Raw genomic sequence first — 43229 nt, forward strand, 5'->3', positions numbered from 1 at the left:
CCAGTCATAAGCACAATGAGTATCAGCAGCTAGACTTGGAGCAGTAAAACAAATCTGCTGTACTATTTTTTGCTGATGCTTTGAGGATCTATCCAAATAACTGGTCATTTCCCAGACATTCATTGGCTTGTCTTCATCAAGATAATACAAATTTGGCTTATATTGGCAAGGTGATAAATGACATTTATACTTTACAGTTAATTTAACAGATTCAACTGTGGTATCATCTTCTACCAATACATCCAAAAAGCCATGAGTATTTAAATCATTAATGATATTAACTCCACCATTAGGAAGAGCTCCTAAATCTAAATTAAAAGTATAACCATTTGAATAAGTTGCAGTCTGCCACTGATTTGAGGGTAAAGAGAGTAAACCGGGAGTAGAATTACCTGGACCAAAGTGCTGACCCCATCCAGGAGCTAAACTACTGCCACTAGCACCAAAAAATATCAACAGAAGGGTATCATTACTCGATAGTGAAGAATTACCAGGTTTAGCTTTAACTTCTAATGTTGCTCCAACAATCGTCTTGCCCAGTATCTTTAAACCTGTAAAGGTATGACCAACAAACTTATTTATACTGGTATTGCCAAACCCCTTAAAAGTATTATTAGGATATTTATCTTGCATGTTATCACTAGGAATAGCCGTTGTAGGTTCATAAACTTTTGTTTCATTTTGGCAAGGTTCTTCTGCATAAGCGGCTGGAGTTATTAAACTCAACGCCACTATACTTATATTGGCTAGTTTTAATAGCCTCTGTTTTTTTAGATATGATTTCATCATTATTACTCCAAGTTAAATATTAAGTTTTTAATTTACGATATTATAAGACGGACACTTTGATGATTTTTGCCAAAAAAACTTAATTTAAATTCTAAGTATCTGAATTTTATCTTAGTATTTGTTTTAACCTTAAAGTTAATGATGAGTAAAATTTACAAAAGGTGTGATTAATTAGTTTTTCAACCTCAGCGCAGGATCACCAAAAAGTGTAAACATCCTTAAAACTTCTGCTGAGGCTCCAAGTTCATATGCCTTTATCTTGGCTTCGGTGGTAATTAAACCTAATTTTCTATTGCCTTGTTTGAACACGCTGTCAAATATTTATTTGGCTAAGATCGCATTTTCCCATAAATAGGTAAAATTGCTTGAACTATTGTTGTTGCAAACCATAATAAATATACTATAATTATTTTACACTGCTACTATGTTAGTGTTTAAAACCACTAATCTCTAATAGCCAAACCACTAGGCACTTGATTCACAGCAGTCTTACGAAGATCGATACAATTAACATCAGTCAAAGCATGTAAAAATGCCACTAAATCAGAAACTTCTTTATCAGTTAATTTTATAGGCTTAATTTCAATTGCATCAATTATTGCTTGACGACGCTTTTTATCTTGATGCACGATAAGATCAATTTTATCAAGATCAGCTCTCGAAGCTAATACGGCTTGACTAATATCATAATTATTTAAAACCTCAACTGGATTTAGATGATGGCGTACCATTTGTTCTAAATCATTATACGCACCATCATGACCCCAAGGTCCAGTCATAGCGACTTGACGTAGAGATGGTGTGCGAAATTTAAAACGATCATTTTCATTGTTAGTTACTCGCTCACGACCAAAATCATCATGTCCATCATTATAACCGGGTAAATTATCACCTTTCCCCGGACCAATTTGAGGAATTCCAATAGCATGAAATTTATGATCTGTTTGAAATGCTCCACTATGACAACTGCTACAACGCGCTTTTCCATAAAATAATTTAGCACCTCGAATTTGCTGTTGACTAGCTACGTCGTGATTACCACGCAAATATTGATCAAAAGGAGAATTAGTGCAGCGGAAAGCAGCAGCTTCAAAGCTAGAAATGGCATTAGCGGCATGTACATAAGTAATATCTTGCGCAGCATTAACATCTGCAAAAGCAGCAATAAATAAATTAACATACTCATCTATTTTCTGCAATCTTTCAGCTAATTGTTGCCACGCACTAATTAAATTACCATTAGCTACTGCATCTGCAATAGGATTTTCTCCTTTTTCACCCGCCATTTCTGCATCAGATGTTACTGGAAACATAGCCTGTACAGCCAATGGATTATCTAAGCCTAAAGGTAAATCATCACCAGCAGGGCTTATAAGTTTTGTTACTCTGCCATCATGAAATAATGTAGTAAATTCCAAAGCTCCTAAATTAAATATATGTGGAGAATTACGAGCCACTCTAGCTTTAATATTATTAGGATTTCGCATCACACCTAAGCCAATTCCGCCAGTACCAATAGCTAAAGAGATACCATCACCAGTAGCGGCAAAAGGATGATGACAAGTAGCGCATGAGATATTTTTATTGCCACTTAAAATTTTATCAAAAAATAAAAACTTACCCAAATTTTCCATTTTAGCATTAGTTTTCGGAAAATCCTGATCAGTAACTAAAAACTCATTAGCGAATACTAATTCTACAGCAAATAAACTAATAAAAACCATTTTTTTTATGTAAATCATATTTGATTACTCCTTAATATTAATTAGAATATCTTAATATATTAAGACTAAAATATGTGACTTTTAAAATTCAGACATACAGACATGAAAAAGGTAACGGACAAGTTTTGACACCTATTTCAAGCTTAGCGCAGGATCACCAAAAAGGGTAAACATCCTTAAAACTTCTGCTGAGGCTCCAAGTTCATATGCCTTTATCTTGGCTTGGGTGGTGTAGAGGTGAGTTGGCACTTTGCTATCTTCTAAATTGATTTTAGCATCTCCAACTAGAAATACATACATTTTTGCCATGCAATTCTATCCAATCAAGTTGTTATTTAAATAAATTAATTGTAACTGCAACTTCTTTATTTTGATTAAATAGTTGTAAATTTTCTGGAATTATCCTAAGGGATTTTGAGGCGGATTTTTTGAGTCTTATAACTGGCAGGTTTTAAAAACCTGACAGGTCTGCAAATTAATCCAATGTAGCAGATATGATCTTATCAGCATGGAAAGTACGTGTTCCATCATATTCAATATCTTCTAAACCATAACAATATGTTACACCAGCTTCAACATTTTGATCTTGTTCAGAATAACTTGCACCCAAGACTCCATCTTGAGATTTAGAATAAACCAAAGGTTGAACTTGTCTTACATCTTGATAATTAGAAGGTTCAAGAGAACATTGCCCATCTATTGGTGTAGCTCTCCAAAGAGTAAAACCAGCGTTGTTGGTTTCAGTTCCAGTGGTCCAATTTATGGTTACTTTGCCATCAGTGACGTTGGCTGTGAATGAATCTAGGTTTACAGATAGTTGTTCTTCTGGTGGACGTAATTCATAACTCACACCACCAATCAACTCTTTTCCTTCAAATTGTTTAACATGGAAATAGACTTTTCCAGATAAGTCTTTTTGTGTTAAAGCAGTTGGAGCAAATGTCAAATTCAATTTGAGTTCTTCGCCTTTTTTTACTTCTATAACAATTGATCCCTTATCTCCAGTAAGTTTAGCTTCTTTTCCATCTATTATTTCTAGACCTTTTGGATCTTTAATAGGTAAATTTTCTAGTCCGCCAAGCGTTACATTTGTTAATTCCTTTGCTAATTTTATAACTTTTCCCTTTTCGTTTGTTGCCTCAAAGACCAGTGTTAGTATTCCTGTCTCTTTCATTGTAAGCACATTTAAACCTACAACAATAGGTTTCTTATCTTGCAAATGAATGGTTTCGAGGTTTCTCTGAGCTATGTTATTATTATATTTAACAGAATTATTAGCTGTACTAGGATCTATTGGTGTTTTCAAACGTACTTGCACACAATAATGTTTACCTATGTTTCCAGCAGTAAAACTAGGTACATTCCAAGGAATGCTGGCCAGATATGTGCCATTTAATGCTAAACTAGAAATAATATGATTGCCTGCAAAAGACCATCCTCCTGACGTACCACTATAATGGGTATAAAATTCCACATTTACATTATGAGCGTTTATTGGACTTTTATTACGTATAAGAGCATTAATATAATTTGTAGTTCCAAGCACTAGTGGTTGATGAGTTGGTAAAGATAGGTTTGGACCTGTAACGACACTATTGTTAGTCATAACAATATCTCTTGAACACCACCAAGAATTACAAACGTTGCTGGGAGGACTAGGTTCTATTCCTGTATCATTATTATTATCTCTGACCCAAACATCAAATTTACACTTATAATGTACAGTTAATTTAATAGATTCAACCGTAGTATCATCTTGGACTAATACATCCAAAAAGCCATGAGTATTTAACTCATTAATAATACTAACTCCAGCATTCGGAGGTGTTCCTAGTTTTGTTAAATTTCCTAAATTTAAATTGAAAGTCTGACCATTTTGATAAAATATAATGATCCACTGTTGTGGGAGTAAACCGAGATTAGGATTACCTGAACCAAAGTAAGTACCCCAGCCAGAAGTTAAACTACTGCCACTAGGACCATAAAATTTCAAATGAAGGCTGTCATTATTAGATAATGAAGAGCGACCGGGTTTAGCTTTAACTTCTAGTGTTGCTCCAACAATCGTCTTGCCCGGTATGTTTAAACTGGTAAAGGTATGACCAAAAAACTGATTCCCCCCTGTATCACCAAACCCCTTAAATTTTTGATCAGGATATGCGGCTAACATGTTATCACTAGGCTTAGCTACATCAGTCTGATAAACCTTTGTTTCATCATCTTTGCAAGGTTTAAAATCGCAGTTTTCTAAAGAAACCGCGTCAAGAAACATACCATGCTTATTTGATGGACCTGTATCTTGAAATTCCAAACGTGTGGTGCTACCAACACTGCCAGTTACTGTATAAGCATAAACACTCCATGATGTGGTATTTGCTCCTGCGCCTGCTGAAAGATCATCTAAAATATTTCCGTTCCATAATACTCTAATTTTATTATCAGAAGCTGGTCTATTTGGACGAGGTGAAATGGCAAATTTTAAGGTATAGCATTGTCGAGGTTTAGTAGGCACATCTTGGTAAATACCACTACTTGCGCTACTATCTAACTCTATAAAGTTATTGCCTTCATATGGAATTCCTAATCCCGGTAAATTGTTTACTATATCAACTTCAGGTCCAAAAGATAAGGTCCATCCTAGAATAGAATTAAAATTATTCCATGTTCCATTAGGTATAGTAGGTTTCTCAAAACCACCGTTTAGGATTATATTGGCGAACGTCGATGGAGCTGTCAACACCCCAAATGACATAGTAAAAGCGATACTGGCTAGTTTTAATAGCCTCTGTTTTTTTAGATATGATTTCATCATCATTACTCCAAGTTAAATATTAAGTTTTTAATTTACGATATTATAAGACGGACATTTTGATGAATTTTGCCAAAAAAAAATAAATTAAATTGTAAGTATATGAATTTTATGCTAGTAATTTAGCTTGACATTAAGATGAATGATGACTATTATGTAAGAGAATGCTTCAGATACCTAAAAAACCTAACTTTATTCAAAGGTTATTAAAATGACAACCATAGAGGTTCTACAAATTCCACAAGAAAAACAACAACTTTATTTGGAAAATTTTATCCAAAGTTATTTTTATGCAAGCAAATAACTTCATTATAAATGGTGAAAAAAGTCAGCGATACGCAGTCACGGAGCGGAGTAAGCTAAACTCAGTAATGAAGTAATGAATTATTTGGCTTGCTATTTTATGCTTTATTCGTTTATCCACGTAATTAGTTGTACTTATAGTGCGTCACATCAGTTTCTATATGATATAAATAAATTAATTAGTTTTTCAAGCTCAGCGCAGGATCACCAAAAAGGGTAAACATCCTTAAAACTTCTGCTGATGCCCCTTGTTCATATGCCTTTATCTTGGCTTGGGTGGTAATTAAACCTAATTTTCTATTACCTTGTTTGAACACGCTGTCAAATATATATTTGGCTAAGATCGCATTTTCCCATAAATAGGTAAAATTGCTGGCGGCAAATACTCCAATCGCCCCAGTTTTAGATATTACCATCTCTTCGGCAAGGGAATATGCGTAGGAGCTTATAAAGTATCCATTGATACATGTCAGCATTAATGCAAAAATTAGTTGTTCATTGTTTAGTTTTTCTACATCGCTTGATTTAAATAATCCTTTGTCAATACTCCATTTGTCTATTGTGCCATGTCCAATATAATTGCTCATCATTACACCATTGTTTATGCTAGCAATAATGTCTTGATTGGCTTGAGTTGCTTCTACGTAGGGTTCTAAATAAATTTTATCAGCCTCATATTGCGCTGGCAATATCTTAAATAAACGCTCATTAAAATCATGAAATTGAGTTTCATTATCAGCAACTAATAATACTTTATCAGGTGCTTCATTAGTTGAATTCTCAAAACATATGATTTTATGAATTATTTGCCTTACCATTTCTGGATTGTTTCCCGGAATTCTACCAATCAACATATCTGGTAAATTATCATTTCCTGCCACACTTACATACCAGTTGTCATCAGGAGTTATTATATTTTCAGCACTGACGTAGAGATGAGTTGGTACCTTGCTATCTTCTAAATTTATTTTGGCATCTCCAACTAGAAATACATAATTTGGTGCTGGCTTAGCCCAGTTTTTATAGGTATAAGCTAAGAATTCCTTAATAGCGGCTGAATCAGCTAAGCCATGATTGAATTCATTATAAATGTCTTCGACGCTAACAGTTTTAACGCGCAAACCTTGTTGGTGGCGTAATTCGGCTAATGGTTCTACTGCTGGCAAAAATTCTTTGGCGGTAATTAGTATATAATCTGCGCCGTTATTTGGATTTTTTAGTTCAGGTGATTGCCAAACACTTATATTTTTTGGACTATGTATTTTATTTATAATAGAATTATTGCCATGCAATTCTATCCAATCAAGAAAAATACTATCAACAATTGCTCCAGTATCTCCGGGCAATTTGATAGTTAAAATATTAGAATCCTGATTAAATATTGATGCTGGCACTAACATTTCCTGAATATATTCAGTTCTACCATCCCAACTAGCGTCTCCAATTAAGTTGTCATTTAAGTAAATTAATGTATGATGATTAGGATGAGGAGCCGCTGTAGTGTAACCATAAAAAGCTATCTTAATTGTTGTTGCTGAATTTTGTGAGGGGATGTTATAATTTTTAACATCTAAAGCATTTAGTCGTTGCCAAAACCCTTTCGACTCATGTCTTCCCCAAATATTATCTTGTTCAATGTGAATAGCTTTACTGTCAATTGAATTGATTCTTTTACCTAAACTGTTTGTGTTCCAATATAACCAATAAACTTTGGATTCTGCATAAAATTCAAGATATTGTTCTGGTAAATTAATTGTAACAGCAACTTGTTTGCCTTGATTAAATAATTGTAAATTTTCTGGAATTATTGCCGCTGGCATTCCAGCTTTTACTGCTTGTTGATAATATATTCTATAAATACCATTTTTTGTGGTTTCAATTCTTAAAGCTTGATGTGGTTTAGTTTTAAAAATTTTAATACGTGATTTTCGTAAGGAATTTTCAAAATGAATTTTTAGGCGGATTTTTTGAACTTTATAATTGCCTTGACATGGCAAAACTCGTAAGCGACTAACTGGAATATCGCGTAAAATTTGTCTAACACCAAGTTCTACTAATTCTTTAACTGGTTTATTAATATCCAACAGCTCAGCCCAAAAATTACCAGTTGATGGTACTTGTATTAATAAGCCGCTGCTAACACAAGAATTGAATTCTACAATTAGCTGCTTTGCATCAGAATTGATGATTTTAATATCATTTGCTTGAACTATCGTTGTTGCAAATAATAAGATATTATATATAATAAATTTACACATTATAATGATAAGACCTGTCAGGTTTTAAAAACCTGACAGGTCTGTCGGTTAATTGAAAGTAGCAGATATAATATTATCTACATGGAAAGTACGTGTTCCATCATAATCAACATCTTCTAAACCATAACAATATGTTACACCAGCTTCAACATTTTGATCTGGTTCAGAATAACTTGCACCCAAGACTCCATCTTGAGATTTAGAATAAACCAAAGGTTGAACTTGTTTTACATCCTTATAATTAGAAGGATCAAGAGAACATTGACCATCTTTTGGTGTAGCTCTCCAAAGGGTAAAACCAGCATTGTTGGTTTCAGTTCCTGTGGTCCAATTTATGGTGATTTTACCATCAGCCGCGTTGGTTGTGAATGTGTCTAGGCTTACTGATAGTATTGGTACCAAAGGTTCTAAGTTGGTTTGTTCTTTCATATCATCTACAACTTTTACAAATTCTTTAACTTTAGTACAATCATAGCCAACACCATGACCAGCTATAGTCACCCATCCAAATGGTTCGCCGGTATCTTTGTTATAAACCGCTGGTGCATTATCACTACCACCGTGGTTATATATCACCACAGGTGGCAATTTCATTAAATTACCATTTTTAATCACTAATGGACTTTTATTGATTAGCGTTATATCTATTGTATTATCTAAATTCCAATCAAGATCAACTTCTACAAAGATATCAAAGAAACTTTCTGCTGGAAATTCACCTGCAACACCAGTCTTAACTTCCACTTCACCAATACTACGTGGTATCGTACCACCAGCTCTAATTGCATTAGCTGAAAACTTAGCATCACAATTTTTTTGTCTTTCCCAATGATTCATATTGAATCCGACAATTTGTGTATGTATTTCTCTAGTACCAGCAGGTCCATCTATAAATGGATTATTAGAGAAGTCACTATCTTTAACTTTGGCAGCAAAAAATTGGCTGCAAGAGTTATTAGTACCTTGTTTACATACATCAGCACCACCAGTGTCTGTTGGATCAGCATCTTTATGTGGTGCGCTACGACCAATTCGAGTATTAGTATCAAGTAGTACTGGACTTCTGACAAAACATTTAGGATCACCAAATGGGCAAGTATCTATCTTAAAGAGTTTTTGTCCCATTTCTTTAGTCAGTCTGATACCAAATCGTCCTAAAGAAGTAGTTCTATCAACACCGGCTGAAGGTATAATTGGTTCTAATTTTTTCACTTCTTTCATGCTAAGCATAATTTCTTTGAATTGATCAATTTGACTACAATCATAACCAACACCATGACCAGCTAATGTTATCCATCCAACTGGTTCACCAGTTACAGTATCATAAACCGCTGGAGCATTTTCTTTACCATCATGTACGTAAACTACACGAGGTGGTAATTTATTCAAATTCGCATTTTGAATAACTAATGGGCTTTTGTTATATACTATCAGATTACGAGTGTTATCTAAGTTCCAATCTACATCAACTTCTACAAAGACATTAAAAAAACTTTCAGCAGGAAAAATCTCCATTAGCAGTTTTGGCTTCTATTTCACCAATGCTACGATCTCTTTTGGGGGCTGCACTACCAGCTTTAACTGAATTAGCTGAAAATTTAGCATCGCAACGTAGTTGATTTTTCCAATGATTCATATTGAATGTTAGAATTTGGGTATGTATTTCTCTCGTGCCATTAGGACCTTCATTAAACTTCAAAGGAACAGGAAATGTTGGAAGGATTAAATCACTATCTTTAACTGTTTTTGCGGCAAAATTACTGCAAGCTGGAACACCCGGTCCCGGTTGATCACATATAAAAGCACCTTTTTTATCAGTGCTATTAGCATCATTAGAATCCTTATGTGGATCACTACGACCGATTTGAGTATTATAATCAATTAAGAATGGACTCAGGAATAAACATTTTGGATTAGTAGGACAATCATTGATTCCTAATATAGTTTTTCCCCACTTTTGAGTGAGTCGAATTCCAAACTGACCTATAGAAGTAGTTTTATCAACGCCCGCTTCAGGAAAATTGGCTGACCACGCCACAGATGGTACTACCATGCTCAGGCATAGTATTGTTGCTGCAACAATTGATTTCATATTAATCACCTAGATGTTTTGTGTCATCGAATAATTTCGACATTTATTATAGACGGACATTTTGGTGATTTTTGCCAAATTTTTTTTAAAAAATTTTTTTGTAACAATTATATTTACATATAATATTTTTTATAAAAGACCTGTCAGGTCTGTAGCTTAATTTATAATATTCATAATCAAATTGCCATTTTAACAAAATTAATATTCAAATACAAGAATTAGGCAATGAAGCTCTAACATATTAGCTAATATATATAATATGATATACTAATAATTTTTTTAGGAAAACTTCACATGATTACACGTTTATACATTGATAATTTTAAATCTTTTGTTAATTTTGAATTAACGGCTAAATCATTAAACCTGTTATTAGGTGCTAATGGTAGCGGTAAATCATCAATGTTTGAAATTTTAGTGTTATTACAAAAGTTTATTCAAGGTGAAACTGCATCAAAATCATTTACAATCAACAGCCTGACACGTTGGCAATTATTGAATATTCAGACATTAGAACTTGAAATAGGAAGCTATCAATATCGTTTAGAAATTGAACATCAAGTTCAACAGCGGCAAAGTCACGTTAAACAAGAAAGCTTAGTATTTGATGGACAAATTCTCTATAAATTTTTAGAAGGTGAAATACAACTATATAATGATGATTTTTCACCAGCAGCTCGTTTTAATTTTGATTGGAATCGTTCTGGTTTAACCACCATTTTGCCGAATAACAATAATACACGTTTAACTTGGTTTAAAAACCGTATCAATCAAATTTATGTTTTACGTATGAATCCTTTTGCTATACAATCACGTAGCGAATTTGAAGTGACACAGCCTAATACAGATTTAAGCAACTTTGCTTCATGGTATCGTAACTTATTACAAGAGCAGCCTGCTATGTATGCAACATTACAACAAAGTTTACGAGATGCAATTGAAGGATTTGATACACTATCACTTGTTAATGATGGAGAACATGCAAGACAACTAAAAGTGAAATTTCAAAGCCAAAATGAAGAAACTTTCCGTTTTGGTTCAAAATTAGAATTTTATTTTAATGAACTTTCTGAAGGGCAACAAGCACTTATAATACTTTATACATTATTAAATTATTCTTGTGAAAATGATTTAACTTTATGTTTAGACGAACCAGAAAATTTTTTAGCTTTACCAGAAATTCAACCGTGGCTATTACAAATGGCTGACAAAGCCGAACAAGAAGCTTGTCAAATATTTTTTATATCTCACCATCCAGAATTAATCAACTATCTTGCGGCATCCAAAGGATATTGGTTTGAAAGACTCAAAGGGCGTGCAGTGCGTGTACATCCTATATTTCAGACAGAGTTAGACAAGACATTACCTATATCTGAATTGGTGGCAAGAGGTTGGATAAATTATGAGTAGGCGTTATTCACAAGTAATAATACTTTGTGAAGATAGACAACACGAAGTTTTTATTCGTCATTATTTAAAAAAGCGGTATCATATCACAGAAAGACAAATTCGAGTCATAGTTTGCCCTGCTGGCAGGGGTGCAGGCGAACAGTTTGTTCGCCGCGAATATTCAATACAGGTTAAATTATTACGACAAAAAGCTCATTTATCAAAAGCACTTGTTATTATGATTGATGCAGATAAGTTATCTGTAAAAGAACGATTAAATCAATTAGTTCCCTTACCGCAAGACAATGAAAAAATTGTACGTTTAGTTCCAAAACGCAATATTGAAACATGGATACATTACCTGAATAACAATGATTCATCTATTAATGAAATAGATGTTTATCCTAAATTTGAAAAAGAAAGTGCTTGTAAACCCGGAGTCGAAAAACTAATAAATTTTTGTATTAATGGTTTACCAATAAATTGTTTGCCTTCACTTGAAATTGCTTGTATTGAATGGAATGGTTTATAACAATGCAAATTATTGTTGTGATAGCATTGCTAAAATAGCTAAACTTTGGCTAAAAAACCTGTTGATTTCCACATACTATTTTTGGGAATTAGCTATTTTAGTGATTTTTGTTATCATCGTCAACTGCCAGATGAATGGTATTAGCAAAAGTGAGCTGATTAGTTCAATGGCTATTACTACTACTGGAATCGCGGCTTGCCAATAGGAATATACTTGTGGATTTAAGCCCTCTAAGATTTTATTCGTAGTTCGTAGGTTGGGCTGACGATAGAAAACGAAGTAACGAAGCTAAGCGGAGTAAGCCCAACCTACTTTCTTTATTCTATTCTGTATCGTAAACAATACGCATTTGATTTTATAAGGGGCGAGGCTAAAGCCTCACTTCCTATTTAATTCTGTATATTCGTGATACATTAGAAGATATATTTAACTAAATAAAACCTGTCAGGTCTGTAGCTTAATTCAATCTAGCAGATATAATCTTATCAGCATGGAAAGTACGTTTTCCATCATAATCAACATCTTCTAAACCATAACAATATGTTACACCAGCTTCAACATTTTGATCTGTGTAGCTCTCCAAAGGGTAAAACCAGCATTGTCAGTTTCAGTTCCTGTGGTCCAATTGATGGTTATTTTGCCATTAGCGGCGGTGGCAGTGAATGAGTCTAGGCTTACGGATAGCTAACTTGGTATTTTCTTTCATCTTAGAAATACTTTGCAGAAACAGAGACACATCACTAGGTTTGTTACAATCGTACTCAGTAGCATGACCAGCTAATGTCACCCATCCGAACGGTTTATCGTTATGAGAATGGTATATCCAATAATAAATTATCGAAAAAACCATTCTTCTAATATTATTCTTTCAGTATTATTGAAAATAATTAAATGCTTATGAAAATTTCGCTGATAACGGTTAAGTTGCTTATCATAATAGGGTATATGGTAAAATATATCATTTTTTTTAAACAGGATAATAAATGATGCCTACAGTTCAAGTTAAAGCACACATTAATTTTGATGAATTGATGAATGTAGTTAAACAATTTAATTCATCTGACTTAGAAAGATTTGCCTTGTCTTTGCGTCATATACAAGCGCAACGTAAAGTAGCTTCTATACCACGTCGTGAGTCTGAACTTTTACTTAAAATTAATCAAAAGCTTCCGTATGATATTCAAACTGCTTATGATAATTTAATTGCTAAGCGTCAGGCTGAGACTTTAAGTTCTGAAGAATACCAAGAATTGTTAGATTTAACTGAAAAAGTAGAACAATTTGAAGCCAAACGAATAGAAGCTATGACAGAACTTGCTGGTTTACGCCAAACTTCAATAACTCACACATGAATGAATTAGACATTAAATCACCTTCTTATGTATAAGAGCAATCCAATTGCCCTTATATATAATCCTTTGACGAAAAATATTATTGATAATAGTACCTGTCAGATGAATGGTATATCCAGTAATAAATTATCGAAAAAATCATAAATGTTATAATGCCACTTATTGTTACCATAGTAGTTAATGGTATTAGCAATACTGAGCTGATTAGTTCAATCGCTATTAGAACTAATAAAATCCGTACTATAATTATACGATTCAATCGACTGCAAATAATTGCACCTAGTGGCGCACCTATTACTACTACTGGAATCGCGGCTTGCCAGTAGGAATATACTTGCGCATTTAAGCCGCCTAAGATGAAAATTTGCACACTAAAGCCTACTAAGGCGTTGATTGCCATTAATATAACTGAGGTAGGAGTGGCTATCTTTTCGTTCATTTTAAATAATAGTATCATTATAGAAAATGTCATAATGTCGATGCCATTACCTACTAATCCACTCATCATTCCACCTAAAAATCCAGTTGCTATTAATATTATTCTTTCAGTATTATTGAAAATAATTAAATGCTTATGCAAATTTCGCTGATTACGGTTAAGTATAAATAAGGTAATGGCGAAACTGCTTATCATTGCAGTAAATGATATTTTAATGATGGCTGGTGGCAAAATTGGTGCTAGCCAAATTGAACTTATTATAATTCCAAAGACTCCACCTAAGCTTGCCCAACGAATAACTCGCCATTCAACTCGAATGCCTAGATATATTATCACTATAGTTGCCATTGTCATTCCAACTGATTGAATAGCAAGTGAAAAAACTTTAGCGTCTATGGGATTTATGTCTAATAATTTGGTAAATACTGGAAAAGCTACTGCGCCACCACCTTCGCTAGTAGCTCCAGCGATTAAGGAGCCAAATACCATTGTTAAAGAAATTTGCCAATGATCTTGAATATAGTTATGATTCAAGATCATTGCGACAAATCCTATGAAAAAAATCTTGTTCATGGTGATAGATACGGAGTTAGAGCATCGCGTAGAGATTTTGGTATTGGAGTTGGCTGGTTTTGACTCATACAAGCTATTTGTTGTTCTCCTCGCGCTATCAGTTCATCAGCGCGAATATAATCAAATAACATCACAACTCTACTGGAAGTCACTTCTCCAGCTCGCATAGTTAATATAACTTCATCAAAAGCAAACAATTCGTTAAAATATTCACAAGATACGCGAGTCGTTACCATAACTAAGTTCTGATATAATTGTTCTAATATATCGGGCGCATGATCCTTTAAAAACATTTCCCTACACGCGCCTTGCCAACGAATATGGTTGGCATAATAGACGTTGCCAACTAAATTGGTTTCTTCAAAGGTGACTATATGGTGCCATTTATAATCCATGATTTGTACCTACTAATACCGCTAATGCTAAAGCTTGTTGTGTGTTTTTCATCGTCAACACTGATGAGGCGATAGTCATATTTCCTGCTCCAAATAAAATCCAGCCGTTATTTGTTACTGTTTTTATAGTTAAAGGTGTTTCTGGCAATGCGCCAACTTTTTTCAGGCATTCTTTTGCTGTCCATACTCGCGTTGCGGCATTATCAATATTTTCATGGGCTTGTTGAGAAATTATATCTACTAAGTTGTGGTGATTACCTAATAAATCTGTCCAAATGTCGCGTTTTATTACTGCTTCTATATCACAAGATAAATCTTGTATTCCAGTTATTGTTAAACTTAGTTCTTTGCTATGGCTTACTGATACTTTTAAATCTGAGTTCAGAATTTGCGGTTTACCATCTGGTCGTTTTACTAGTTTTTCCTTATTATTAAAATTTATAGATGCTTCTGGTATTAATTCTTGAACGCTACGCTCTACATATGGTGCTAATAGTGATTTGACCCATCCTGTTTTTTGCCATTCTATCGCTGATACTTTGTGTAAACGTAATCCTTCCCAAGTTTCTCGTAAGCTTCCATCTGCACCTCGCAAGACTAAGTCATAGCAGAATAAATCATCTTTTTGCCAACGTTCCTTAGCAGTAACAATCCATGGTCCATTTACCGTAACATCAACTAAATTTAAGCGTTCAACACCAATTGGCAATAATTGGGCGTGAGGAATACAAGCTTGAATCGCATGAATAGCGGCATCTCGTGATCCGGCATCACCTAAGATTAAGTTTGGTGGTAAATAACGTCCAAACCATGTTTGTTTGTCATCATTTGCAATTTCAGCTATACATTGAGTTGCTTCTAAATGTCGATAGGAGCTGATACGTTGAAAACGTCCAGTTTGGAATAGTAAGTTGCCATATAATTCTTGTGCAGGAATTATATCTTTAGAATCAATTTCTACTATGTCTTTAGTAGAACTTTTACTAAATACACAACGCGCCCGAAAATGGTCAACTTTAAAGTTAGTTTGGCTACAACGTACTACCACATCAACTTCACCAGAACTTTGAACAAGGGCTGCAATTTGTAATGTTTCTGTATCTTCAACTATAATTGGGCGAGAAAATTCTATATCTTCAAAAGACGGTATTTGATCTGTAGCTAATACCGCTGATGCTACTTGCGCCATTGCTTCTAAAGCCATTACTGCTGGAAATAGTCGTTCGCCCTTGAATACATGATCATTAAGATAAGGATCAGTAGTTGCTGAAATTTCGACTTCAGTAACTAATTCAATACCGGGATAATAAACGCGCGGTTGCAGAAAACGCAGAAATGGTAGCTCTGGGCGTTGCAGTGGCATAGTAGGAGTTGTAGGCATTCGCCCAGTTACCACTACCGTTTGAGTCCAATTTTGTTTCAGTGCTTGATGCAATATAGCTATACCTACGTCAGGTGAAATTGCTGTAATCCCTTGTTGAGAGAGGATTTCATCACTGCCTAAACGTCTGCCCATTCCTACTTCTGACCAAACTGACCATTCTAAAGTTAAACAGCGGCAATTTGGATGATTTATATTAGCTAGCCGTTCATTGGCTAAGGCATAATGAGCTTCTCCGGGCATTCCGGCGGTGGCAATTACTGATCCGAAATTAACTAATAAACGCAAATCTTTGATAGCTGATAATATATTACCTAAGCCATCTACTTTAGGTGCTAGGGTGCGTTTTAAAGTATCTTCATCAAGATCGCGGATTAATGTAGGTTTATTAGTTCCGGCACCGTGTATTAGGGCGGTAATTGGTCCCAATTCAGATACTATAGCTGTAACGGCATCAGCATCAGTAATATCAATTGAAAAATATTGGAAATTGATACCCATTTGTTTGAAACGCGCTAAATTCTTAGCAAGTTCAGGGTCATTTTCTGGCTTTGAACGACCAAGTAAAGCTAAACGCACATCATATTCTGTGGCTAAAGATGCTGCACATTCTGCGGTAATACCTTTGCCACCGCCTGTAACTAAAATTAAACCTGACAGGTTTTTTAAACCTGACAGGTTTTGAAAACCTGTCAGGTTTTTTAAACGTCGTTGATGGCGAATTCCGTTATTATCATAATAAACTTCATGGTAATTTTCGGCAATCTGTACTTCAGCTAAAACACGTTCAATAACATGTTCATCATTTGGTAGTGTGATTACTACAGTGGTAATGTCAGTTTGTTCTTGATAGAAGCTACGAGCAAAAGCGGCAGTTCCCATACTATATTGTATTAAGATAAAATACTGTTTGCCAAACCCAGCTTTTGCCGCTGCTAATATCATTGCTAAATCGTTTTGATCAGCCAAACATAAAGCAACACCATTGCCTCCCCAAGCATTTAAAGCTTGTTCAAGCTGTTCATTATCACCAAATACTTGCCAACCACCATCACCTTTTGCTGGATGTATAGTGCCATTTAATGGTGTTGCCACTTGTTCAACTATAAATGGTCGTACCCACGCATCAACACCCATAGTTAGTGTAGTTTTTTCTGTTTTAACTTCACCGCTGGCGATTCTATCTTCAATAGCAGTGGCAATTTCTTCTAAGCTAGCATTTGCATAAGCAGTTGGATCAGCCGCTGCATTTAAACCTTTTTTACGTCCAACTTCTGCAACTATTTGACCGACGCTAATTGAATTTAGGTGTAAATCGGCTAATAAGCGGCTATTATTATGTACGGCATTAGTTGGTAATTCAGCGCGTTTTGCGATTAAACTACGTAGAAGTTCTATGGTATTTTCAGATTGTGGTTGTTCTTCCTCAATAGTATCAACTTGTTCAATTGAAGGAGCTAATTCACAAGGGTTGGCGAAAAATTTGGGTTGCCAATCTAGTGAAAATGGGCGCGTGAAACGATCAGCATACAAGGATTTGATTTCTGTACCTACAACATAAGCGGCTGCTAAGGTATTTAATAAACTTTGTAGTGAATTATTAGCTACATCTAAACTTACTACTGGTACATCAGTTACTAGATTAGTTAGTATTTGTCCGGGTCCAACTTCAATAAATAAATCAGTATCTTGTGCTGCCAATTCCAATGCTTGAGTGAAACGAACTGGATCAGTAAGTTGCTTTGTTAGTAGCGATCTTAAATCAGTATCTGCTTCTAATTCGCTACCAGTAATAGTTGATATAACTGGTTGTTGTATCGGTTTGAGTGTGATTGATGCTAAATAATCCTCTAAAACTTCAGCGGCAGGTATCATCAATTTAGAATGAAAGCCGTGAGATACTGGTAACAGGGTAGTTTTTACTCCTTTAAGAGAGGCTTGCAAATTTTTTATTTCTTCAACTGTACCAGAAACTATTGTTTGATTAGGACTATTGTAACAAGCAATATTAATACCTTCCATAATATCAGCCGATGCGATACTAAGCATAGCACCGTTTCCACCAGCATCAGTCATAGCACGCCCACGTACTTTTGCTAATTCTAATAGAGTCGCTTCATCCATTGCGCCAGCCCAATGCAATGCCGCTAATTCCCCAAGACTATGTCCAATTGCTAATTGTGCTTTGACACCAAAGTAGTCTAATAGTTGTAATCCTGCAATTTCTGCGGTTATAATTGCAGGTTGCGCTACAGCAGTGGATTTATCATCTGATTTAGCTAATTGGGCGCGTTCATATAAGGCTTGAATTTGTGTAAAACGCTGTGCAAATGCTCCACCATTTAAGCGTACTGGTGAGGCTTGACCCGGAAATAATAAGCTTATTTTGCCTATTGAATTATATAAAAATATATCTGTTTCAAAGACTTGCGTAGTTCCAGCCGCTATATAAGCCTTTAATTGTTTGATTTTGTCAGCCAATTCAGTTGGAGTAGCAGCTATTATTGCAGCTCGTATATTGCCTTGAACCGTTAAACTAGCTGCTAAATCTGTTAATTCGCTTAATGAAAGTCTGGCTGCTATTGCAGCTAATTGTTGTAATTGAATTTCAAGCGAAACGAAATCATCAGCACCAAATAGGAATAGTTCATAATCCTGCGAACTAGTTAATAATTGATGTTCTCTTGGAGTCAATCGAGAACGGCGAGTATTACTTATAGCTTCAATAGTTAAATGCACATTGATGCCACCAAAACCAAAAGAACTAATTCCTGCTCTTAAAGCTTGTTCAGATGGCCAAATTTCACCTTTAGATAACAAGGATAAATTAGTATTTGTAAGTACTGAATGTGGGTGTTTAAAACCGGTGGTAGGTGGTAAAATTTGATGATGTACTGCCATAACCGCTTTTAATAATCCAGCCATTCCAGCCGCTGCTTTAGTATGACCAATATTAGCTTTAACCGAACCAAGGGCAGCCCGAGCTGCATTTTCACTACGAGCTGATACTAGAGTTTTAAGTTCAACCTCATCTCCAACCTTGGTGCCAGTGCCATGACCTTCAAAAAGAGCTACAGTATCAATATCATAACCAGCTTGCTGATAAGCACGTTTTAGAGCTAGACTTTGTCCTTTCTCTTCAGGGCGCGTTATGCCGCCACTGCCATCTGAGGAAATACCCCAACCTTTAAGAAGACCATAACAGCGGGCACCACAAGCAAGCGCATCATCATAGCGCATTAACACCATAAAACCACAACCTTCACCGGGCCAAAATCCGTTAGAAGCGGCATCATAAACGCGCATTTCTTCTGACGCTAATGCACCTATGGCAGAAAAACCTACTAGTTCAAATGGATCAAGGCTTAAATCAACACCACCAACTACCACACTATCTATTTCATCAGCAACCAAAGCTCGACAAGCATTAGCTACTGCTAATAATGAAGAACTACAAGCACCATCTAAAGTATAACCACCGCCGCCAAAGTCAAAGTAGTTACAAATACGACCCGCAATGGTATTAGAAAGACCACCAGCAAGAGTATCCTCCCCAACTGCCTCAAATGCTTGTTTATAATTAGCTTCTAAATCCAAAATAAAGGATTTTATTTTATCGCTATTCCAGTCGTATTGAGCTAAGCTTGCTTCTACCATACGACGTACATATGGCCATCGTAAGCGCATTTGTGCAGCCCGTGAAAATTCACCAGTAAGCGTATTACCTACTAAAACTCCAGTGCGAGATTTTGATAATCCATTACCATCAGTAAAACCGGCATTTTCTAAAGCTTGGGCTGCTACATCTAAGGCTAGCCAATGACTATGATCGGTGCTACGATAAGTATTACCTGCGATTTTATATTTAACTCTATCAAATTCATAACCTTCAATAACGGCTGCTTGATTACAATAAATTTCAGGATAATCAGCCAAGTTTAATCTTTCTGTTGGTAATCGGCGAAAGGCACGTCGTTTGTTCAACACATTTTCCCAAAGTGCTTTTGGAGTATCAGCATCAGGATAATGACAAGCCATACCAACTATTGCAATATCTTTCATGATCTTATCTCCTTAGCTGACATATAGATGCCACGAATAATACACACTGAAAACAAGGCAAAAAATAACCCAAACACAATATGCAACATCATAAAAATCGCATAAGCAACGGCTACTGAGACTCCAAATATTACTTGTCCAAGTGGCTTAAATGGTGTAGAGCCGGGATCTTCTACCATATAAAAAGTAAATAATAGGAAGGCAACACCTGTCATCATTTCTAATTCAGTGATCATAGGGGTATCAAAATACCAAGCTCGTAATATAGCTTGAGCGGCAAATGCAATTAACCAAGCAATAATTAAAGGAATCCGCCTAGCATAACGCGCATTTAAAAATGTACCAAAAACAATAAAAAATGCTGGCAATATCCAATCTATGCTGCCGCTAAAATTTTCAGTATATTGATAAGGAGGGCTAATACTTACCCACGGTAATAATATTAGCGTTATTGTAATCCCTGCGTTTGATGGATTGAGAAAATGCTGGTATCGATTGCCTATTTTTAAGCGAAAAATATATTTTGATCCATTTGCAACAGCAGAAGCAAAAGCTATAGGCCATAATTGTTCATTAGAATACAACAACATAGATACAGCTACGGCAGTAATATGGGCTGGCAATAAAAAATTAATAAAGGCTATGAATCCTCCTTCATAGCGAGCTTTTTGACCTTTGGTTTTTGCTTCTATGGTTTCTAATATTATGTCTGTCAAATATCCAGTTATTAAGGCAACAAATACATAAGCATAAGATGCTTCAAAACCTAATATCCATAAACCAAATATTGTTAAAGCAGTAATAGCAAATGCGAAACGTCGTAAAGCAGCTAAGCGCATATCTTTTTTCATGATATAATCCTCTATTAATTAAGTTCTATTGTATGCCAACCGGGAGCAAGTGATAAAACTTCTTTATTCACTTTACCTTGTGAATTACGCCAGCTAACTTCTACTTTTAAGTTTGAATCAAGCTTATTTAAGCCAAAATGTAAATCAGGGCTACGTTTACCAGAATGACCATTGCCACCATCAACTTGTGCGACTAAAACACGTTTATTAGGCAATGTGACTTTTATAGCAGCACCAATAGCTGGACTACTAATTTTTGTAGGATGTCCTTTATAAACAGTAACTTGTTTATTGTTAGTTCGTCTTATATGTAAGCCTAAATAGTTACCACAAGTATTTGGACAATTATTACGATAAAAATGAGAATCTTCCCATTGATTAGCCAGCGCGAAATCCAAATCACCATCACCATCAACATCGGCTACTGCAATACCTCTACTAACTTGCAATTGATCTAAACCTAGTTCAGCGGCAATGTTGATATAACGTCCATTAGCGGCGCGTGTATAAAATGGATTAGGTTTATAACCACTGAGATCATCATGAGGATATTGCAGGCGAGGCCAATATTGTGGATATTTTAATAGTTCATCATTGCCAATTGCTATTTGTTGAAGTTCTGGCCAACGGTTGATTTTACCCTTTAAAAAGCCAGTTGTTTGTATTATTTCAGCTTGTCCGTCATTATTAAAATCCGCAAATTTATTATCCCAAGACCAATCGCTACGAGAAACACCCAATGGTTCGCTTAGATCGACATAAGGTGCAATTCCTTGTTTCATAAGTTCAACTTCACCAGTGCTGACAAAGAGAAAATGGCTTTCTTCAAGTGCATATTCAGCAGCAATATTACTCACAAAAATATCTAACCAACCATCACCGTTAATATCAGCAAAATCAACTCCCATGCCTTTGAATGAATCTTTACCAACTACTTTGGAAGCCGGTGTAGTAAAACCGCGCTTACCTTCTAATAAAGCAAAATTTAAATTACCGGGAGTAGAACGATTATGAAGTAAACGATCTGGACCAAAATCATTAGCAAAATATAATTCTGGCAACATATCGCCATCTAAATCAGCCGCGCCTAGTGCTAATGTCCATGCGTAATTACTTTGTTTATCTAAGACTTCAGTACCATTAATTTTACGGAATGTATTATCTGGTTGTCCAAGAAAGAAATAAGTGCCGCCAGCATTATAGGCACGCGACATAGAATGTTGCATTTCATCAGGAATTTTAGAATTAGGATCAAGAATATGCGCCCCATCTTGAAAGTAATTTGCGATGATTATATCGAGATGCCCATCACCATCTATATCAGCAACAGTGGCAGCATTAGTAAACCAGCGTTCAAAACCATCTGTGACAATGTTGGTTGGATAAAAGTTAAACTCTTGTTTTGCTTGCATAAAAGCAATAGGAGGACGACCCCAATAATAGACTAATAAGTCCATTTTGCCATCTTGATTTAAATCTGCTGGTAAGCAGCCCATTGGTGCCATAGTGTTATCGTATTTTAATGGAGCAGCGGCTAGGGTTTTTGCTTGATAACGCATTTTTGTGCCCGGCACAGGTGCTACAATTACTTGATTAGTACGCACTTCAACGTAACATAAATCATTAGATAAGCCATCACCATCAAGATCATTAATAGCAACGCTAGCCCCTACAGCTGATATCCATCCTGATATATGCTCTAAACTAGGATTAATTATAAGAGGGAGAAGATTTTAAGGATTCGTCAGTGACATTTGCAGCAGTAATTGCATCAGTATTACAAAATATTTGACAGGCTTGTTCTGTATTAATAGTTGGATTACCGGCTTTTTCACGCGCTTTAGCGGCAAAAGCGGCACCTTGTGCTAATTGAGGAATGTTACCAAATTCAGCTAAATATTTTAATGCTGTTGTATCAACACCACCAGCATAAGTAGCAGCTAATCCAATTCCAGCCCATAAATCTGCTCGCCTTTCTACTGGAAAATTATTAATAGTGTCAACAATGACTTCAACATCAGCACCTTTAACAAACCACAAACTACGCCCTAAACCTTGATCAAACACAGATCGTGCATCAGCAGAAAGATGACGAGGCACAAGCTTTTTGGTGACAGTTTTTTGCCAATTGAAATAACCTTCATGGAAACCATAACCATCCACCGCCAACCAAGCCAATAATGGATCATCAAGAGAAGTTACAGCTTTATTAACATTACGATGCAAACGTGCCCAAGCCCAGCCAGCACCAACATGTAACATATAAATATGATGTGAACCGGCAGCTTGCATAAACTGTTTAAGACGCTGACGATGCCAAGGTGATACAAAATCCAAGATTGTTAAAGCCATTGCAGCCCCTTCATAGGCAAAACCACGTAATTCATCTACTTGTGTATCAAGTTTTTGAGTCAATGAATCAGTTTGTTCTGAGAAATACCGAAAATCACTTTACGAAATTTCATGTTATTACCTATATATTTTTATTCTAGTTATATATAGACGGACATTTCTATAAATTTTGCCAAAAAAAAGGGACGCATTTCTGCGCCCCTTTATACTATTACTTATTTAGCTGTTAGATTTGTAAGCTCAAATTGAAACGGATTTTGATTAATTGTTTTCATGTCAGCCGCAAAATGAAATTTTTGATTTAATATATCAACCTCTACATCTGATACTTTAAAAATACCAGTATTTAGATCATAAGTAGAGCAGAATTTTGATTTTGGTGGCATGATTTGTAAATCTCCAGCCGCTGTCACTACCGTATGATCTGGATGTTCCTTATCTACTATTGGTGTACCATTTGCGTTAGCACCGCTAGTTCCAAGCAAGGTTTGACCACTTTTTACGTATTCTTCAAACCTTTTCATTGCTTCATCTTTGTCGCTTTTGATTCTGGCATAAAACAGTAAATCTACTGGTACATCAGGATCAATATTTTGACTGACTTTAGCTGAAAATCCAACCCAATCAGATAAACCATTACTCAATAAATTAAAACCTTTACCAGTAATTTTATTAAACACAAATTCTGATAAACCGGGATAAGGAATATCAGTGTCTGATAACACTAATTTAGCGGCAAAAATTTCAGCTATATCACGAGGTAATCTGAACGCGCAAGCACAAACTTGCCCGCTACCTACTTTAGTTCCAAAAGTAGTGAGTTTGTGAACACGAATTATATAAATCCAAAATCCGAAGTTAGGGGTTACTATGTGAGCATGAGTAATCCAAATCCGTGGTTTAGGTGGAGTATGTGTGCAAGCTAAAGCTTGTGAACTTATGCCAATGACTAGCAATGCTGTCAGTAACAATGTTTTAACTGCTGTAATTTTCTGAAATTGTCCGTCTTTATATTATTTTATGAATGAAACTTACAGCATTACACTAAGTCAAAATCTTTCAGAAAGGGAGCCATTAGTCGATAATCAACAACCAAAATTAACCAGAGAAAGGTCACTTAAACATTGACCAACGCGCATGTGTTTTAAAAGCCAATGGTTCTGATTGCTTATTTAATAAACGTAATGCACCTGCATGGGCTATCATGGCACCATTATCAGTACAAAAACTAGGGCGCGGATAATATATATTAATATCTAATTTTTTCTTAAAACTGGATCGTAGTCTTTTATTAGCTGCAACGCCACCGGCAATTACTAAACTTTTTAATTTAGTTTGCTTAATTGCACGACGACATTTTATTAATAAAGTATCTATAACCGCATCCTCAAAAGCGCGAGCAATATCAGCTCGTGTTTGTTCATTTTGTTCTTGTTTGTTCCAAGTTGTTAAAACATGAGTTTTTAAGCCGCTGAAACTAAAATCTAAACCCGGGCGTTGTGTCATTGGACGAGGAAAATCAAATCTATCAGGATTGCCGCGTAATGCTAATTCTGCTAATGCAGGACCACCGGGATAGCCTAAGCCTAATAATTTCGCAGTTTTATCAAAGGCTTCTCCAGCAGCATCATCAAGCGATTCTCCCAAAATTTTATATTTACCCCAAGCACTTACCTCCATTAATTGAGTATGACCACCAGAAACTAATAAAGCTAAAAACGGAAACTTAGGTGCCGCTTCTTCAAGCATAGGAGCAAGTAAATGTCCTTCTAAATGATGAACACCGATTGCTGGCACTTGCCAAGCCCATGCTAAACTTCTACCAACAGATGCACCTACTAATAATGCACCAATTAAACCCGGTCCAGCAGTATAGGCTACACCATCAATTTCATTAGGGTCTGTTAATACCTCTTTAATTAAAGGTATTAATTTACGCACATGATCACGAGAAGCTAATTCTGGTACCACACCACCATATTGAGCATGTAAATCTACTTGACTATAAAGTGCATGTCTTAATAAACCTTGTTCAGTATCATATACTGCCACTCCAGTTTCATCGCAAGATGTTTCTATTCCTAATACACGCATGAATTTTTAATCTTTTACATTCATCAATGGAAGAATAATTTCTATTACTAAGCCATTTTGATCTTGACGATTAAAGGCAGTACATTTTCCGCCTATATTCCAAATTAATGATGAAACCATTGCTAATCCCAAACCCATACCCGGTAATTGCCCAGTAAAATCTTTTTCTGCTTGATAATAGGAAGTCCAAATATTGGATAATTGATCAGGTGATAAATGTGTTCCATCATCAATTACTTGCAAACAAATACCTTCAGATAATTGACTTATATGAATCTCTAAATTAGGTGTATGTTGTGGATGAAATTTTTTCGCATTTGAGAACAGTTCAGTTAAAATTAATTCAACAGCGCGACTAGATATAAAGAGAGGAATTTGATTCTGATTCTTAATTCCTTGAGATTTTAAGTTTACCGATTCTATTTCTAAAGATTCTGCAATACTATTGACCATAGTTCCAATATCATTTAGATTACAATTATCCCAAGCTAACTTATCTACCTGTGAAAGATTTAAAAACTTCAGAATTTCTTCAATTTCAGATTGTAGGCGCACTGAACCTTGGTGCATCACATCTAAAAATTCTTTGAGCTGTGGTTCTGATAATTGTTCAACATTGTTTTTTAGATATTCTAACCCACTAGTTATGGGCATTAATGGTGATCTTAATTTATGATTTATTTGCCCTTGAAATGTCCAACGAACTCTTTCAGATGAAATATTTTGAGTGACATCACGTAAACGGATTAAATATTTTTCTACTGAATCATTGCCCATTTCCATTACTTCAGCTTGTAACCAAAAAGCATGAGATCTAGCAGATTCTGGGCGTACTAAATAACGAGGCTTAAATGATTCATCTGTATAAATTAACCCATTTGCCCAAGCATCCTCCGGTTGGCAATGATATTCTTCCCTAGCCAGCTCTAAAAATTTGGTATTTTCTTTTATATCAGTTGTTGATAAGTAAAGACGGGCTTGTGGATTGGTATAGATTATTTCTTCATTTTTATCCAAGATCAAAAAAGCATCATCAGTTTTTTCAACTACCCATTCAAATTTAACTTGTTCATTCAATAAACGGCGATAACGATTAAGTTTAGTTATGGTTTTTAAGCGTGCGCGTAATTCAAAACGATCATAAGGTTTAGAAATAAAATCATCAGCTCCAGCCTCAATGCCTTGCAAACGAGAATCGCGATCATCCAAAGCTGTAACCATTAAAACTGGCACTCCTGCAAGTATAGGATCAGCGCGAAGATGTTCACAAACTTCAAAACCATCCATTTCTGGCATCATTACATCTAATAAAATTACATCTGGTATTAATTCAGCCGCTAATTTTAATGCTTCTAATCCATTACTAGCAGAAGCTAATTCATAGCCTTGATTAGCTAATAACATTTCTAACATGTCGCGGGCTGTGGGTTCATCATCAACGATGAGTATTGTAGTAGTTTGTTTCATTAACAAAAATCCTTTATTATATAATATATTCTATTTTAGAGCTTAATACACACACATGAAATATATAAAAGTTGGCGCAACAGCCCTTAACCAAACACCCTTAGATTGGCTAGCTAATAAAAATAACATTCTCGCCGCTATTGATACTGCTCGTGTTGACAACGTCAGTATTTTATGCCTACCTGAATTATGTATCAGTGGTTATGGCTGCGAAGATGCTTTTTTAGCACCGGGTACCTTGACACAATCTTTAAATATCTTACATGATATTGCTAAATATAGCAGCAATATAATTGTTGCTGTAGGTTTACCCTTATTGTACCAAAATCGTGTTTATAATACGGTTTGCTTATTAGTTGATGGTAAAATTGCTGGTTTTGTAGCCAAACGCTTTTTGCCAAGTGATGGTATTCATTATGAGCCTCGTTGGTTTCATAGTTGGGCTGTTGGTGTTGATGCTGAGATTGAAATTAATGGGCATATTTATCCAATTGGTGATATTCATTTTAATTGTGGTGGTGTGCGAATTGGCTTTGAAATTTGTGAAGAAGCTTGGGTTGCCAATCGCCCGGGTATCAAATTAGCTGAACAAGCTGTTGATATTATTCTTAATCCTAGTGCTAGTCATTTTGCTTTTCATAAACATCGTGTGCGTGAACGTTTTGTATTAGAGGGTTCGCGCTCATTTAGTGTTAGCTATATTTACACCAACTTATTGGGTAATGAAGCTGGGCGTGCTATTTATGATGGTGATGCTATGATTGCTAGTAATAATAACATTTTAGCTAGTAGTTCACGTTTTAGTTTTGATAATTATCAGTCAATTAGCGCGTGTATTGATGTTGATTTAACTCGTATGGCTCAAGCACGCACTAGTCAATGTTCTGATAAAATTGATAATTGTATAAAGATTGCTTTTGAATATCCAGTTATTTCACCATGTCAAAAAATTGTCACTGCTGCATCAGAACTTTTAAAGGAAGAAGAATTTAGTCATGCAGTTAGTTTAGGCTTGTTTGATTATCTTAGAAAAAGTCGCGCCCAAGGCTTTGTAGTATCATTAAGTGGCGGTGCAGATTCTTCTGCAATTGCTTGTTTAGTTTATTTAATGGTTAAATTAGCAGTGGCTGAATTAGGTATTAAAGGCTTTACAGAAAAATTAAATCATATAAATTTGCCTACTACAATAACTGACATTATAAAGTCACTATTGACGTGTGTTTATCAAGCCACAGAAAATTCTAGTGAAACCACACAAAATGCAGCAAATACTCTTGCTACTAGCCTTGGTGCCGATTACCTCAATATAAATATCAATAATATTTATATTGAATACGTAGAATTAATTTCACAAGCACTGAATAAAAAATTAAGTTGGGAAACAGACGATTTAGCCTTACAAAATATTCAAGCACGAGTTCGCTCACCCAGCGTCTGGTTAATTGCTAATATTCGTAATGCTTTATTATTAGCAACTAGCAATCGCTCAGAAGTAGCACTAGGATATGCGACAATGGATGGTGATACTAGTGGCGGTTTAAGCCCATTAGCAGGAATAGACAAAGACTTTTTACGACATTGGCTACGTTGGTTAGAAAAGTCAATTCCAGCTTTAAGATTAGTAAATCAACAATCACCAACAGCCGAATTACGCCCAGCGGCGATGACACAAACAGATGAAGCAGACTTAATGCCATATTCAGTATTAAATCGGATAGAACAAGCTGCGATAAGAGATCGCCAAACACCTTATGAAATTTTTTGCTTATTAAGACAAGAATATGAAGAACAACAATTAATTACTTGGATAGAACGCTTTTTTACTCTATGGAGTCGTAACCAATGGAAACGAGAACGCTTTGCACCTTGCTTCCATTTAGATGAGCAAAATCTTGATCCTAAGACATGGTGCCGCTTTCCGATTCTTTCTGGGGGCTATAAGCAAGAATTGGAGGAGATGAAGGAGAAAGTTATAAACTGATATTATGCACCAAGCTTTTGTAATAAACCAAAGGTAATATGAGTATTAACTTTTTCACTTGTATTTACTCTAATATTCCTAATGCTTTAAGATTAATAAATCAACAATCACCAACAGCCGAATTACGCCCAGCGTTTAAACGAACAAAATCTTGATCCTAAGACAATGATCTTTTGTTGCTTGTTGTTTACCAGCAACGCTAAAAGGTTGGCAAGGTGGATCTCCAATGACAATGTTTGGCTTTTTGCCTATTTTTTTTCTAATGATTTCGGGAGTTAATTCGCGAATATCAGCCCTTAGAAAATTCCATTCTGGTCTATTTTTAAGTAGGGTTTGTTCAAAACCAATATCTAAGCCACCAGTTTTTTTGTTACCGGTTCTAATAAAACTTTTATGTTGAAGATTAACTGGTAAATCACCCATTTTTCCTCCGGGTGAAAGGTGTTTCATTCTTTCAAGAACAATACCACTATATGATATAGCTAAATATAACAGCAATACAATTGGTGATGTTAGCTATATTTACACCAACTTTTATAAAGCCACAGAAAATGCAGCAAATATAATTCATGTTTAAAAAAATAACACTGAAAAATTATCGTACTCATATTGATACCACTATAGAATTACAAGATATTACCCTAATCATGGGTGGTAATAATGTCGGTAAAAGTAATCTTTTGAATGGTATTCAATATTTTTCTAATTTAATTAGTAGTTCCGAAAAAGTTGGAAAAAATAATTATTATCCCTATAAGCATTGTTTAGATACTTCAGAAAATCCTTTATTCTTTGGTTGTGAATGGGAAAACAAGATTGGCAATATTGTCTATCAATTAGAACTTTATACGCTAGAAGATGGAGAAATTGCTTGTAAAGAAAAAATTGAAATTTCCACCAATAATACAATTAATGCACAAAAACATGGATATAGGGAAATTTCCAAAAAAATTCAGTTAAAAATGTTGTTAGGATAGCTGATGAATTAAGTGTTGAAGGTGCAAATTTTCAAGCATTAGTTAAATATGTAGAGAGTCATGAAAAAGATACATATAATAGGTTTATTGCCTTTCTAAGACGTTTTGTACCTTCTTTTCATGGCATTATTATTAAAGATGATCAAGTGTTTTGGCAATTTGATCTAACTAAGGATAGTTCAAATTTGCCTTATTTTGAGCCGAAATTGGTTTCAGAAGGCTTACTTAAAGCCGGTGCAGTGGCTCTGCTTTGTGCCTTAAAACATCCTCCTGCTTTGATTATGATAGAAGAAATAGAAAATGGAGTAAATATAGAAAATGTCGCTGAATTTTTGGGATGGATACGTCAAACTATTGGTAAAGATAAACGTACTAAATTTATTTTAACTACTCATAGCCCATCTGTTATTCGTCAATTTTCTGGTGATTTGGATGCAGTCTATAATGTACATTTACGTAGTAAGGATCACAGAAGTTTATTGACTAACTTGAATGATGCACTAAGTGTCTATGTTCGCATGGGAACTGTCGAGGGAGATTTTGAAGAAAAAGAAGGTAAAGAAATAGTCAAAGTTAAACCTTATAAATTGACAGAGTTATTTTATGGTGGTATTTTAAAAAAAATTGGGCTATAACATGGATAACAATAAGCCTATATATGTAAAAATAATCTGTGATGGATTAAGTGATTATTTGGTAATAAAAAAACTCATTTCAGCTATTTTTGAACATAGCCATGCCGATGAAGTGAGTTTGGAATTTATTGAATTTGAACAATATCCTAATGTTAGAGACTACATAGATGAATTTATTGATAAATCAAAAGATACTAACTATGATTTGTTTCATGAAAATGTTAAGTCTTCTAAAAACAATATAATAACTGCTTTGATTCAAGTTGTAGATGCGCTAACTCGTGAAATTTCTATTTCAAATACTGATTCAGAGAAGCCTCTAATTCATAAGGAAAATTACTTAAAGAGACGCTGGGCTTATTCGCTCAATGCTTTTTTAGAGTTAGCCATTGAAGAATTTTATCAAAAAAGAGTAGAATGGGGATATGATTATCAAAGTTTGCCACTGATACTGCCTTTAGTATTATTTCCCAGTATAGAAATTTTAGTAGCCGCTTGCTTTGAATCTGACGGCAACTTTGACGAAAGGTATCGCTCTTTGGAAGCCAAACCTCATTTAAAACAGAAAGTTTGGGAAACTGATAGTATCCATGAAGCACTTACAACAGGTATGTTTGATGATATTTTAAATGAATATATTGTTCCAGAAAATTTAAACTTGCAAATTCCATTTACGCTTTCATTTAAAGCTAATGGAGTAAAATCAGGTATTATTAATGATAATTGCATAGCTACTGTTTACAATATAATTATTTTATGCCTACCTGAATTATATATCGTGTGCGTGAACGTTTTGTATTAGAAGGTTCGCGCTCATTTAGTGTTAGCTATATTTACACCAATTTATTGAGTCAATTATAAATATACGTTGGTTAGAAAAGTCGATTCCGGCTTTAAGATTAGTAAATCAACAATCACCAACAGCCGAATTACGCCCAGCGTTTAAACGAACAAAATCTTGATCCTAAGACAAATTTAACCCTCAACCTGCTGACTACATTTTCATCGTAGGCGTTGCTAAATCTTTAAAACTATTTCCAGCCCCATTATAAACGGGTAAATTAAGTAAATTTTCTACTTCATAATGACTAAGTTGTGGAAACTGGAAATAATGTAAATCATTGGCAGCAATAAAAAATAATCTTCTTCTTTTTTGAGGACTACCATAGTCAGCCGCCATTAACTCTCGGTGTGTGATTTGATAACCGATTTCTTCAAATGATTTATAAATTTCTTCTATCATATTCGCGGATTTTACTTGAGATAATCCATAAACATTTTCCATGACTATAATTTCTGGTGACAAAAACTTAATATGCTCAACATAATTTCGATAAAGTGTTCCAAGTGGATCTTTTGTTGCTTGTTGTTTACCAGCTACGCTAAAGGGTTGGCAAGGTGGACCTCCAATGACAATGTTTGGCTTTTTGCCTATTTTTTTTCTAACGATTTCGGGAGTTAATTCGCGAATATCAGCCCTTAGAAAATTCCATTGTGGTCTATTTTTAAGTAGGGTTTGTTCAACATCAGCTTCTATATCTGTTGAAAATACGGTTTTAAATTGGATAATATCATTTGACGCTTGTTCAAAACCAATATCTAAGCCACCAGCACCGGTAAAATATGACGCTATATCTATTTTACCTTTGACGTTTTTTCGCTGAAAATACTTTACAATTTCAGCCGCTAAGGCACTAGCTAATTTCACAGGAACAGCATTACCTATTTGTTTTTGTACTTGCGTAAGCGTACCACAAAACGCATAATCAATTGGAAAGTCTTGCAAACAAGCAGCTTCTCTAGGCGTAATATATCTATTTTCTATTGGATGAACAAATTTATTAAAAATATAAGCTGTTACAGTTGGAGAAGGTTTATCCATTTCAAGGCGCAATAGCCTCATATTTGGTCCACCAGTTTTCTTGTTTCCGGTTCTGATAAAACTTTTATGTTGAAGATGAACTGGTAAATCACCCATTTTTCCTCCGGGTGAAAGATGTTTCATTCTGTCAAGAACGATACCACTATATTCTCTAGTTTTGTGATTAGGTACATTCATAACTCAAAACCACGTAATACAGGTTCTTCAATCGTTATAATAAAATCAAATACTTGCCTGAGTTTATCTCGTGAAATAGAAGCCACACCGTTCATTTGTTCTACATCTGCTTCAATCCCCCATAGCATATCAACAAAAGGCTCTACATATTCTTTGCCATGTCGATAAGCTGGCAAGTTAGAAATAATGGCAGTTTTGAACTGAGTTTCTTTCCTAATGGAGGATCCTATTTTCAGAACCTGATAAATACCTTTTTTAATATCATCAGTTCTATCCATTCCAGCACTGGTTTTACTATCACTAATTGACTCTTTTCTAGGCCATCCATCGCGAGTCTTCGCTATTTTAGGAGGATTTCCACTCGCATTAGCTAAATAATACAGCTCTTGGTTCTTATCTCTCTTTATATAGGCATCTCTAGCATTAAGCCATGTTTGCACAAAACTAAAAACACTAGATGAATTTGCTGGATTAACAATGTAATCAATAGTTTGCTTAAATGGCCATAATTCGTGACTTGGCATTCCAAGTGGAATATATTGTTGATTATGTAAGTAAATAGCTGATTGACACTGTTTAAGTTGTGAAGCCGTTATTATCACTTTCTCATGTGATTCATGATTTTTATTGTTTTCAAATTCAAACAAAACGGGATAAGTGATTAAGGGTGCTGATTTAACTTCTGCAAGTATTTTTGTTCCATCCTTATGAATTAAGATTGCATCAGCGGCTTCTGTTCCACCAATAGCTAATACAGTCTTTAAATTATTGGATAGTTTCAATATAAATCTAAGAATCAATTCGCTACTCAATTTACCTAAAGCACCTGACTGTGGTTTAGCAGCTTTTTGATACGACCATTTACCAATCGCTTCATAACAAGGACAACAAAGATTAATAAAGCCAATATGGGCATTAAAATTATCAGGGCAATTATCACAAAATTCCATAAGCCTTTCCAAACCGGAAATTGCATCAATATATGCTAAAGACATTACTAAATCAAAACAAAATGATTTATAATGAGCGTCTTTATCAGATACCCATTCTAAAAGATGATCAACTTCCTTGTACCAAGGATATTCAATTAATGGTTCTCGCTCTTTTGAAAAATCCAATTCTAAAGTCACTTATTTCTCCTTATTAACAAAATCCTTTATTATATAAATATAACAGCAATATAATTGTTGCTGTCGGTTTACCCTTATTGTACCAAAATTGTGTTTATAATACAGTTTGTTTAGGATAATTTGATTATCTTAGAAAAAGTCGCGCCCAAGGCTTTGTAGTATCATTAAGCGGTGGAGCTGATTCATCAGCAATTGCTTGTTTAGTATATTTTAAGACATGGTGCCGCTTTCCGATTCTTTCTGGGGGGTATAAGCAAGAATTGGAGGAGATGAAGGATATGATAAAATATAGGCGTGGGTAAATCTTTAAAACTATTTCCTGCTCCATTATAATTGAGTGTTCAGTATAACTACCGAAGCATTATTAGCTGCGGTAGTCACATAACATAGAAAGTAATGCTAAAATTCTCTAATCATATGCTATTTGGTTCTTTATATTTTTTAATATTTGCTCTAATAAGACGTGTGTCTATTATTCAGTTTTCCTACTATTCTGCTATTTTTAAGCAGTTGTTCAGTTTCTTGAACTTTCAGTTGGTTAATCATAAAATAGCTTACATCATTATCATCAGTATCAATACGCTTATGGGGACTACACCATCCTGTGATAAAATCCATCACATCTAATACAACATCTTCATAATCTTCGTCGTTTGTAGTTGTTTTACGGAAATATTCAAATTCAGCTAGAATATTTTCCTTAGAGTATCCTTTATTTAATAAATCTTTAACGATTTGTTCCAATTTTTCGATTGGGTTACTTTGTTGTAAAGCTTCTTTTAAAACAGATAGTTCATCGCTCATTTTTGATTACCTGTTAAAGTCCAGTCATGTAGAGTTGCGAATTGGAAGATTATAGGGTGGCGGAGGACTCACAGACATACCGCCTGTATTTGGTTTTACTTTACCCGAAATTACTAAAATATCAATTCCTTCTCTGATTCCCAGAGTTCTAGCTGTTGCACCCACCACTGGCAAACTGTTCGCACTGATTTTCATTGAACGAAATAATAAATAATTATCCATACACAGCTTGTTAAATTTTTGAGGACTTTTCATCATGATTGAACATACATTTTAGTCATAATTAACTTTAATGTCAAGTTATATAAGCATAATACATATCTATTAACTAAAATCTTTGCTAGCTGATATTGAGATTAATGGGCATATTTATCCAATTGGTGATGTTAGCTATATTTACACCAACTTATTGGGTAATGAAGCTGGGCGTGCTATTTATGATGGTGATGCTATGATTGCTAGTAATAATAACATTTTAGCCACTAGTTCACGTTTTAGTTTTGATAATTATCAGTCAATTAGCGCGTGTATTAATATTGCTTTTGAATATCCAGTTATTTCACCATGTAAAAACATTGTCACTACTACAATAACTGACATTATAAAGTCACTATTGACGTGTGTTTATCAAGCCACAGAAAATTCTAGTGAAACCACACAAAATGCAGCAAATACTCTTGCTACTAGCCTTGGTGCCGATTACCTCAATATAAATATCAATAATATTTATATTGAATACGTAGAATTAATTTCACAAGCACTGAATAAAAAATTAAGTTGGGAAACAGACGATTTAGCCTTACAAAATATTCAAGCACGAGTTCGCTCACCCAGCGTCTGGTTAATTGCTAATATTCGTAATGCTTTATTACTAGCAACTAGCAATCGCTCAGAAGTAGCACTAGGATATGTGACAATGGATGGTGATACTAGTGGCGGTTTAAGCCCATTAGCAGGAATAGACAAAGACTTTTTACGACATTGGCTACGTTGGTTAGAAAAATCAATTCCAGCTTTAAGATTAGTAAATGAACAATCACCAACTGCCGAATTACGCCCAGCGTTTAAACGAACAAAATCTTGATCCTAAGACATGGTGCCGCTTTCCGATTCTTTCTGGAGGGTATAAGCAAGAATTGGAGGAGATGAAGGAGAAAGCTTTTGTAATAAACCAAAGGTAATATGAGTATTAACTTTTTCACTTGTATTTACTCTAATATTCCTAATGCTTTAAGATAAACGGCAACTGGTAGAAGTGAGTGATGTAGAAGCGACTGTGCCAAATGTGCTTGAAGCCGAAAAATTCTTTTTTAATGAACGCAAAATTTTATCTGTTTTAGCATCAGATGGAGAATTAGATTGCCCTGAAGAAAAATCTATATATTGCTTCTAACCACAATATAAATCATATTAATTTAAAATATAGCGATGACAACAACAAAAAAACCCAAAGGCTTAGTAGCCACTTTAGCCATTTTAGATTTACGCCATGAATGGATTTTAACCTTGTGCATGGTTTTAGCAATTGCTGCTGTATTAGCACCTTTGCTAATTTTATTAGGTTTGAAATATGGAACTATTGAAACTATGCGCGAGCGATTAATTGAGGATCCGGTTAATCGTGAAATTAAACCTGCTCGCACTTTGCAATTAAGTTCAACTTGGTTTGATGACTTTTCTAAGCGTGATGATGTCGCTTTTATTGTTCCGACTATTTTACGTGGTTCTTCTATTGTACGTATTATTAAAAAAGCAGGTGACTATGGACATGCCCTTGATCTTGTGCCTACTGCGCCTAATGATCCTTTGATTTTAGAAAATGGAGCAATTGTGCCGCTAGCTGGTGAATGTGTTTTAAGTTATTCGGCTTCAGAGGAATTAGGAATCAAAACCGGTGATGTTGTAACAGCGCGTATCACCAGAACACGGCGTGGTAGAAGAGAATATGTTGAAACGCCTTTAAAAGTTATAGCGATATTAAATCCACGGGCTGATGGTTTATCACGTATTTATGCGCCGCTGCAATTTGTCACCGATGTTGAATTATATCGAGAAGGGCAAGCAGTAACAGCGCGTAATTGGGCAGGTTCTCAACCACGCCCTTTTTTAAGTTTTGATGGAGCATTTGTCATTCATCCAGCGCGTTTAAGTCGTATCAAAATGCGAATGTTGACTATTAATACTGGTTTAGCTCAAATCAATAAAATCAATTCTGAGCAATTTCAACAAGCAATGGGGTTTGCACTTCCTAGCGGTTACACTATTTATAAATTAGCAGCCAAAGGCAATACTATACAAACCACTAATATCAAACGCCTAAAAAATAAACTACGTGGACAATCAGCAATAGTTCTGCCCTTTGTAGAAAATATATCCTTAAAACTCAATCAAGAAATTAAAATCATAGGTTTATCAATAACTACGGCAGAGGCAAAGCAACTTGAAATTCCAGCTTTAAAGTGGACAAAAAATTCTATTTTATTACCAGACCATATAAAATTTACCAGTGGCAAAGCCAGTGCCTTGAATGGAAAAATAGAATTTCCTATTACTAATATAGGTAAATCATTTAGTAAATATGCAATAGTGCCAATTGAATTAATTGGAAGCTTAAAAACTGGAGAAAAGCGAAATATTATATATGATGAAACACAAAATAGCTTTTTACTAGCCAGAGCTGGCTATAGAGGATTTCGCCTTTATGCGCGAAGTATTGATGACATTCCCACACTTTATAGGCATTTTATTGAAAATAAAATTGAAGTAATAACAAAAGTTCAATCAATTGAAAAAGTTAAAATATTAGATCGCGGTTTAACTCGTATATTTTGGTTAGTTGCCATTATTGGAATAATTGGCGGAATTGCAGCACTTATTGCAAGCTTATATGCCGCTGTTGAAAGGAAAAAACGCGATATTGGTATTTTAAGATTAATGGGCTTATCCAGAAACGAGGTATTTATATTTCCCATTTACCAAGGAATTAGCATCGCGATAATCAGCGTAATAGTTGCGATTATGGGATATGCAAGCCTATCTTATATAATAAATTTTGTATTTGCTGCCGATTTAAGATTAGGAGAAAAAATTTGCTTTTTACCTAATGAATATTTTATGATTGCTTTTATTGCTACTACTATCGCTGCTGCTATGAGTTCATTACTAGCGGCTTGGAAAACTACTGAAATTGAACCAGCGGAGGCTATTCGTGAAGAATAAGATATAATATTGAATATGAAATTTGAATGGGATACAAATAAAGAAAAACTCAATATACGAAAACATGGGATCACATTTGAACAGGCTTCATATCTTCGTATGTAACATCAAATTAAGGTAACAGTTCCTAATCATAACTGCTGTAGGTTGGGCTTACAAAAGGAAACGCAGCCCAACCTACATACTACATAGCTTTTTCTGTCAGGCACTACTTAATATTGCCAACACCTGCTAATGTCCATGCGGCTTTATTAACAGGAGTATGAATATTAATTCCTCCAAGCCGTTTGCCGTTTCTCATAGGCCAATAATGAACTTGACCATTTCTATGTTGCCAGACTATATCATCTGTATCATCACCATTGACATCACCAACACCTGCTAGTGTCCATGCGGCTTTATTAACAGGAGTATGAATATTAATTCCTCCAAGCCGTTTGCCGTTTCTCATAGGCCAATAATGAACTTGACCATTTCTATGTTGCCAGACTATATCATCTGTATCATCACCATTGACATCACCAACACCTGCTAGTGTCCATGCGGCTTTATTAACAGGAGTATGAATATTAATTCCTCCAAGCCGTTTACCGTTTCTCATCGGCCAATAATGAACTTGACCATTTCTATGTTGCCAGACTATATCATCTGTACCATCACCATTGACATCACCAACACCCGCTAGTGTCCATGCAGCTTTATTAACAGGGGTATGAATATTAATTCCCCCAAGCCGTTTACCGTTTCTCATCGGCCAATAATGAACTTGACCATTTCTATGTTGCCAGACTATATCATCTGTACCATCACCATTGACATCACCTACATCTGCTAGTGTCCATGCGGCTCTATTAACTGGAGTATGAATATTAATTCCCCCAAGTCGTTTACCATTTCTCATCGGCCAATAGTGAACTTGACCATTTTTATGTTGCCAGACTATATCATCTGTACCATCACCATTGACATAACCAGCACCCGCTAGTGTCCATGCGGCTTTATTAACAGGAGTATGAATATTAATTCCTCCAAGCCGTTTGCCGTTTCTCATAGGCCAATAATGAACTTGACCATTTCTATGTTGCCAGACTATATCATCTGTACCATTACCATTGACATCACCAACACTTGCTAATGTCCATGCGGCTTTATTAACAGGAGTATGAATATTAATTCCTCCAAGCCGTTTGCCGTTTCTCATGGCCCAATAATGAACTTGACCATTTCTATGTTGCCAGATTATATCATCTGTATCATCACCATTGACATCACCTACACCTGCTAGTGTCCATGCGGCTTTATTAACAGAAGTATGAATATTAATTCCTCCAAGCCGTTTGCCGTTTTTCATTGGCCAATAATGAACTTGACCATTTCTATGTTGCCAGACTATATCATCTGTATCATCACCATTGACATCACCAACACCTGCTAGTGTCCATGCGGCTCTATTAACTGGAGTATGAATATTAATTCCCCCAAGCCGTTTACCATTTCTCATCGGCCAATAGTGAACTTGACCATTTTTATGTTGCCAGACTATATCATCTGTACCATCACCATTGACATCACCTACATCTGCATGTGCAGAAAAGCTTAATACCAATAGCACCATTAATAAAGAACTATTAAATAGCAAGTTTGTTTGGATAAAAGGTGTATTTTTCATATCATATTTATATATTAATGATGAACCATCATCATACGAAGATTGATAACTAAAGTAGGGGCATATGGGCGCAAACCTATGTGTTTGCCCCTGTTAGATGATTAAAGGACGAATTTTGAGAGTAAATTATTTATTGAATAGCCCACTTTTGGTTTTTACCACCATGGCAATTAGGCAACAGATAAAAAAGCTAATGCCGTTTTTTTCATGATTAATATCTTTCTAATTAGTGATTAAAAATAAGCAGCAAACATAGTAATTTACATTTACAATCAAAACAATCAAATACATGATTGTCGATTTCTTTAGAGCTAAAGGTATGCCAACTAGCTTATTAATACATAACTATTTGTTATATAGTATTTAAAATCAATTTAAACGCAAGTATATAATGCCCATTTTAGGAAATTTTTCCTAAAACACGGAAAAAGTATGCCCTTTTTGGAACAAAATATAAATTAATATATTGATAATCATAATTATTACTTTATGTACTTCCACTTTTGTAACTTTCGGTAAAGGGTTGTTTTTCCTATTCCCAACAATTTTGCCGCTTGTACTACATTGCCATTGCAAAATTTAATCGCTTCAAGGCTCGCGTTTTTTTCCACCTGCCAAAGAGGATAAATGGTTTTGGGACAAATTTTAGCGACTTCGGGCGTGGATAAGAATTGAGGAAGTAGGTTCTCCATTTCTTCAGCGAGTGTGTTAAGCAGCATATCTGCTGTTATTGTCTCACCATAATGAGATAGCACTAGATTATGGATCACATTCTTCAATTGTCGGATATTACCCGGCCACTGATAATCTAACAAGATTTTTTCGGCTTCTAGGGTAAAATATTTAAAGCTTTTCTGCTCTTGTTTTGCATATTGCTGAAGAAAATTTTGGGCTAGCATTAAAACATCTTGTCCACGCTGACGTAGTGGTGGCAAATGGATTGAACTTACTTTTAAACGATAATAAAGATCTTGACGGAAACGCTTGGCCTTAATTTCGCTAAGCAGATCACGATTGGTAGCCCAAATAAAACGAATATCAACAGTTTCTAATTGACTGCTGCCGACTTTATAAAAAGTACCAGTTTCGACAAACCGTAGTAGCTTGCACTGTAAATTCAAATCCATTTCACCGATTTCATCTAAAAACAAGGTACCACCATCGGCTAAGGATGCCATACCTTGCCGGTTTTGAGTTGCGCCAGTAAAAGCTCCTTTGACATGTCCAAATAATTCACTTTCTATCAAGTTATCTGGAATCGCAGCACAATTTATAGATAAAAAGGCTTTATCTTTATATCGACTAACTTGATGAAACATATGAGCGCAGACTTCTTTACCCGTGCCGGTTTCTCCAGTAATCAACACGGAGGCTTTACTATTCGCAACTTGGTCAATTTTTTGGTAAACCCTCTGCATGGCAGCGGATGTCCCACAATCAATGATATTGGAATTTTTTTGCATAAAAATAAATTGAATTTTAAAAATTGTAGGAAATAGATAATATTTTAACCTTACTATTTAGTAAAGTACCGTTAATTACAATGATAAATCAACAAACTTGTTTTTTTTATTTCCGGACAAGTCTAATATCATAAATGGTAAAACCCCTCAAATTTATCCACAAAAAATCCGTTTATTCCGAAAATCCGTTGTACTCATTTCTTTGATATAATATTAAGTACAACGGATTTTCGGAATAAACGGATTTTTTTATTGTTAGAAAATAAATTGAACCAGCGGAGGCAATTCGTGAAGAATGAATACATTATATTTATATTATTATTAATAAACTTTCCAGCATTAGCATCAGGTGATAAATGCACTCATAAATTAGATATTTCATGTGCTTACAATCCAAAATCAGATATTGAAGATTTTATTTTACCTATGCCTAAGCTATCGAAAGATAAGATAAATATGGTTTTTCGCAAAGTGAAAGTGCATGGCTCAGAATTTTGGGGTAATCCACAACGCTTAATTTCTATTGGTGAAAATGCTTCTAAATTTAAAGGCATGATTTCAGGAGCTTTTTATGATAGAAAACAGGGAAACTGGTTTTATTATCTTGGTAAATATGAAGTTAGCATTGCTCAATACATTACTGTAATGGGCTTGAAGCATTTTTATAAAAAATGTGGTAACAAAAAGCAAATTGCAAAAATTAAAACTGCTATTGGTAAAGGCTTGCTTCGACAATTAGCCAAACCAATGGCATGGATTACATGGTCGGATTATCAAGAATTTATTCGTCAATATAATTTATGGTGTTATAGCAATACAGAGTGTCTGGATAAATTGCCTAGAATTTCAAAAACTAACTGGAAACATGAAATTAATAAAGACGTAGATCCACCCGGTTTTTTTAGATTACCTACTGAATTAGAATGGGAATATGCAGCTAGAGGTGGATATGAAGCTGGTTCAGAATTTGAAAAGACTCTACCTTTTGTTGCAGACAAAATAAAACAATACGCTTGGGCAAAACCTTATAGTAGAAATGGAGCTACTAGAATAGGGCGTTGGCAAGCTAGTTATGGATTTTATGATCTATTTGGTAATGTACAAGAATTAACTAATTCTTTATTTGTAGCTGAAATTATTCAAGGAAAAGTTGGTGGTTTGACAACGCGAGGTGGCAGTTATCAAGATCAAGCTAAAACGCTAAGTTCTGCTTTTAGAAGAGAAATTGAACTTTATAAAGCCAAAGAAGATCGTGAAGGCAAAATCAGTGAAATAACAGAATCACTGTCTCCAACCACTGGAATTCGTTTAGCTATCGGAACATTATTCAGCCCATCACCTCGTTTCAGTGAACAAATCGAAACAGAATATAAAACCTACACGAAAACATTTCGTGGGCAAACAGCGGCTGGAAAATCTATTGGTGAAACCAGTAGTGGTGGGATTTGGAAAAATATGGTTAAAAGGTTTAATTTAGAACTTAAAAAATCAGAACTAAAAACCGTGGCTGCAATTGAAAAATTAACAGAAAAAGCTAAAAAAAGAGATACTGCACTAAGTAGAGAATTAGTAATTGAAAAAGAAGAGAATAGGAAATTAACACAAGCCTTAAATGCAAAAAATGAAGCACTAGAAAGAAAAAATATTCAAAACAGAAAAGATCAAATCAGAATTGCTGAGCTTGAAGCAAAGTTAATAACTTTAACAAAAACTTCAAACCCAGTGTTAATTATTACTGGTGCTGCTGTTCTATTACGCCAAAATATACGTTCAAGAAAAAAACTTGCTAGATTAATCATTGCTACAATTGTCACTAAATTAGATAATTCTGCTGATGAAAAATGGTATCAAATTAAAACACCAGATGGCAAAATCGGCTGGGTAGCTGCTAGATATACTATGCCTGTAAAGTTAAGATATAAAGCACAAGCATATATTAAGGTAGCCAAACGAAAATTAAATCATAAAACAGCTAGTTTTGGTGATTTTGTTGAGCTAGTTAATTTCTTAAAGGGCATAATACCTACAATCAGAAATAGAGAAAATAAAGCTGAATTACAATTTTCATATTTACTTGCCTTACAAAAAAGCTTAGATAAATTACCGCGCCGTCAAAAAAACTGGCTTAAAAAACAAAAACGCAATATCATATATGATAAATCATCTCGATTGTGGTTAGTTAAAAGAAAATGGTTTCAACAATTGCATGATAAATATAGTGATTTAGCTATTGCAGATAGAATTATGCTAGCTGCGCCTTGAAGAATTAATATGTTAAAATTTATAAGCCATTAATAAAAAAATTTATAAAAGTAGTGGCAAGAAAACCCCTTTGTCTTTAGCTGAGGGGATGAATTGCCACGCCTAACCTTGTTCTTCAATGTATTTCCTTACTGTTTCGATGGAAGCATTCCCGATAGAGCAACAAAA

At 34.9% G+C, this 43229-nt stretch carries 35 protein-coding genes and 2 pseudogenes; 13 read left to right on the forward strand and 24 right to left on the reverse strand.

The features are described from left to right. From BHU68_RS11340 to BHU68_RS11365, 7 genes are all read right to left on the reverse strand, one after another. Positions 1-786, reverse strand: a 786-nt coding sequence (locus tag BHU68_RS11340; protein ID WP_216115531.1) for a hypothetical protein, incomplete at its 3' end; no start/stop codon positions are given. Positions 787-1232: 446 nt separating this feature from the next. Then, a complete protein-coding gene (locus BHU68_RS11345) occupies positions 1233-2531 on the reverse strand; it encodes a cytochrome-c peroxidase (protein ID WP_083234277.1) in 1299 nt (432 codons plus the stop codon). 114 nt (positions 2532-2645) lie between these two features. Next, positions 2646-2822, reverse strand: a complete 177-nt coding sequence (locus BHU68_RS17335; protein ID WP_171899646.1) for a hypothetical protein — start codon at positions 2820-2822, stop codon at positions 2646-2648. A 166-nt stretch (positions 2823-2988) separates the two neighbouring features. Continuing rightward, a complete protein-coding gene (locus tag BHU68_RS11350; RefSeq protein WP_069472964.1) occupies positions 2989-5322 on the reverse strand; it encodes a hypothetical protein in 2334 nt (777 codons plus the stop codon). A 482-nt stretch (positions 5323-5804) separates the two neighbouring features. Continuing rightward, positions 5805-7883 (reverse strand): C25 family cysteine peptidase, encoded by a 2079-nt coding sequence (locus BHU68_RS11355; RefSeq protein ID WP_069471183.1) that lies wholly within the window; start codon positions 7881-7883, stop codon positions 5805-5807. Positions 7884-7931: 48 nt separating this feature from the next. Next, on the reverse strand, positions 7932-9398 hold the full coding sequence (locus BHU68_RS11360) for a hypothetical protein (RefSeq protein ID WP_069471184.1): 1467 nt from the start codon (positions 9396-9398) through the stop codon (positions 7932-7934). After that, positions 9379-9975, reverse strand: coding sequence for a hypothetical protein (locus BHU68_RS11365; protein WP_069471168.1), 597 nt, complete (start codon positions 9973-9975; stop codon positions 9379-9381). The genes BHU68_RS11360 and BHU68_RS11365 overlap by 20 nt, the downstream gene beginning before the upstream one ends. 294 nt (positions 9976-10269) lie before the next feature. Here BHU68_RS11365 and BHU68_RS11370 point away from each other — a divergent pair, with 294 nt between their 5' ends. From BHU68_RS11370 to BHU68_RS17735, 3 genes are read left to right on the forward strand one after another with little or no spacing between them, the layout of a single operon-like run. Continuing rightward, positions 10270-11385 (forward strand): AAA family ATPase, encoded by a 1116-nt coding sequence (locus tag BHU68_RS11370; RefSeq protein ID WP_069471169.1) that lies wholly within the window; start codon positions 10270-10272, stop codon positions 11383-11385. Beyond that, on the forward strand, positions 11378-11896 hold the full coding sequence (locus BHU68_RS11375; RefSeq protein ID WP_069471170.1) for a hypothetical protein: 519 nt from the start codon (positions 11378-11380) through the stop codon (positions 11894-11896). The genes BHU68_RS11370 and BHU68_RS11375 overlap by 8 nt, the downstream gene beginning before the upstream one ends. Beyond that, positions 11886-12101, forward strand: a complete 216-nt coding sequence (locus BHU68_RS17735) for a hypothetical protein (RefSeq protein ID WP_069471171.1) — start codon at positions 11886-11888, stop codon at positions 12099-12101. Before BHU68_RS11375 ends, BHU68_RS17735 begins: the two co-directional genes overlap by 11 nt. A 252-nt stretch (positions 12102-12353) precedes the next feature. Here BHU68_RS17735 and BHU68_RS18100 read toward each other — a convergent pair whose 3' ends face one another. Next, positions 12354-12479, reverse strand: coding sequence for a hypothetical protein (locus BHU68_RS18100; RefSeq protein WP_256359168.1), 126 nt, complete (start codon positions 12477-12479; stop codon positions 12354-12356). A 400-nt stretch (positions 12480-12879) separates the two neighbouring features. Between BHU68_RS18100 and BHU68_RS11385 the strand changes: the two genes are divergently transcribed. Then, complete coding sequence (locus BHU68_RS11385; protein ID WP_083234269.1) at positions 12880-13248, forward strand: hypothetical protein; 369 nt, start codon at positions 12880-12882, stop codon at positions 13246-13248. Between the two features lie 79 nt (positions 13249-13327). On the opposite strand, the gene BHU68_RS11390 is transcribed toward BHU68_RS11385, so the two are convergent. The 9 genes and pseudogenes from BHU68_RS11390 to BHU68_RS11430 all read right to left on the reverse strand — a co-directional run bounded on the left by BHU68_RS11390 (position 13328) and on the right by BHU68_RS11430 (position 26862). Then, positions 13328-14227, reverse strand: a complete 900-nt coding sequence (locus BHU68_RS11390) for a sulfite exporter TauE/SafE family protein (RefSeq protein ID WP_216092649.1) — start codon at positions 14225-14227, stop codon at positions 13328-13330. Between the two features lie 29 nt (positions 14228-14256). Then, on the reverse strand, positions 14257-14655 hold the full coding sequence (locus tag BHU68_RS11395) for an acyl-CoA thioesterase (RefSeq protein WP_069471173.1): 399 nt from the start codon (positions 14653-14655) through the stop codon (positions 14257-14259). Further along, positions 14645-20098: a type I polyketide synthase gene (locus BHU68_RS11400; RefSeq protein WP_069471174.1), complete on the reverse strand. Its 5454-nt coding sequence runs from the start codon at positions 20096-20098 to the stop codon at positions 14645-14647. The genes BHU68_RS11395 and BHU68_RS11400 overlap by 11 nt, the downstream gene beginning before the upstream one ends. Beyond that, on the reverse strand, positions 20095-20949 hold the full coding sequence (locus BHU68_RS11405; RefSeq protein WP_069471175.1) for an RnfABCDGE type electron transport complex subunit D: 855 nt from the start codon (positions 20947-20949) through the stop codon (positions 20095-20097). Before BHU68_RS11405 ends, BHU68_RS11400 begins: the two co-directional genes overlap by 4 nt. A 14-nt stretch (positions 20950-20963) precedes the next feature. After that, positions 20964-22553 (reverse strand): CRTAC1 family protein, encoded by a 1590-nt coding sequence (locus tag BHU68_RS11410; RefSeq protein WP_069471176.1) that lies wholly within the window; start codon positions 22551-22553, stop codon positions 20964-20966. 106 nt (positions 22554-22659) lie between these two features. Then, positions 22660-23367, reverse strand: a pseudogene (locus BHU68_RS11415) (DUF1702 family protein); the annotation flags it as partial. A 149-nt stretch (positions 23368-23516) separates the two neighbouring features. Further along, entirely contained in the window at positions 23517-24272 is a 756-nt protein-coding gene (locus BHU68_RS11420) for a hypothetical protein (RefSeq protein ID WP_069471178.1), read from the reverse strand. Between the two features lie 142 nt (positions 24273-24414). After that, positions 24415-25395 carry a tRNA (adenosine(37)-N6)-threonylcarbamoyltransferase complex transferase subunit TsaD gene (gene tsaD / locus BHU68_RS11425; protein WP_069471179.1) on the reverse strand — a complete coding sequence of 327 codons (981 nt, stop codon included), beginning with the start codon at positions 25393-25395 and terminating at the stop codon, positions 24415-24417. A gap of 6 nt (positions 25396-25401) precedes the next feature. Continuing rightward, positions 25402-26862, reverse strand: coding sequence for an ATP-binding response regulator (locus BHU68_RS11430; RefSeq protein WP_069471180.1), 1461 nt, complete (start codon positions 26860-26862; stop codon positions 25402-25404). A gap of 55 nt (positions 26863-26917) precedes the next feature. Here BHU68_RS11430 and nadE (BHU68_RS11435) point away from each other — a divergent pair, with 55 nt between their 5' ends. Beyond that, positions 26918-28843, forward strand: coding sequence for an NAD(+) synthase (gene nadE, locus BHU68_RS11435; protein ID WP_069471185.1), 1926 nt, complete (start codon positions 26918-26920; stop codon positions 28841-28843). Positions 28844-28978: 135 nt separating this feature from the next. On the opposite strand, the gene BHU68_RS11440 is transcribed toward nadE (BHU68_RS11435), so the two are convergent. Continuing rightward, entirely contained in the window at positions 28979-29293 is a 315-nt protein-coding gene (locus BHU68_RS11440; protein WP_141699490.1) for a DNA cytosine methyltransferase, read from the reverse strand. A gap of 119 nt (positions 29294-29412) precedes the next feature. Between BHU68_RS11440 and BHU68_RS11445 the strand changes: the two genes are divergently transcribed. From BHU68_RS11445 to BHU68_RS11455, 3 genes are all read left to right on the forward strand, one after another. Further along, positions 29413-29820: an AAA family ATPase gene (locus BHU68_RS11445; protein ID WP_069471187.1), complete on the forward strand. Its 408-nt coding sequence runs from the start codon at positions 29413-29415 to the stop codon at positions 29818-29820. Between the two features lie 146 nt (positions 29821-29966). Then, on the forward strand, positions 29967-30455 hold the full coding sequence (locus BHU68_RS11450) for an AAA family ATPase (RefSeq protein WP_069471188.1): 489 nt from the start codon (positions 29967-29969) through the stop codon (positions 30453-30455). A 1-nt stretch (position 30456) separates the two neighbouring features. Then, entirely contained in the window at positions 30457-31257 is an 801-nt protein-coding gene (locus tag BHU68_RS11455; protein WP_069471189.1) for a hypothetical protein, read from the forward strand. A 192-nt stretch (positions 31258-31449) separates the two neighbouring features. Here the strand turns inward: BHU68_RS11455 and dcm are convergent, their stop codons facing one another. Further along, the gene (gene dcm, locus BHU68_RS11460) at positions 31450-32514 is read right to left on the reverse strand and encodes a DNA (cytosine-5-)-methyltransferase (protein ID WP_069471190.1); all 1065 of its coding nucleotides are present in this window, start codon (positions 32512-32514) and stop codon (positions 31450-31452) included. After that, complete coding sequence (locus BHU68_RS11465; RefSeq protein ID WP_069471191.1) at positions 32511-33644, reverse strand: hypothetical protein; 1134 nt, start codon at positions 33642-33644, stop codon at positions 32511-32513. The genes dcm and BHU68_RS11465 overlap by 4 nt, the downstream gene beginning before the upstream one ends. A 134-nt stretch (positions 33645-33778) precedes the next feature. Here BHU68_RS11465 and BHU68_RS18385 point away from each other — a divergent pair. Next, positions 33779-33946, forward strand: a pseudogene (locus BHU68_RS18385) (hypothetical protein); the annotation flags it as partial. 151 nt (positions 33947-34097) lie between these two features. On the opposite strand, the gene BHU68_RS11470 reads toward BHU68_RS18385, so the two are convergent. Next, entirely contained in the window at positions 34098-34448 is a 351-nt protein-coding gene (locus BHU68_RS11470) for a hypothetical protein (RefSeq protein ID WP_069471192.1), read from the reverse strand. A 24-nt stretch (positions 34449-34472) separates the two neighbouring features. Continuing rightward, complete coding sequence (locus BHU68_RS11475; RefSeq protein WP_141698985.1) at positions 34473-34706, reverse strand: hypothetical protein; 234 nt, start codon at positions 34704-34706, stop codon at positions 34473-34475. A 79-nt stretch (positions 34707-34785) separates the two neighbouring features. Here BHU68_RS11475 and nadE (BHU68_RS11480) point away from each other — a divergent pair, with 79 nt between their 5' ends. The 3 genes from nadE (BHU68_RS11480) to BHU68_RS11485 all read left to right on the forward strand — a co-directional run bounded on the left by nadE (BHU68_RS11480) (position 34786) and on the right by BHU68_RS11485 (position 37667). Then, positions 34786-35532, forward strand: a complete 747-nt coding sequence (gene nadE, locus BHU68_RS11480; protein WP_069471194.1) for an NAD(+) synthase — start codon at positions 34786-34788, stop codon at positions 35530-35532. Positions 35533-35703: 171 nt separating this feature from the next. Continuing rightward, the gene (locus BHU68_RS17340; RefSeq protein ID WP_171899645.1) at positions 35704-35841 is read left to right on the forward strand and encodes a hypothetical protein; all 138 of its coding nucleotides are present in this window, start codon (positions 35704-35706) and stop codon (positions 35839-35841) included. 35 nt (positions 35842-35876) lie between these two features. Beyond that, positions 35877-37667, forward strand: a complete 1791-nt coding sequence (locus tag BHU68_RS11485; protein WP_069471195.1) for an FtsX-like permease family protein — start codon at positions 35877-35879, stop codon at positions 37665-37667. Between the two features lie 208 nt (positions 37668-37875). On the opposite strand, the gene BHU68_RS11490 is transcribed toward BHU68_RS11485, so the two are convergent. Together BHU68_RS11490 and BHU68_RS11495 are read right to left on the reverse strand one after the other, a co-directional pair. Further along, entirely contained in the window at positions 37876-39336 is a 1461-nt protein-coding gene (locus BHU68_RS11490) for an FG-GAP repeat domain-containing protein (RefSeq protein ID WP_069473734.1), read from the reverse strand. A gap of 482 nt (positions 39337-39818) precedes the next feature. After that, positions 39819-40799 (reverse strand): sigma-54 interaction domain-containing protein, encoded by a 981-nt coding sequence (locus tag BHU68_RS11495; protein ID WP_069471197.1) that lies wholly within the window; start codon positions 40797-40799, stop codon positions 39819-39821. A gap of 288 nt (positions 40800-41087) precedes the next feature. Here BHU68_RS11495 and BHU68_RS11500 point away from each other — a divergent pair, with 288 nt between their 5' ends. Next, on the forward strand, positions 41088-43061 hold the full coding sequence (locus BHU68_RS11500) for an SUMF1/EgtB/PvdO family nonheme iron enzyme (RefSeq protein ID WP_069473735.1): 1974 nt from the start codon (positions 41088-41090) through the stop codon (positions 43059-43061). The last annotated feature ends 168 nt before the right edge of the window (positions 43062-43229 follow it).

Origin of the sequence: Candidatus Marithrix sp. Canyon 246 (assembly GCF_001723685.1) — a bacterium.
In the GTDB taxonomy this organism is placed as follows: Bacteria; Pseudomonadota; Gammaproteobacteria; order Beggiatoales; family Beggiatoaceae; genus Marithrix.

Bases quoted from the DNA above. Each gene is read 5' to 3' on its own strand.
- BHU68_RS11485 (WP_069471195.1), top strand. From the start codon at position 35,877: ATGACAACAACAAAAAAACCCAAAGGCTTAGTAGCCACTTTAGCCATT.
- BHU68_RS11345 (WP_083234277.1), bottom strand. From the start codon at position 2,531: ATGATTTACATAAAAAAAATGGTTTTTATTAGTTTATTTGCTGTAGAA.
- BHU68_RS11470 (WP_069471192.1), bottom strand. From the start codon at position 34,448: ATGAGCGATGAACTATCTGTTTTAAAAGAAGCTTTACAACAAAGTAAC.
- BHU68_RS11430 (WP_069471180.1), bottom strand. From the start codon at position 26,862: ATGAAACAAACTACTACAATACTCATCGTTGATGATGAACCCACAGCC.
- BHU68_RS11495 (WP_069471197.1), bottom strand. From the start codon at position 40,799: ATGCAAAAAAATTCCAATATCATTGATTGTGGGACATCCGCTGCCATG.
- nadE (WP_069471185.1), top strand. From the start codon at position 26,918: ATGAAATATATAAAAGTTGGCGCAACAGCCCTTAACCAAACACCCTTA.
- BHU68_RS11440 (WP_141699490.1), bottom strand. From the start codon at position 29,293: ATGAAACACCTTTCACCCGGAGGAAAAATGGGTGATTTACCAGTTAAT.
- BHU68_RS11445 (WP_069471187.1), top strand. From the start codon at position 29,413: ATGTTTAAAAAAATAACACTGAAAAATTATCGTACTCATATTGATACC.
- BHU68_RS17735 (WP_069471171.1), top strand. From the start codon at position 11,886: ATGGTTTATAACAATGCAAATTATTGTTGTGATAGCATTGCTAAAATA.
- BHU68_RS11370 (WP_069471169.1), top strand. From the start codon at position 10,270: ATGATTACACGTTTATACATTGATAATTTTAAATCTTTTGTTAATTTT.
- tsaD (WP_069471179.1), bottom strand. From the start codon at position 25,395: ATGCGTGTATTAGGAATAGAAACATCTTGCGATGAAACTGGAGTGGCA.
- BHU68_RS11360 (WP_069471184.1), bottom strand. From the start codon at position 9,398: ATGGAGATTTTTCCTGCTGAAAGTTTTTTTAATGTCTTTGTAGAAGTT.
- dcm (WP_069471190.1), bottom strand. From the start codon at position 32,514: ATGAATGTACCTAATCACAAAACTAGAGAATATAGTGGTATCGTTCTT.
- BHU68_RS11395 (WP_069471173.1), bottom strand. From the start codon at position 14,655: ATGGATTATAAATGGCACCATATAGTCACCTTTGAAGAAACCAATTTA.
- BHU68_RS11455 (WP_069471189.1), top strand. From the start codon at position 30,457: ATGGATAACAATAAGCCTATATATGTAAAAATAATCTGTGATGGATTA.
- BHU68_RS17335 (WP_171899646.1), bottom strand. From the start codon at position 2,822: ATGGCAAAAATGTATGTATTTCTAGTTGGAGATGCTAAAATCAATTTA.
- BHU68_RS11350 (WP_069472964.1), bottom strand. From the start codon at position 5,322: ATGAAATCATATCTAAAAAAACAGAGGCTATTAAAACTAGCCAGTATC.
- BHU68_RS11400 (WP_069471174.1), bottom strand. From the start codon at position 20,098: ATGAAAGATATTGCAATAGTTGGTATGGCTTGTCATTATCCTGATGCT.
- BHU68_RS11375 (WP_069471170.1), top strand. From the start codon at position 11,378: ATGAGTAGGCGTTATTCACAAGTAATAATACTTTGTGAAGATAGACAA.
- BHU68_RS11490 (WP_069473734.1), bottom strand. From the start codon at position 39,336: ATGAAAAATACACCTTTTATCCAAACAAACTTGCTATTTAATAGTTCT.
- BHU68_RS11475 (WP_141698985.1), bottom strand. From the start codon at position 34,706: ATGATGAAAAGTCCTCAAAAATTTAACAAGCTGTGTATGGATAATTAT.
- BHU68_RS11355 (WP_069471183.1), bottom strand. From the start codon at position 7,883: ATGTGTAAATTTATTATATATAATATCTTATTATTTGCAACAACGATA.
- BHU68_RS11385 (WP_083234269.1), top strand. From the start codon at position 12,880: ATGATGCCTACAGTTCAAGTTAAAGCACACATTAATTTTGATGAATTG.
- BHU68_RS11365 (WP_069471168.1), bottom strand. From the start codon at position 9,975: ATGAAATCAATTGTTGCAGCAACAATACTATGCCTGAGCATGGTAGTA.
- BHU68_RS11405 (WP_069471175.1), bottom strand. From the start codon at position 20,949: ATGAAAAAAGATATGCGCTTAGCTGCTTTACGACGTTTCGCATTTGCT.
- BHU68_RS11390 (WP_216092649.1), bottom strand. From the start codon at position 14,227: ATGATCTTGAATCATAACTATATTCAAGATCATTGGCAAATTTCTTTA.